We start from the raw sequence: 56730 nt of genomic DNA, 5'->3' as shown, positions 1-56730 counted from the left end.
ACGAGCATTACGATACCTGACAGCGTTACAAGTATTGGACGTTACGCATTCTACAAGTGCAGTAGTTTAACGAGCATAAACTTCGGCGGCACGAAAGCACAATGGAATAGTATTAAAAAGGATTCTTATTGGAATAGTTATACAGGAAATTACACCGTTATTTGCACCGACGGAACGATTGCAAAATCATAGGTAATTTTCCTATTTATTGAATTCATAATATCGCTTGACAATATATAAACGACGTTATATAATATATGTTATATAACGTCGTTTATATTAGGATTTATTTAATGCCCAAGCAAAGAATTAACAAAGAAATGATTTTGGATGTTGCGTTTAGGCTGGCGCGGGAAAAGGGATGCGATCAAGTGGTGCTAAAAAGCATTGCGAGCGAGATTGGGTGTTCCGTTCAACCGATTTACAGTTATTTCAGCAATATGGACGCACTTAAAGACGAAGTGACTGGCGCGGCTATGAAATTTTACAATGAGTTTATATACACTCGCGTGGATAATAACGGCGTGCTCGAAAGCATGGCGAGAGCGAACGTCGCGTTTGCCAAGTACGAAACAAATCTATTTAAACTGCTGTTTTTGCAAAAACTGAACGGGCTTAACAGTTTTAACGATATTTACGAGTGGATGGGAGATAAGAGCGCGACAAAGCAACTCGCCGCTCGGCTGTCGCTTACCGAAGAACAGGTTAAAGAAGTTTATATCATGCTTATAGTTTTTACGCACGGCGTTGCTACCATGATAGCTACCGGCGGCGCGAACATATCGGACGAGGAAAGTTCCGACATGCTCGAAAAAGCATACTCCGCGTTTATTTGCGCGCAACGGCAGTCCGCCGCCTTGCAATAATTCCCGTCGAATTTTATACCCCACCCCAAAGGAGAAATATATGCACACGCAAACCATTATGGACTATCTTACGGCTCTTGCCGCCAACAACGACCGCGAGTGGTATCACGCGCACAAAGCCGATTACAAAGCAGCGAACGCTCTGTTTGAACAGCTTGTGCAAGAACTTATTTACGGAATAGGCACGTTTGACAACAGCGTATTGCACAACGTACCCAAAGAACTCACGTTCAAACTTGTGCGCGACACGCGGTTCAGTCATGACAAATCGCCTTACAATCCGTCGTTCCGTGCGCATATTTCGTCGCAAGGCAAGCTCCCTATTCCTGTCGGCTACTATATTATGCTCAAACCGAACGGCGGCACGTTTTTAGGCGGCGGGCTGTTTGCGGACATGTTTGCGAACGCCACTGCCATGGTCAGGGATTACATATCCGCGCACCCCGACGAGTGGAACGATATTATAACCGACGCCGCGTTCAGCAAGTATTTTACCGTCAAAGGCACAGCTTTGAAAAACGTCCCCGCGGGGTACGACAAGAATAATCCGCAAGCCGAATATTTAAAGTTCAAGTCGTGGTACGTCGAGTATTTTATTCCCGACGAGGACGCGTGCGACGGTGAAAAACTTATTCAAACGTCGCTCGAAGTTTTTAAAGCCATGAAGCCTTTTAACGATTATCTTAACAAGGCGTTAAAGGATTTCAAAATGCCCGCGCGGTAATTCTCTTTTATATGTATTGCAAATCATAAAGGACGGTATTTACTGTCCTTTTTTATGCTTTAATATCAACTCAAATACGCATTATTTGCCCGAATAGACCTTAATGGATTTGGCGACGTTTATATAATGGTCGGCGACACGCTCGGCGTTTGTAGCGAGCGACAGGTATTGCGTGCCGACCTCGGGCGTGCACTCGCCGTCGCTCAACCGTTTTATATGGTTGGCGGTCATTTGCTCGGCGACGTCGTCCACACGCTCTTCTATTTCGTAAGCGTCGTTGAGCGCGTTGCGGTCGGTGTTTTTATACGCCGCGATCGCGCGTTCGTACAGCCTGCGAATAAGTTTTTTCAGCTCGGTGATTTCGCCGACCGCGTCGTCCGAAAACCGCTCGCCCGCCTCTTTGAGTTTGTCGGCGTACTCGACGATATTTTCGGCATAGTCTCCGACGCGCTCCAAGTCGGTGACGGTGCGGAACGCGGTGGACAGGTAGTTCCTATCCCTTTCGTTGAGGTCGGCTTTCATCAGTTTCGCCATGAACCGCGCAAGCTCTTTATTCAAAAAGTTCAGGCGCACTTCGTTGCTTCTAAACTTCGCTATTTTAGCATAGTCGAGCGTACACGCGACGTCGCAAGCCGTTTCAAAATTGACAATCGAGGTTTCCGCCATGCTCAAAATTTCGCGTTTTGTCTGTTGCACGGCGATAGGCGGGGTTTTGAGCAGATGCTCTTCCACAAACTCGAAGCGCGGCGCGTCCGCGTCTTCCGCCCCGCCCTTTTTGTCGGGCACGATTTTTGTAACGAGCTTGACGAGCAGACTCGTGAGCGGCAACACGATTAGCACCGTCGATACGTTGAAAATAGTGTGGAACATCGAGAGCTGAATTTGCGGTGCGTGCGGGAACATCTTGCCGAACAGATACCCGTAATCTATTCCGCCAAACCGCAAAAACATGCCCAACAGCATGAACACTATTACGCCGCTGACGTTGAAAATGAGATGCACGAGCGCGGTGCGCTTTGCGTTTTTCGTGCTTGTAAGTCCGGCTATGAGCGCGGTTACGCACGTGCCTATGTTTGAGCCCATTGTTATATAAATGCCCTGATTGAGCGTTATAAGCCCCGTAACGACCATTGTTATCGCCATGGACGTCATGACCGACGAGCTTTGCACGACCGCCGTAAGCAACGCGCCGATTAGCACGAGCAACAACGGGTTTTTGAACATTGCGAGAAAAGATTTGACCGAGTCCAGTTCCGAGAAGTACGACATTGCGCCGCTCATCATGGATAAACCTACGAACAGCATGCCGAAGCCCGCTAAAATTCCGCCTATCTTTTGTGTTCTGTCGCGTTTTGCAAAAGCGAGCATAAACGCGCCTATGCCCGCGAACGTGGCGAATATGACCGACGTGGATACCGAGTTCTCGCCGAACATGCCGAGCGCGACGAGCTGTCCCGTAATGGTCGTGCCGATGTTCGCGCCGAATATGACCGTTGCGGCTTGCGCGAGCGTCATGATCCCAGCGTTGACAAAACCTATAACCATGACGGTGGTCGCGCTCGAACTCTGTATCGCCGCAGTAGCCGCCGCGCCCACGCCCACGCCTATGAACTTACTTTTGGACGTTTTGGAAAACAAGGCTTTAAGCCGTCGGCTTCCCAACGCTTCGAGGTTGGAGCTCATCATCGAGCAGGCTATCAGGAATATTCCCACGCCCGCTATCAGCGTGAGCGTCGATGTTGCAATCTGTACTGCGTTCATAGTGTTTCTCCTATTGTATTCAATTTCGTATGATAATATATGCAAGATAGCCGACGTACATCGCCGCCATAGCTATGCCCTGCCACCGCGCGACCGACTTTATAAAAACAGCCGCCGCCAAGACAAGTATCCCCGAACCGAGCATGACGAGCATGTCGGTAAGCATAGCCCAATCGAACATCGGCGCGGATATTGCCGACGACAGACCGAGAATAAACGCTATATTGAAAATGTTGGATCCTATAATATTGCCGACGGCGATGTCGTTTTCTTTTTTGACCGCCGCCACGACGCTTGTCACAAGCTCGGGCAACGACGTGCCGACGGCGACTATCGTCAGTCCGACAAACGCCTCGCTCATGCCCAGCGCTTTGGCTATCCCCGACGCGCTGTCCACCACCAAATCCCCGCCGAAAATTATGCCCGCAAGCCCGACGGCTGTCAATATTGCGCTCGCCCATAACGGCAAACTCCGCTTGTTTTTTGCGCGATTGCCCTCGTTGTCGCTTTGCGCTTCGATCGGCGCGGGAGCGGCGGTTTGCAACGCGTCTGTTTTTTCGCACGACTGTTCCGCCGCACCGTCGCCGCACGCAATGCCCGACGGCGTTATCTGCGTTTTTTTATTGGCGCGAACGGCGCGGACTATCAAAAACGCCGTGTATGCCGCGAACATGACCAAAAGAATAACCGCCTCGAAAATATCGAGCTTTAACGGCGTTACGACAAACGCAAATATCAACAACGCCGCGTAAATCGCGAGCATAGCGGGAATGTCGAACCGCTTGACGTCGCGCCCGATCGCAAGCGGCAGTATAGCGCCGCTCACGCCGAGGATGAGCAAAGTATTAAATATGTTCGACCCGACGACGTTGCCGACGCTCAAATCGTTCATGCCGTTCACCGCGCCTATAATGCTTACCGACGCTTCGGGCGCGCTTGTACCCATGGACACGAGCGTAAGACCTATAACAAGCGACGGAACGCGCATTGCCTTGGCAATTCTGCTCGACCCGCCGACAAACAGGTCCGCGCCCTTTACGAGCAACACCATGCCGACGAGCAATAAGAATATGTCGAGTGCCATAACTGCTCCTAAAAAAATAAAGAGACCCTTACCGAAATAGATTCGGTAAAAGTCTCGAAATTTAAGCGTTACCGAGCGTCGCGAGACGCCGTACTGACGGATAGCGCACGTTATAAAACGCTTTCTACTCCCTTTTACAGGATATTCGCATAAAGTACAATGTGTTTGCATGTACAATGTCAGTATAACGTATCACCGACGGACTGTCAACCGTTTTTACGCGTTTTCCCGATTAAATTATGAAAACCGTTCACCGCCCTAAAAGCGTTTGCTTTTACGACAAAAAAGTAATATAATATAGATTAGAGGTGAATCTATGGAACTTACATACAAAAAGAAAAATATCTATGCTGTTTCGGACGAAGCGGAGCTCAAACGCATTTCCGAATACTGCGAGGGCTACAAACAATTCCTCGATAACGGCAAAACCGAACGCGAAGCGGTTGCCGAAACAGTGAAAATGGCGGAAAAAGCTGGCTACAAGCCTTATACGCTCGGCGACAAGATAAACAAGGGCGACAAGCTGTACTACAACAATCGCGGCAAGAGCCTGTTTCTGCTTCGCGCTGGCACGGCGAACATAACCGAAAACGGCGTGCGCATACTCGTCGCGCACGTGGACAGCCCGCGGCTCGACTTGAAACAAGTTCCGCTTTACGAAAAATCGGACATTGCGTTTTTAAAAACGCACTATTACGGCGGGATAAAAAAATACCACTGGTTGACCATACCGCTCGCCCTGCACGGCGTGGTCATGCTCAAAAACGGCAAAAAACAGATTATAAATATAGGCGAGGCGGAAAACGATCCCGTTTTCTATATAACCGACCTTCTGCCCCATTTGTCGCAGGAAATAAACTCCAAAACAATCGCCGAAGGGTTTAAAGCGGAAAACCTTAACATCATAATCGGCGGGATCCCCGCGCGCGGCGAAGATAGCGACGCAGTCAAAAAAGGCGTTCTGCAAATTCTCAACGCCAAGTACAGCATAATCGAAGAGGACTTTTTGTCCGCCGAACTCGAAGCCGTTCCCGCGGCAAAAGCCAAAGACGTAGGGCTCGACCGCGCGTTTATCGCCGCTTACGGTCATGACGACAGTGTGTGCGCTTATCCCGAAATCACCGCGACGTTACAGACAGAAACCGCGCAAACGGTGCTCACTATCCTCGCCGACAAAGAAGAAATCGGCTCAGAAGGCAACACGGGCATGCAGTGCGTAATTATCGACGACATACTCAACGAAATCGCAAAAAGCTACGGCGTGAACCCCGCCGTCGTTCGCGAACATTCCATGTGTATTTCCGCAGACGTAACGGCGGCGTTCGACCCCGCGTTTGCTTCCGCTTTCGAGGAGATGAACGTCGGGCTTGTCAACCACGGCGTGACCATGAATAAGTTTACGGGCGCGCGCGGCAAGTCAGGCTCCAACGACGCGTCGGCGGAGTTTGTCGGGTATCTGCGCGGCGTGTTCGACAAAGAGAACGTCGTTTGGCAGACGGGCGAACTCGGCAGAGTGGACCTCGGCGGCGGCGGAACGGTTGCCAAATACATCGCCAAAAACAATATCGACACGGTCGATATGGGCGTGCCCGTACTTTCCATGCACGCGCCTTACGAACTGATTTCCAAAGCGGATATTTATTCGGCGCACAAAGCGTTCGCCGCGTTCATAAAATAAAAGCCGCGCAAGCGTTATAATACAAATATAAAAGCCGTATTTTTTGCAACCGTCAATGTTAAGTTGAGCAAAAAATGCGGCTTTTCTTTTAAAAAAGTTTAAACAAAACACGTCGCGCGTGTAAAAGCTAATCTAAAATTCAAGTTGACTGCGCCGCGCTTTTGTCCGCAAAATGCACGACAAGCTGATTGAACGGTATGCCTATTCCGTTTTCGTCGAACATGGTTTTAAGCCGTTTATTCATTTCGCGCTGTACGACAAAAATATCGCCCTCGTAACACTCGGCTGTAAATTGCAACGTAACGCCGGACGCGCCGAGCGCCGCTACGCCGTCGTAAGATATTGCGCCTAACACCCCGTCGATTTTAACGTCGAGCAATTTGTCATTGATCACGCTTTCCACTTTTTCAAGCGATGCGCCGTATTCTATATCGATTAACGCTTTGGCGGTCGAGGGTTTGACCGTTTGGTTGAGCACGCCGCGAATATCGCTGTTGTTTACTATTTTGATGTTGCCGAGCGCTTCCAGTTTGGTGGTGCGTATGCCGATTGACACAACCGTGCCGCGAAACCCGTCTATGGTGACAATGTCGCCGACGTTGAATTCGTTTTCAAATACGATAAACAGCCCCGCCACCACGTCGGAAATAAGGCTCTGCATGCCCAAGCCGACAATAAGCGTTATTACCCCCGCGCCCGTGATAAGCGCGGTCGTGTCTATGCCCCAAACGGCGAGCACGGCTATAACAATAATCACCGCGACGACAACTCTAATCATGTTGTTGACGAGCCGCGCGACCGTGATTTGCCGCTGATTTTTACAAAGCGTTTTGTTGATTACAAACAGCGCGACCGCCGTGATAATAAGAATAACCGTCACTATGCGCACGGCTTGTATCAGCTTTGGCACGAACGCGAGCAAGCCGTTGATAAATCCCGAATCGGAAATGCCTTTGTTAAAAATACTGTCGGCAGGAAAAATATAATCGTGAAGTACAAACGAACATACCGTACCCGCCGCCAAAAGTACAAGCAGAATAAACTTAATCGGTCCCATGCTTTTGACTTTATTCCTGACATTTTCTGTCTGTTGTTTAAAACTTCCGTTCATACAGTCAATTATATCCGTAACGATTAACTTTATAATCTATCGTTGTAAAAACAAGTGACTTGGTTGATATAATAAGTAATATCTAATATCTGATTAGCTCTGTTTCAAAGTATTGTTCTTGAAACTTTGTTTTGTCGATAATCTCATCGTCGGATACTTTATAATTACGCGGCGTGACCGCCCATTTATCCTCCGCGTCGTTCAAACGATGTATGATCATCCTAATCACAATTCCGTCAAATTCGCGTAGAGGTTCGTCCACACCCATTATATACGCGTCTTGCGCTTCACCGTCGCCTCCCATAACGTCTAAAACAAATCCGTAATTTACTTTGATTGTTCACAAAAATTTTGCGAACAAAAACCCCAAAAAAGAAACAACGCAAATCGGACAACGTTTTCCCGTTTACGGACCAAGTTAAATCCTTTTCGTTGAAGGTTGCAAGCGCATCCCAGCCGCTTAAAATAAATGCGTTGCCTTTTTCTACTGAATTATTTGAAACACTTATATTCCCGTTAATACGATTGAAAATAGCTATACTGTTCATATAAGTACCGGCAGGAGATAATTTATTATATCCTTGAGTGCCGATATAATATTTTGTGTTATCGCCATCTTGCCGTTTCAGCCGGAACATAAATATATAAATCCAACGGCTTAATTACCTCTGCCGTTTCTCCGTTATATTTCAATGTTAAAGAAATCCGCGGATTATCTTCCGTCATACGAGATATATTCTCTATAATAATTGTGCCGTCGGATGTTGAAATCATGGGGCTGTTTTCTATAAGCGTAAAATCCAACTCCGTAACATTATCTTTATCGTATTCTACTTCAACGGCAAGTATATCGTCGGGCATAACTTTGACGGATTTGTCCGAAATAGACACGCCGTTCTTTTTTATAGTAATATCGGTAATATCATTTGCCGATACGGGCACTATAGACATTACATAATTCAACGGCGCTACATCGACGCCATCCCATGCGCCGTTAAGAGATGCGGTATAGTTTATAACATTACCTTTGCTCGTAAGAGATTTCGGAAGAGATACAAGCCCTTCGGCATCAACCGTCGCAATGCCGCTGTCTAATCCGTTAAGCGTATAAACAAACGGATTAATACTGTCATTCAAGAAAGTCGCATATTCGGGTAAAGCTTTTACAGCCAAATCATACGACCTGTTGTTTTCGACATTACGCCGTACATCGCTGTCGATAAATAATAACCGCTCGACGGGGACGTATACGGAAATACCGATTTCGTCAAAACCATCGCTGTATGCCGCACGAACTCTTATCTCCGCATGTGGCTTTTTCATGCTTGCCGTCCATGTCGATGTGGGTTTAATCGTAAAACTGCCGTCGCCGCGTATAAGTCCGTTTTCTATATATTCGCGTCCTTGAACAATAACGTAATTCAGTCCCGTTGTATCCACACCGTTGACTGTTGCGTGCATTTGCACAGTTTCGCCGACGCGACTGTTTGCGACAGCGAGCGCTTCATTATCCGCAGTTTTGCCACCCAACGGCGTAGACGCAGATAGTTGAACGGTTATGCTCGGCACATAAAACGATATGACGATGCTATCGGATATAGCCGAATCGTCCTCCGCAAATGCGGTCACAACTATTATCGAATCCGCTTGCACGTTCGAAACATCGGATACAGCCGTTACAACGCCTGTTTTACTGTCAAATTCTTTAACGTATTTCATCCCGCTGCCGGATAATTCATACCGAACACTTTTATTCGAGGCCGTTTTCGGCAATACTTCGCACGATACTTGTTTGCTTTTACCTATATGTAATTTATCGTCGGAATCGGCAAACGAGAGCTTAATTTGTTCAACGGGTATCTTTGCAACCGTCATTTCTATTTCATTACTGTAAATACCGTTTGCATTTGCGGTAACGGTAAACACACTGCCAACGTCGGCAGTGGTCGAAACTTCTATAACTGCATCACCGAAAGCTTGTCCGTTTTCGATTTTTACATTGCTTATTTGTAGAACTTTCGCCGCTCCGCTCGGAGATACGTTGAAATAAACACTTTCGGCTGTTGTATACCACGGACTTAATCTATAAGTCACCGAAAAACTTTCGCTCGGCTTGACTTCCGAAATATTCCGCTCTGTACAAATATCGATTTTTTCAATCGGTACTTCTTCAAACGAATAATCTATTTCGCCATCCCCGACTTCTGCGTAAGCTTTTTGAGATTCAAAAAACCGCGCAAGCAGTACTATCGATACAATGCAACACAAAACGAATAAAATCCATTTAATTGATTTTGTGTAATTTGCTTTATTCATGTGCTATACCCTCCAAAAAATCCGTTATATCGCCCGTACCGATTGAACCGTTTTCCAATAAGTAAATGCGATTCCCATTTTCGATACGATAATATGCTTCTATGATTACGTCGCCGATACTTATGGTAGCAGTACCGTTTTCCGACAGAACTATATTTATCCCGTTTATATCGTAACTGCCGACTACCTCTTGAGCCGAATAGTTTACGGGACGAACTTTTCCGCAAAACAACACCTGTTCAAAAGTCGTTTTTTCGGTTTCGACAAGTTTAACGAAGTTTGTAATCAATAGCCCGTCCGCACAAAATGATATATTTACAGATAAATCGTTTTCCGAAAAAATATCATACTTATACGTCGAAACAAAAGTCTTTATCTCAAACGCATTGTTATCCAATCGGTATACGCCGCACGCATCTGCCGATATCTGACCGTTAATATATGTCTTATACGAATAGTTGCCGTCGGCAGTCAAAACAAGTTCACATGACATAATTTCGCCGTCAACCGAGAATAACGAACTCCATGTGCCGACAAACGAATATTCGCCGTAATCCACAGGCTCGAACGTCGGAATGTCCGGCTCTTTCGGAATATATTTCCAATCGCTGTAAACGATAATATCCCGACGCACGATCCGTGAGAGCAATTCATTACGAGAGAGCGGCACTGTACATGCTTCATCAATAAAAAGATTGCTTGTTCCCAAAATCTCATTAAGCAATGCAAGAGCTTCGTCGCTATACGCCGAAAGCGCGGCTCTTAATGTTTGTTTACCCGTTATGCCGTCAATGACTTCTTTTCCGTTTGTGTATTTAACGGTCAAAGAAAAATTATTGTATTTTTTGATTACATTGATAACTGTGTCTTCATTGAATACATAAGAAGCTAAATCTTCGAAATATAATTCGCTTCCGTCAATGTTGTAAACATTCAAATAAATGTTGCTGTTCTCGTCAAAAGCAAAAGCAATGTTTTTCAAATCTATTTCGGACATAATTCCGTTCCATCCGGAGGGATAAACCACAGACTGAACGTTTTGTCCGACAAATGATAATGTCGTCATATCCGTAAGCTTGGTAGTATAAGTAATCGAAGCGGGGTATTCGCCTGCAGACATAGTAAACACAGCGTTGACAATAGACGAATTTACTTTTGTGCCTATATTTTCGCCGTCAAGTATTATACTGTCCGTATTGGCATTGGTCGCAGTGACAGTAACCACTGCTCCGATAGGTATATAAAACACCGAACCCGTTTTTGCAATAGCTACGGTTTCTTCATTCTCGTTATCTACGGTAAATTCAAACCGCCATCCTACGGTAAACAAATTTTCGTCGGGCAAATGCAATTCGCGTATCTGCATTGTCAAAACAAGAACCGTGACAGAACTGCCGCTATTCAAATCAACGCTGTTAATTCTCTCGTTATCGGGCGAATAGTATGCTACGGGCAGTACGCCGTTTTTGGTTAGTATTACCGACGATATATTATTAATGTCAAAGTTATAGTTTTCGGTACGCAACGGATTAACCGTCCATAATTCCGCGTTTGTAGTTTTATCTTTGAAAACAAGCTCTACCGTCGGAGTAAGCGTAAAAATCGCATAAATCGTTTTATCCGATTCTATATTGCTTATGTTCGTAACGGTCTTACCGTCCACCTCCCAGCCCGTAAACTCATATCCTTGCTTAACGGCTATATTCGACGATGCCGCGTTCAAGTCAAACGATTGTCCTTCTTTTACAGACGTTGGATTACCGCCGTAATCAATGTCCGCAAAATCAAGTTCGTCCTTAACGGCGTATGTAATACTATATTCCTTTTCGGGTTCTGTCGGTAGCTCGGCTGTGAGCTCGTCGCGTTTAACGGTCAGTTCTTCTTTCAGCTCCCGCTGGCTCTCCGACAACTCTGTTTCATCCAATACCGACAAAACGTAATTCAAAGCGCCCAAGTCTTTCGTCGTCATGTTGTCGGTAGGCGGTAATAGTTCGATAAGTTCGGTTAATAATTTTTGGTCATCGGCGATTTGTTCCGCGGCTTCGACTTCAACATTAACCGTAACGGATTTTGTAACACTGTGAAGCGTATAAGAAATCGTAATGGCATTATCGTTTACGCCTAACGGAGTTTTAATATCCAGCTCCCAATCATACACTCTTTCTTCGGGCGCGTTTTCGTATTTTGCATACAATTCAAGACCGAGGAAATCGAAATATTCCCCTTCCGTATATTTCAGCTTGCTCGGCAATCTCTTAAGATAAAGATCGGCTAATTGCTTTTGCTCCACAGTTATAGGAATGACCGTCGTTTTGCCGCCAAAAGCAAAGACGATAGATTTATCCGAAACCGTCAACGGTTTATCCCCGTTATGCGTCCAATCGCTTATTACAAAGCTCTCTCCGTTATCGTAACGCGCGATTATTTCCACACCCGAAGGCTCGAAAAGAGAACCTTCGAAATATACGGTTTTACTCGGCATTTTCGTAACTTCGATTAAAACTATGCTTTTATGCGAAACGCTTACGGAAAACGACGCCGTTTTGCCTTTATATGACACTTTTACGGTATCGTCGCCGTATTCCAAAACAGATTTATCTACGGTATAATCAGTAACTTCTTTAGCTTCGTCGCCATAATAGGCTTTTACTTTTAAGCCCGAAGTATCTAACCTTTGTTTCTCTATGTACTCGGTTTTATAGGGTAGCGAGGTTATTTCTATTTTCGTAAGCTCCGGATCGGCATGAGTAACGAGCATAACCGCCAGCAGAATAATTACGGCGACCGACGTTATAGCGGTCATGATTATCGCCAATTTCATTCCGGATATTTTATTGTTGGTATTGTTTTTCATTTTGTTTACCTTGCTTTCAAGAATTTAGTAGTAAATCAATCGAATACGGATATGAATATTCCATATCGCACGGAAGTTTATCCTCATCTATATTGTAGTGCCGCATGACCATAATATCCGTATCCTTTAATCGCATTGCAGGGGTAAGGTCACCATCAATTATTTTAGTACTAAGCAATGTCAACCCCACCATCTTTTTTAAGTCGTCTATGAACTTTATCGACGGTATGGGATTGCAGTGATACAAGTATAAAAATCTTAATTCTTTTAGTGTTTTTATAATTTCTATATCTACATTCTTATAGCTATTTAGACACAACGCACGTAAATTGTCGTTACTTGCAAGCACATTGAGGTCTTTTAAGCGCGGACACGGACCCAAATCCAGATTTAATAAATTCGGCAATTTTTTTATTGCGGAGATATCGCTTAATGAACTGCAGTAGCTCGCTACGACGGATTTAAGACTTGGAAATTTTTCTATTCCGTTAAAATTTTTTATGTTACATTGCGAGATTACAATATTTTCTAAATTATCCAAGCCTGTAACTTCTTCAAATGAGAAATCTTTGACTTTTTCAAACAAACGCAAATCTTTTAATTGATGAAGCTGCGATAATTTTCCGGGATCGAGTTTAGCATTGATAAGGGTGCTTCCAAATGACCCCACAACGTTTAATCTTTCTATAATAGTTTTATCGAGATTTTCGTACGGTTCGAGTTGCGTGGTAGATAATGTTTTAAGCTTTTTAAAACGCGACAAATCGAGAGTTTCATCATTAAAAATAAAGCAATCCAAACTCTCTAAATTTTCGAACCTATAAACACAATCGAAATCATAAAAATAAGAGTATAACTCTAATGAAGTAATTCTCTTTGATTCCGCAAAGTTATTGAGGAATTTCAGCGAACAAACCGGCTCCCGCGAAGAGTCGCGCACGATTACTAACCTCGTCACATCGTGTTCTATGACCATAGCATTTATTCGTTTGATCTTCGATTTGCGTATCGGTAGCGCAATACGCAAAGTCTTACCGTACATTAAATTATTTATTATTTCTAGACTTTTGCCCATCTATTTTTTTCCCCAAAATCTAAATAAGTATTTATATAAATTGCCGTTCTTTTTAACGCCTATGGAAAATCCCGGACTAGCAATTTCGTTTAATAAGTTGACTTCTTTTTTTGCATATTGATTCATCCATTTTGCTTCTAACTTAAAAGCCTTTTCATCGGATTTTACCGTTTTAATGACTACTCGTTTGATATCATTATCTGCGCAATTAAACCTCTGCTTCATAGAAACCTTTACCCTGCCGTTAGTACCCTTACCGACATACGCGACATCGTAACCTTTATGCGTTCCTTCAATTTTATAAGCATACTTTTTACCGTCGAGCGTTTTGCCCAAATCTTTATATTCAACCTTTTTTCCGTCTACAATGATTTCGGTATTATCAAACTTATTACTGCATTTAGCGTTGTGAACCAACACTCCGGCTTCGCGTCCGCCGACGTAATAGGAATTATTGTCCGCAACCTCGAAGTTATAAATCTTTATCGGATTTTCGAGTATCTCGTGCTGTACTTGCTCGACTATTACTTGCTCGCCGTTGACATTTACGAGAATATCGCCGGCGCGCAGGTCTTGCGCGGATAGCCATTTGCCGTTTGCATAGAATTTATGTCCGGGCGTTGAGTTTATGGTGTCGCCGGCACTCGTCGTTATCTTTGTTATTTCGTCGGTCTCGTTTTCAAAAGTTTGCAGTACGCGTTTACTCTCGGCCTTGCACGTGATTTGGTTATAACTTTCGACAACGTCCCCGGGGCGTATGTTTTCGATCGATTTTGTGTACCCTGCCGCCATAAGCACTGGCGTACCTGCAGTAAAGCAGAACTTTACTTTTTTGAGAGCTTTGCCTACGCCGTGGATAACAACGCCCGTTATAAAGCCGACGGCAAAGGCTTTGAAAACATCTTCCAAACTTCCGCCGTCAACCGCTGTCATAGCCGCTTCGGTAACGCCTTGTATCATACCCGCGCCGAACCATCCGACGCCGGGAATCGCAGATAGAACGCCCGATACTGCGGCAACGCCGACGCGCAACCAATTTATTTCATCTATAGGCTTGCCCTGTATTACGGTCTGCATAAAGACTTCCATGCCCGCGCCGATAAACGCGCCCATTATATACGGGGCGGCGGCTGTGGCGGCGCCGCACGAAATAACGCTTACCGTTGCAACAATAACAACGCCTACAACGATCATTCCGACGGAGATTATTGCGCCGAAAAGTCTGTCCAACCAACTTCCTTTGCTTTCGTCCTCTTTGGGCGGAAAATTCAATTTAGTCAAATTGCCGTCGGCATCTACCGTATAATACTCGTTAGGTCCGACCGTGCGCTCCATGTCATAGAATTCCTGTACGTCTATGCCGAGCAGACTTTCGTCTTGACCGTTTAGACAGTACGCTTCCAAAGCCGCACGACTTATATACACGAAATTCATTGTATCTACGGTAAAACCGTTTGCCGTTTGCTCGGCTATATAGCGGTTATATTCATTTTCGGCTATTACGGGGTCAAGCAACGTATTCAATGACGTAGCGTGCGCATTAGCGAACGTTCCCAAAAGCGGATCGTAAACTATACGCCCCTCGTCATAGCTATATACCGCGCCTATTTCCGCGTTGTAATTCTCTTCCGTAGCTTCCGCAACGCTATAATGTATTTGGGTTCCGTCAACACTGTATACTATGTATTTGTTATCCGCAACATAATGCTTGGGGCCGTAACTATCCGCTTGCGTAAGCATAAACAAATTACCCGAAGAATCTGTTTCATTGTTGCTTGATTTAATTACTATTCCTTGCTTTATCAAGTCTTCGGTTATTTCGGGCTGACCGCATGCCGCAATAAATCCTGCGCCGATATATGTGATATTTGTATCTTCATGCAAGCATTCCGTACCGTAATCGGAATATGCAATGCCGTACAATACTCGACCGTCATGTAATGTAGCCGTAGCGGGGAAAGCGTTATATCCGAAAGAAAACATGTCGAGTATGATAATCGAGTATAAGAACGCTTCATCATCCGTTATTTCCAAGCCCGTTTGCCGTGACTGTTCGATATTTTCTTTGTAATCGGTTATTTCTTCTTGCGAATAACAAATTTCCGACTCGTTTTTCTCTTGAGGATATATATAGTCGTCTACCGAGAAATTACCGCCTAAATCTCGTTCGGTTTCTTCGTCTTCGACCGTTTGACTTTGATCGAAAGTCACTACTTGAACGGTTTCCGCTGTGACTACCGTCGAACGCCCCCACGATCCCAATACGCCCGTAAGCGCCATGATAACAGTCATAAACAACGCAACGCAAACGGTCACGGATAGCGGATTCAAGCGGAATCCCGCAATAAAGGCTTTCCTTCTTTGCTGCTTGTTGATAGTCGTTCTGTATTCGCTTTGTCTTGCGGTCAAATCGCAATTACTTGTAACGGGCGTATCTATAACAGCGGAATAAGTCGCGTTTACCGCTTGCTTGACCGGCGCAAACATTACTTTCTTTTTTGTGAGTTTAACGGAAATCATCGCCGCAACGACTGCCGAAAAGATAAGGCATATAAACGCAACGGGCTTACGAGCAATAAAATCGGTTATACCCGCAAGCAAGCCGCTTCCGCTGCCGTCTTTGTTGATACTGCCGGGAACATAAGCGCCGGAGTTTACCGCACGCGCCGTCCAAAGAGCTTCGAGTACGATTTTACCGTCTGCGTTTTGCGGAACGGTCATGGTTTTGCCGACATATATCTTACCGGCAATAGGGGTCGTTCTCCACGTCCATCCGACAAACGTATAGCCGGCGCGCGTCGGAGTAGGCAATGCGATATTCGTTCCCACGGACGCAACTATCGTGTCATCTTCAAAAAGCGTTCCGTCTATAAAGTAAATCGCAGTCCGTCCGCCGTCGCCTTGGTCGAGCGAAGCCGAATCAACGTCGCTATTATGAATCCACAAAGCGTCGAGCCGCATAGCGTCTACGTTTTCAAGTTTTGTGATCTGTCCGTAATATATTTTATTTTGACCGTTGCCTAAGTCGAGCCTCCACCCGAAAAAAGTGTAACCCGTTCTCGTCGGGAACGGTAGAATTACTTTGTCCCCGACATTCGCCGTAATTGTATCGAATAAATTACCGTCATAAAGTTCAATATCTGTTTTAATATAGTTCCAAACGGCGACAAACGTAGGGCTTGACGTCGTAGGTGAATAAGAATCGTTATATACTTTGCCACCGTACTGCCAACCTCCGAAACGCCAGCCGTCTTTGGTTGTTGCAGGGAGAGCGAGTTCCTTACCTATTTCCGCCTTAATCTGTTCAACGGGCGCTCCGCCGTTAGAATCAAAGTTAAGATAAGTATATTTCTGTGTGAACTGCGCCCATATATAAATATCGCCTGATTTTGTCGGTGCAAACTTACCGTCGGTTATAAGCACGTCGTCATAAAGCCACCCGTCAAAAACATGCAGTTCGCTTGTCGCGGGAATTATAGGTAAGTCTATCTCTTGTCCGACAAAAACATTATACTCGGTTTGTATGTCGTCTATATTATCGTCAAGCTGCAATTTTACGGAAGCGAAGCCGACGGGTCGGGTGATAACGATAGTAAATCGCATTTCGTTACCGAGCCTATCGACTATATTAAAATCGTACGCGCCGCCGTCCGCATAAAGCTTATCGGATATTTCCGACATAGAGTAAATTTCGGTTTTGCCGTCGTGCGTGACTTTTACAATACCGTATGGATCGAGTTCATTTGTGACTGAATTTATTATAAAGCCGCTCACATCTCTTACCGTATCGAGATTGTTCGCATTGAATATATGCTCGGTAAATTCACCGTCGCTATACAGAGAAACTTTGACGGACGACGTCATATCGCCCGACTTGATATACACAGCCTCATATTCGCTGTCGCCTTTATTGGCGTTACGCTCGATTACTTTGTATTTACCGCTCGGAGCATTAAGCAATCCCAACTGATACTCCACCGAAACGCCGTAAGAAATATCATATTTTATGTTAGGATCGTCTGCAAGCACCAAAGTTATCGACTGAGTTTCAAAATCGTCCGTTTTAATAAAAGCAAACGGCAAAACTCCTTCGTTTACAGAGGATGCGCCCGTCTCGGCGTTAGCGGGCATAACATAACGGAACTTGCGGTCGTTTAGAAAAGGTAAATCGACTTTCAAATAATTTTGTTCGAGATCGTTTGTAAAAACAATGATATCACGGTCAAAATTTAAGTCGGATAGCTTCGCGCTGCTTATATCCGCCGTCTGATAACTTTCGGGATTGGTCGCGTCAAAGTATCTTACCGTCACTCGATTTTTCGTAGTCGAGTCTATTGCTTTCAAAACATCATTTTGCGTTTTATAAGTTTCACCGTTATATAGATACTCGTTATCTATATGCTTTACGGTTTCTCTTTCTAATTCATATGCAAAATCATATGCGCTTCCGTAATCTGCAAAAGCAAAGATCGCATTACCGATACCTTTTGTAGGCGTCGATACCGCAAAATACTTGCTTTTTAAATCGCTGAACCCGATAAGTCCGTTAAGATACGCTTGATTTATCGACGGCTCAACCCCCGCGCTTGTTTCTACTATCTGAAATCTGAACACAAAATGAAATACGTCGCCGGATAAATCGTTGTTGTCGCTCAAGCATTTGGTATTATTCCAAAACTCCGCTTTATATAATCCCGCTTTTGTAATGGGCACGGACAGTTCTTCGGTCGCATATCCATTGAGCCGTGTCGGAACGATGTCTTTAATAAAATGTTCTTCTACCGCTTCATCATTTTCTGTTATTCGGTACAGTTTTCCTGCGATAGGGCTTACCGTTCCGTCAGTCGCGTTCAGATGATATTTAGCTCCGGCTAAATATGTTGGGTATTGTCTGGTAGAATATATTCTTTTACTGTCTTTGGTAAAAAGGGTTTGACCGAAATATCCTATCGCCGCATCATTCACTTCGCGCCTATCTATAAAAATCGTATGCCGTATGTTTTTTCCGAGCTTGGTTTTTATAGAAAAATCGTATCTACCTTGTTCCAGAAAGAATTCACCGTCAGTCGCCGTATGAGATTCGGCCTCGCCATTACGTCTGTATGTAATATCATACGCGCTCACGCCTAACGTATCCAAACGAAATCCGTTTAGCGTGACGTCGCCGTCGAGAATCGTATCGAAATCATTTACGGAAAATGCACCGCTTTCGCTTTCTTCTCCGATCTGTCCGAAGTTACTTGCATTGTGGAATAGGACAGCGCCCGAATTTTGGACTATGTAAAATTCGGCTGTTTCTAAAATATTCTCATAATGTGTATAAGTAACGTCTTTCCATATTCCCCAAAAATTCTTTTCTCTTACTATATCGGTGTGCTTCAATTCATACGCAAAAATGATTTTTATGTACACGCCTGTAGATAAATCGTTGCCTGACGGGGTGTAAAGAATATATTTATCTTCTGTCTTATAGTAATCGTTAAGTTCGACAAGTTCTGTAAAATTAAACGTGTGAAGTTGTTTTTTAGTTTCACCGTCCTTTGTCTGCCACTCCCATGGTCCATTCGGATCGGTCTTTTTTTGAAAAAGCATGGCGCCTTTGCCGATTACGCCTATATCCTTAAATTCGCCGACACTTTGAAAAGTATCGTTTGATATAGACCATTTGCCGTTACTTGCGTTAAGTAAGTTGTCCGGATCTCTGTAATTATATGAAAGGCGTATTGCTACACTTTGTCCGGTTACTCCGTAAGCTTGATATCCGGAAACATTGCCCTTTTGGATTTCGGGCTGGGATAATTCACTCTGCGCGCACACGGAAAGATTTATTAGTTTGTTGTTTAAAACATGACCGCGCTTATCCGGCGATTCATAATAACCGCTGTTATCTTCTAACCGATAAGACTTTATGTCTATATTCTTTTCGTCTTTAAGAATAACCGGCTTATCGTCCGCATCACCGTTGTCTTCGGCACGAGCAAATACGCCGTTGCTATACACTAATGCAATAATTAAACTTAAAATAAAGAAAACTATTACAAACGGGAATACAATTATGCTATATTTTTTCCTTTGTTGTTGCATTTCTAATCTCCCTATGATAAGTGTTAATTGATATTTACTATGATTGATAACTCAACGTTCTTTATTTTATCATATAAAAATATTAAAGTCAAGAACGTTCTAAACGCAAACGTTGTATATTATTGTATATTTTTGTTAGTAATGCTTCACGCCGCTAAAAGTATTATTAAAATATAAAAATAGTTAGAACCTGTCCACACTCATAGACACCGTTTATTTTCTTGTAAAAACAGTCTACCAAAACCCTTGCGATATGGCAATACTGCCCTACTACGAGCGACGGCACGGCCAAACCCAAACAAAAAGCACAAGACATTGTGTAAACCGTCTTGTGCCGTGGCGGTGCGGTAGTAACCTAAAACGAATTTTCTATGCAAATTGAAAATTAGTCTTTAAAATGCTCCATTTCGTCGGCAGAATACGCATTTGTCCAATGATAGGGCTGTAATTCACCCAAGGGTACAAATTTCAAAGAATTGTTTTTCGTAGTAACTGCCACTTGCACGTCTTTTCCCCAAAAGCTCAACCGTTCTTGACAAATTCCGCAAGGGGTCAAAATCTTAAACGGCGACTTTTCGTTTTCTCTAATTAAACACAAACAGTGCGTTACTTTTTCATTGTATTTGTGTGCTTCTAAAATTGCGCCCGTTTCAATACACAATACAGCCGATGCGTTTGCGGTTTCTATACTTACACTTGTAAAATAATGCCCTTGTTCGGTATGAATAACTGCTGCGCCGCCCCAACCGGCAGGATAACGTTTCTCTATAAAATCCTTCGCAATTTTGTACATTTTATTTTCAATCTTTACGTCTCGCATAACGAAATTCCGCCTTTTATCGCTTTATTAAAAATATTATACCGCAAACGTACGGTATTTTCAACAATATCACGACATAAATAGATTATGGCATTTTACGGCTTTATACAGTGCAATTCCATAGAAAAAAGGCAAAAGAAAAAACCTAAAACTATGAGGTTCGTTTTAGGTTCTTACTGGCGGAGAGAGCGGGGTTCGAACCCGCGGTACCTGTTACAGTACGCTCGCTTTCCAAGCGAGTACCTTCAGCCGCTCAGCCATCTCTCCGTATCGCCCGCTTCGTGCGGGCGGGGTTTGTTTTATTTAATTGTCGCAGTTGTTTTGCCGCTCTACCACTTATTGACCACGTGTTCCGCAAAGCCGAGTTTGTCCGACACCGCAACGATTTTTCCGTCGTCCAGCGTCGCTTTGCCGTAAAACTTTCCGAACACTTGGTGCTGATTTGTAGATAACACTACTGCGTTCATGCGGTCGGCTCTGTCTATCATCGGATAAAACAACAACTCCAACCGCTGTTTGTCGTCCGTAATCTTCCAAGGCTTTAAGTAATCGAGCTTACCCTGCGTATACGGAATTTCAAACTTGACATCGTCTATCTTATGCGCTTTTCCGTCGTAAAATATTACGTTCTCGCTCGCTATCGGTTTGCCGAAGCCGTAACCCAGATTCAATCCGAACGGCACGTCCTCGACCTCGCAAGACAGCGACGACCAGAACCATCTATTCCTATACGGCCATACGCCCCTGCCCCAATCGAGTCCGCCAAAACCGTTCTCGAATTTGTGACTTTCGTCGCCTATCGAAAACTCGCCGCGACCGCGCAAGCAATTCACTTTCGTATTATAGTAAAACTGCTTTTTCTTTTTGAACGGGACAGCGACCGTAATATTATCGCCGCTTATCGGTTCCAAATTCAACTCGCACTCGAAGTCGCGTTTGCCGTCGAACTTTTCGTACCTGCAAGTCAATCTGCGCGCCCCGTCCGCCGCGATCGAAAACTTAATTTGCACGCCGCGCTTTTCAAACGACACGTCGCCGCTCGAACAATCGCTCGGCATGCGCAACTTGCCTTTCGGGAACAGACCGATTTTGCTTTTTGTTATATACCGAAGGTGCTGATAATCGATGACCGACGCGGACGCCAACGACATATACGAGTTGTCGGCGACCGTCAGCGCGATAGCGTACTTATCGTCGCCGAAATAGTAGTAGTCCCACTCCTTTATGCGAAGTTTGCCGCCCTTAACCGCCTTGCGGTCATAGTCCTTGACCTGCGAAAAAGCATAGCCGCCTTCGCAAAGAACGCCGCGCGCGTCGAGCAGTTTTCCCTCGCCGAGGAGCCCCGAACGCATAGATTAACGCTTGGAGAATTGCGGAGCTTTACGCGCCTTTTTAAGACCGTATTTCTTGCGCTCTTTCATTCTGGGATCGCGCGTGAGGAAGCCCGCCTTTTTGAGCGCGGGACGATAAGTCGCGTCAACATTGCAAAGCGCACGCGCAATGCCGTGACGGATAGCACCCGCCTGACCGGTGTAGCCGCCGCCGCGAACGTTGACAATAACGTCGAACTTACCTGCGGTATCGGTTTCCGCGAAAGGCTGATTTACAATAAGTTTAAGCGTATCGAGCGGGAAATAATCGTCGAGCGAACGCTTATTGACGGTTATAGTTCCGCTGCCGCCCGCCAACACGCGCACGCGCGCGACGGCTTTTTTACGGCGACCCGTACCCCAATACTGAACTTTCTTTTTTGCCGAAGATTTAGCTGCCATAGCGTATTACCTCTTTATTAGTTTGCCTTGCCGTTATTGAGCTTGATTTCAAGCGTCTGCGGTTTTTGCGCGTCGTGATTGTGCGCTCCGCCCTTGAACACTTTGAGCTTTTTGATCATCTGACGACCGAGCGTGTTTTTGGGAAGCATGCCCTTGACCGCCTTGATAACGGCTTTATCCGAATTTTCTTCGAGAAAATGCGAATACTTCTGCTGTTTAAGCCCGCCCATGTAGCCGGTGTGGTACGTGCGGAGTTTTTGATTAGCCTTGTTGCCCGTGAGCGCGACCTTATCGGAATTGATGACGATAACGAAATCGCCGACGTCCGTATTGGGCGTATATTCGGGTTTGGTCTTGCCTTTGAGCACGGACGCGACAACGCTTGCAAGCCGACCGAGCGGAATGCCCGCCGCGTCTACAACGAACCAACTGCGCTTGTATTCCTTGTCGCCGATTTTGTAGTCGGCAGAACGGGAATCAATCTTTTTTGCCATTAATGTTTTCATTGAAAACAACCTCGTAAAAAATAGTTTCAAGCGCAAACGTTTCACGCCGCCGCGCTTCTGCGATCGCTATTAACGGTTATCGGGGCAAGTCAAACCGTCGCACGTCGCAGTGCAATGATTATTATACAATATAACTTTCGCGCTGTCAACTGTTTAAACGCCGTATAATGCAATTCTACTCGCCCGCTTTTTTATTTTTTACCTATTATAATATCGCTCGCCCTCCTCCGTCGCGCACTCGAACCTGTTTTGCAAACGAATTATTTATATGTCGCGGACAACCTACAAAAACTTACAAAATGACACAAAAAGCCCGATTTTTTCACATGCGCTTTATGTTGATTCTTGTCGCAAAACAGTTTAAAATAAAATTATGGAAAACATCATTAAAAACGAATACGCGGAACTTACCGCAGACAAATCCTTCCGCCTGACCGCCGAACGCCTTGTGTTTCGGTGCGGAATACACTCCAACCTAAAAGGTTACGACTGTCTTGCCGACGCCGTTATACTTTACGGCGCGGGCGCGTGCACGGGTTTTTGCGAAATATACCGCATTATCGGATTATTGCGCGGGCTGAAACCCAAATCTGTAATGCGCGAAATTTCTTACGCCATTTCGCAAACTCGCGATATTCATATCCAACTATCAAAGCTCACGGGCTTTATTGTTGACAAAAACGACGTACATAACGCGCTCGTTATCGCGTACCTCGGCAGGATATTCCGCTCGCCGGAACTCTCGCTGTATTCCGAATCCGTTTAAGCGTGCCCTATCGCCATTTTTCCGCCCAACGCAAAAGCGCCCGTCTTGCAGACAGGCGCCCTTGTCGAATATCAACCGAGCTTAATACTCGAAAGATGGGCTGTGATTAGTGGGTCAAGAAGAACATGAGGATAAACAGAACCGCGATAACTACGGTAACTACGTTTATCTTTTCCGTCTTTTCGGGGATAGTTTCGGCTTTCTTTTTGCTGCACAGATTGATCAATTCCACAAACAGTTTTATGAGCAACCACGAAATTATACCGAACGCAATGCCGTAAGAAATATTATAGGTAAACGGCATCATTGCAATGGTAAGGAACGCGGGAACGGCTTCCGCAACGTCCGTCCATTCGATTTCGCGCACACAGTTCATCATGAGCACACCGACATAAATGAGCGCAACGGAAGTAGCCGCGCTGGGTATCATTTCGGCAATGGGGCTCAAGAACATAGCTACCGCGAAGCAAGCGGCTGTGATAAGTGAAGCGAAACCCGTGCGCGCGCCTGCGGCGATACCGGACGACGATTCGACGAAAGTCGTAACGGTCGAAGTTCCGCAGATAGCGCCGGTCGTGGTGGCGATAGCGTCGCAAAGCATGGCTTTGTTCATGTTGGGGATACTGCCGTCTTTTTCGAGCATGTTGCCGCGCGCGCATGCGCCGTACAGCGTGCCCATGGTGTCGAACATATCGACCATGCAGAACGCAAGCGACGAAGTGATAATAACGAGCGCGAGCGAGCCGCCGCTGTGCGTGGCAAGATACTGGTCGAAATTAAAGCCGTCCGTAAACACTTTTCCGACGGACTGCGTACCCCAATCTTTGAACGCGTCGATAGGATTGGAGAACGTAAAGCTGTCGATTACTTTTTTGCAAGCGTCGTCGCCGTAGCCGTAACCGATAGCCATGAAAATCCAATAGAGCGCCGCCGAGCCGAGTATCGCCCAAAGCACTGCGCCTTTGACGCCCTTTTTGGAAAGAACCGCAACCGCAATCAAGCCTAATACGACGACTATCAACGGCATAACCGATCCGTAAGTAGCGTCGGCAAGGAAGTTGAAAGAAGCGAGCTTGACAAGCGTCGCGCCGTCGGCGACGACAAGCCCTGCGTTTTGAAGTCCGATAAAGGCAATAAACAAGCCTATACCTGCGGGGATAGCAACGCGGACAACTTTGGGAATTGCATTAAACAAAACTTTGCGAAGTCCCGTGACGGTAAGGAGAATAAACACAACGCCGTCGATTAAGACGAGAACCAATGCGTTAGCATACGAAAGACCGAAGCCCACGCAAATCGTAAATACAAAGAACGCGTTAAGCCCCATGCCGCTCGCCTGCGCCATAGGCAGTCTTGCGAGCAACGACATAAGCATAGTGCCGACTATCGCCGACAATGCGGTCGCAATATAGATAGCGCCGTAGCTTACGCCGAGCACGTTCGCGCCGGTTCCGAACGGATCCGCGAACATACCCGCATTGACCATGAGAATGTAAACCATTGCCATGAACGTAACGAGTCCGCCGACGATTTCCGCGCGGAAAGTCGTTTTCGCTTTGCGAATACCGAAAAACTTATCGAGTTTTCCCGCAAAGCCCTTGTACGGCTTTTCTTCGACCGCCGTGCCGTCTGCTTGGGGCGGGGCGACCGTTTCCGTTTCGACCGCTTGTCCCGTCGCGTCGGCATTGACGTCGGGTTGTTGAACGCTCTGTTCGGGCGTTTCAACAGTCTGCTTGTCTTCTGCTTCCATAAACACTCCTTATGTGTTTTTATTTAACCGAACGTGTCGGTTATTACCCACAAAAATATAACGCGGTTTACTTTTCGTAAATCTCGCGTTTAAGTATGCCCACATACGGCAGAGTGCGATACTGCTGCGCATAGTCCAATCCGTATCCTACTATAAATTCGTCGCCTATTTCAAAGCACGCATAGTCCGCTTTTATATCTATCTTGCGCCGCGACGGTTTGTCGAACAGCGCGACCACGGTAAACGATTTCGCGCCCCTGCCGACCAAAAGATCGCGCATGCGTTGGAGCGTATAGCCCGAGTCCACAATGTCCTCGACGAGTATAACATCCCTATCCTTGACGGACGCCGCAAGGTCCATAACAATCTTTGGCATGCCCGAAGTTTCCGACGACGAGCCGTAAGACGATACGGTCATGAAGTCGATTTGCACGGGCGTCTGCATTGCGCGAACAAGGTCGCAAAAGAACATGACGCTTCCTTTAAGCACGCTCACCGCGAGCGGCTTTTTGTCCGCGAAACGTTCGTCCAGCCATGCCGCAGCCGCTTTCACCTTTTCTTGTATCTGTTCTTCGGTAAGAACGACGCTCTGCAAATCCTTATTCATGGTAGCTCCGTAAGTAAAATTAAAAACTACCACGATTATATCACACCTAAAATCATTATGCAATTATTTGACGATAATTTGACGATATTTGTCGAAAAATATTGCAGGTTTTCACAGCAAAACACGCCGCCGTCCGCACCGTGTAACGGTTATGACAACGACGTGAGAAATAAATTTCAAAACAAATAAAATATTACTCTGCCGCGATAATAATTTAACCGCGCAGACCGCAAAATCAGTCAGTCGCTTAAATCGTATAACGGCGACAAATCACGATCGCGATACTCATGTTTTTCGTAATAGCCGATAAGATTTCCGTCGCCGTCGCGCAATGCGACCATATACACGTCCTTATTGCGCTTTTCGCTATAAAAAGTATGTACTTTGTTATGCGACTTGTCCGCCGCAAACCACTCCGCAACCTTGCGTATCATTTCCCGCGAGTGAGCACCGTGACAGTCGAGAACGGACTTACCTATCAACCCCGCCCCGCCCTGTCGCGCGTAATTTTTTATCGCCGCAGGGTTCATATAAATTATGTTGTGCGAAAGATCGCAAATTATAATCTGCGCGTCGTCCGAATCCGCTATGCTTTTAAAATAATCGTAAAGCTCCATAATTCCCTCGATTTTTAGTCTGTTTGACGTAGCAAAATGCCGCCGCGCCAAAATTTTGCGGTTTATAGACCGATTACCGATCGCGACCGCGCAAACGCAATTCGTTGACGACGTTTAATTTTTTGTCGAGCGCAAACGCGTAAAGGTCGCGCATATAGCTGTCGCAAAGTTCGTTGGGCGCATGGCAGTCTGACGAAACGACAACGGGCGCGTCATACTTTTGACAAAGCGAAATAAGCAAGTCCGTCGGGTAAATGAATCTGTGATTGCGAATACCGTTGGCGTTGAGTTCGATAGGCACGCCGCACTCGGCGGCAACCTTGACAAACGAATCGAACGCGTCGGCTATGAAGGGCGTGACCGGCTGATGCTGGTAGAATATTAAGTCGGGGTGCGCGACCATAGCGAAAAATCCGGACCTGACGCCGAGCTCGATACTGTTGAAATACGCGACTACAATATCCTCGTTTGTGCCGTCGCAAAACGAATCGCGAATAGCGCCGTCGTAATAAAATCTGTGTTGACCGAGAACAAGATAATCGAGCTTGCTCAATAGATTTTCGTAAAATTCCGCTTGATCGTCAAAATATTCGATTTCGACTGCGGAAAGTATGCGAATACGATCGCCGTACTTTGCCCTCGCCGCGTCGAACTGCGACAAATAATCGGACTCCATGCCCGCAGGCATATTATAATATCCGCCGTAAGGACAATTACAGTGATCGGAAATCCCGATTGTTTCCAAACCGCACGCAACAGCCTCCTTGACGTAATCGCTAACCGTACCGACGGCATGCCCGCACAGATAATTGTGCGAGTGAAAATTGCTCTTAATCCGCACGCCCTTTGTTGCAAAGGAACGGGCGTCGTAATCCTTAATCATGTTTGCTCCCTCCGCATCGGAATAAGCCTCGCAGTTATTGCGAGCGATATTGATTATAAACCTTTTCAACTTTAAAATCAACATTAGTATGGAATATGTTTACTGGTAAATTTGATCAAGCACCTATTACATTCCCCTGCCGTCTTTACATAGGGCGTTCGCCTTTCTAATTCTTCCTTGCCTATCGAAGAATTATTTTTGCGTGCCGTTTTATATCGAGGAGGAAATTATGATTGTCAAGTCCAATGAAACAAGATTGTTATTTTACAAAGCCGAACTCACTCTCAAACTTTGGGGCGTACCCCTTCATTTAGACGGCTTTTCTTTTATCGCAGAAGCCGCCGTCTTAAAATGTTTATTTAACTATCGTAAAAGCAATATCATTTATTCCCGTATTGCGTCCTCGCGAGGTATTACTTCCAAAACAGTTTCCAATTCTATTGCTTATGCGTTAGGCAAAAACCGAGAACACATTTGTTCCGTTCTCCGTTTAGGGCTTAACAACCTTTACGCTTCGAGAGTTATTTCTTTGCTCGCTCTCCATATTAGCGGGGATTAGTAATAGATACTACGCCCCAATACCCAATTTAAAAGCCCCCTTGGTGATCAAGAGGGCTTTTGCATTGGAGCTGTTACCGGGATTCGAACCCGGGACCTCCACCTTACCAACGTGCCGTCATATACACAAAAACCACAATATATTGTGATTGTTCTATTTAATTAACATTATATATGGTATGTATTCAAATTTCGTGTGCCAATGCGTGTGCCACTACGACAGAATTAGGCAGAATAATATAGTTTTAAGACGACTCATACGTTTCTATATCTGCCTCTAATTTAATTTTAACACCTTCATAACAATACTTATCAAATTTTTGAGATATATCTGACATTCTTCCTACGCTCTATGCTAAATGGACAGCGCAAACTTATACGATTGCAATAGAATATAGTTTTTGGCAGACGCAAGCTGATTGTGAAGTATTTTTACCGGTATCAGAGAAATATGTTGTTCCTTGGGATCAATCATTCACTTATACAGCACCTGAAACTATTAAGCCAAGTAAATACGATGGCACTTTGCAATTTGCTTCGTATAATGGTATTAAGTCATCAATTGGAATTGGAAATCAAATCAACAAAAACTATTACACTGTTAACGCCCGTGAAATTACAATTCATAAAACCAGTGATTTTATTGGAAAAACTATATACACAAGTGCGTGGAGTCCTGTGACATATGGACATTTGTGTTATTATGTAAACGGAATGCTTTCTATGCCTGGCGGAATTTCGGGATTGTTCAATATCTTTGACGTGGATTCAGAAACTCTCACAATCAATCATGAAGCGTATTTAGCCGATATCGAAGAGTATGGATTATTTACTTACGAAGAATTTAACAATCTCTTCCCCGTGTCAATAGAAATTTTTGATGCTTTTCAAGCTAAATATTTCAAAGTTGCTATCGGTAAAGGACTACTTAGTTACGAGAAAATCGAATACCTTCTTAATCGATATGCAGAGTTCTTATCTTAGAATAAATTAAGTCTCTAACAAGTGGGTGGTTGGATAAACCGCCCACTTTTTTATTTCAAAATGTTCATCTATCCTATTGGAAAGGACGTGTGCCAAAAGCAAGTTTATGTGCCACGCGTGTGCCACGAGGGCAGAATTTGGCACATTTAGAACGATTTAGACCGCCTTTCGGCGGTTGCTTTTTTTATTCGATTTGATACAATACTATAAAAAACACTTAAAAATGCCCTTTGGCACATAATGGCACATTTTTATGTTCGGTGGCACACGAAATCCAAAAACGAAAATTCATAAAAACTTACTAAATATGGGGTAAAATAAAGAAAAAACCACCGTATTTGGTGGTTTCTTTGGAGCTGTTAGCGGGACTTGAACCCGCGACCTCGTCCTTACCAAGGACGTGCTCTACCTGCTGAGCCATAACAGCATAACCCTTTTTAGGGGGTTAAATATTAAGTTGTGCTATAACTGCATTCTGTGTAGCACTCGTCCTTACCAAGGTGGTGCTCTACCGACTGAGCCATAACAGCATGATTTTGTTTTTGTTTGCAAAGCCGATTAAAAAAGTATCGGGCTTTGTCAAACCCGATACATTATACTATATTGCCGCTGTCTTGTCAATCTTTTTTTAGTAAAATTTGTTTTTATGCCGAGGCAAAAAAACCGCGCTTATAAAATGTGTACCACGTTTCGATCTGTTTTTCGTTTATGCCCAATTCCAAACACAATTCGCGCGCAAACTCCAACGCCGCCGTGCCGTTCGCTGTGATTATACCTTTGTCGCGCACCGCTTGTTCGGCTACAAACCCTTGCGGATTTTTGTACCCGTCGCCTGCCTCGTTCAATTCGCTCGCGCCGTTGCCCGTATGCTTGACGTTATTTAGTACGCCCATGCCCGCCAAAAATCTACACGCGTCGCAAATCGCGCCCAACGGCTTGCCCTTTTCAAGACATTGTTTTACAAGCGGCATTACTTTTTCCGCGTCGCCTCCCCGCCACGACAAGCCGCCTATCAATACGACAGCGGCGTATTTCGTCGGCACATTCTCCAAATCGCAATCGGGCAAACACCGAAGCCCGCACATCGACTGTTTAATATTCGTATCGGTCGAAACTACGATATTGCGGTACTTGTCCTCGCCGAGGTACGCGACGGCTCCCGCCGCAAACGCATACTCCCAGTCCGCCCATTTATCCAAAATCACGTACAAAATATTCTGTTTGTCGCTCATTTCACTTCACCTATGTTTACTCCTTTATCGATAATAAATTACAATTGTATTGCCCAATCGCCATAGTCGAACGTTCCGCTCCCGTGCTTTAACAAACCCGCTTTATCGAGGTCGGTCAATGCGTCGCGCATACGCAAAATTATTTCCGACTGTATATCGAGCGTATGGTGCGCGGGGAAAACTCTTTTGCAATTCAGCTCCGATACTTTTCGCAACGACTGCAAATATGCTTGCGGATCGGTGGACGGATAATAAGCGAACAGCGTATCTTTATACACCAAATCGCCCGTAAACAAATACCCTCGGTCGCGCTCCCAAAAACACATATGCCCCGGCGAGTGTCCTGCCGTGTGCACCGCTTCCACCGCCCGCCCGCCGAGGTCGATAACCTCGCCGCCACGCAAGACTTTTGTCGGCGTTCCGCTGAACAACTCGTACTTCGCAACGTCGAAATCATTTGGCGCGTCGCACCTATCCATGACCATATCGCGCACAACGTTTATCGGCAACGGGAACTTGCCGTTGATCCAATCGAGTTCCGATTCGTGCACATAGAAATCGGGGAAATACCTATGCCCGCCGATATGATCCCAGTGCGCGTGCGTCGCTATCGCCGTGACGGGTTTGTCGGTAAGGCTTGCCACGACCTCGGCAATATTGCGTATGCCCAAACCCGTATCTATAAGCAACGCGCGCGCCTTGCCTATCAGCAAATAGCAGTGCGTTTCTTCCCAATGCCGATATTCGCTTATTATGTAGGTGTCGTCGTCTATCCTATCGACGGCGAACCAATCTTTATCGTAACCGTTCATACTCAAAACTCCTTTATATTCTACCGTCGCGGCGCGACAGCGTCATGTCACTTTTGAAAAATTTTCAAGCAGAATTTTGCACTTGCAAGTTATTTCGTCGCGCAAACCTTTGGGCGACAAGTCCAATAACGCGTCGCCGAACGACATTAAATATCCGCTTATATAATCGTTGTACGGCATGCTTGTTCGCACGGTCAAACTCCCGTCGGCGTTCTCGGTTATTTCGATTGCATCGAACTCGTCGAACACTCTGTACGCAACGCCGCGCGCGAACGTCGCGCAAATATCTACGGCTTGCCAATCGCTTTGCGCAATATCTATCGGCGGCGGACTGTATTCGCGCGGATCGAAAGTTTGCGGCAACACCGTCACTTCGGACATGCGGCTTATTTTAAACGTCCTATACGCGCCGCGCAACAAGCAATACGCCTGCACGTACCACGCCTTGCTCTTGTACACAAGTTTCAGCGGATACGCACTGCGCCACACACGCCCGCCGCTCGATCCGACGTACTCGAATCGGATTGCGCGCCCGTTCGTTACGGCATGTTTGAGCGCGGCGAATTTGTCGCTGTCGAACTTTGCGCCCCAGCCCGAAAAATCGACGTCTATCCAATCGGCGTCCGTTCTCGAAAACACCGCCGCGAGTTTTTGCGCGGACTGCCTGTCCGTTCCGAACTGCGCAAACATCTTTATCCCGCAAGCTATCTGCTCCCGCTCGCTCTCGGACAGCGCGGTTTTATCCAGCACGTACCCGTCGAGCACGGACACGCCGCCGCCGTTGCCCGACGCTGTGCAAACGGGCACACCCGCGAGCGACAGCGTTTCGAGGTCGCGCAGAATAGTGCGCTTGGACACTCCGAACCGCTCCGCAAGCTCGCACGTCGTCGTCTTGCCGTTTAATAAACAATGCACTATGCCGAACAGTCTGTCCGTTCTCATAAATCACCCGCCTGCGTTTTCCGTAATATTATAGCATACAAACACGACACAATATTGTCATGTTTGAAATTTTACCGCAAAAATTTTCGGGCGCGTCGGATTTTATGACCCTGAAAAGTTTTTGACATTTTGAGCGGCATTTGATATAATACGAAAAAACCGCGCGGCATGTTTTCCGCGCACGCAGTTTTCAGGTAGCTTTTACTCACACCTAACGGTCGAAAAAGACTCCGCTTTAAATAACGGGAGGCTTTTATTTTTTATGGAACAAACCAATGCGGAACTCGGCGAAGGCAAGCTGTTTAAGCTGATGATTAAGTTTTCGGTGCCGTGCGTGCTGTCCTTGCTCGTATCCGCGCTGTACAACATTGTCGATCAGATATTTATAGGACACAGCGTCGCAGGCGATCTCGGCAACGCCGCGACGGGCGTGGTTTTTCCCGTATTTATAATTGCGCAGGCGTTTGCGTGGTGGCTGGGCGACGGGTGCGCCGCGTTCCTTAATATTTGTCAGGGCAAGAACGAAGCCGACGGCGCGCACCGCGCAATGGGCACGGGCATAATTTTTACAGTAATTGTCGGCGCGGGCATGCTTGCGGTGTTTTATCCGATAAAGCGTCCGCTCCTGTATTTTTTCGGCGCGTCCGAAAACACTATCGATCTTGCCGTCGAATACTTCGATATAGTGCTCGGGTTTATGCCCGTGTTTATGGCTATGAACATGATAAACGGGATTATACGCGCGGACGGCAGTCCCGCATGGGCGATGTCGTCTTTGCTCGTCGGCGCGATTGCAAACATTATTCTCGACGCGGTGTTTATATTCGCGCTCGGCATGGGCATGGCGGGCGCGGCGTGGGCAACCGTTATCGGTCAAACCCTGTCGCTTGCGATTAGCGCATTTTACATGGCGCGCAAAACCAAAACTTTCGACTTCGGCATTGACAGTTTTAAGCCCGACATGCGCAAGTTCGGCGAAGCGGTAAAGCTCGGACTGTCGTCGTTAGCCACACAGTTGACCATTGTCGCGATTGCCGTAGTGTGTAACGTTATGCTCAAAAAGTACGGCGGGCAATCGGCTTACGGCGAGGATATTCCGCTCGCGGTTATCGCGATAGAGAACAAGGTTTTTACGGTGGTTATCAATCTGACCGTCGGCATTGCGCTCGGCTGTCAACCTATTATAAGCTATAACGTCGGCGCAAAAAATTACGCGCGCGTCAAAAAGCTATTTCTTTATATTCTGCTGTGCACCGTCGCGATAGGGCTGGTCGCAACGCTGTTGTTCGAGCTTGCGCCGCTCGCCGTTGTCGGCATATTCGGCGCGCCCAAATACTCCGATCCGGTACTGTACAAAGACTTTGCCGTCAAGACGTTCCGCATATTCCTGATGTTTGTCACGTTTACTTGCTCGGTAAAAATGACGTCGCTGTTTTTCCAAGCGGCGGGCAAGCCCGCCCGCGCCGTCGTCGCCTCGGTCTTGCGCGACGTTTTGTTTTTTATCCCGCTCGCCGTGACGTTGCCGCTTTCCATGGGCATAGACGGCGTGCTGTGGGCAGCCCCCATTGCCGACGGCATTGCCATTATTATCGCCGCCGTGATAACGGTTACTTACTTTAAGTCGATTAAGGCTGATAGCTCGGTGGATAGATAGATAATCATTGCCGATTTACTATGCGGCGGTTCGCCTTGATTTCTCGACAGGCTCGAAATGATGGGCGGTATAAGCATTTCTTTTCTGTATTTAGCCGCACAATATAAAATTAAGGCTTGCGATTTGTCGCAAGCCTTCCTTAACTATTCACTTTTAACTATTCATTATATTAGTCCGCTGTCCTCTGCGTCCATGCCGCCCGACAAATCGTCGCCGTCGAAGTTGCCGTCGTCGTCTGTCGGCGCGCCGTACATATCCTGCGGCGGCGGCGCGGACTCCTCGAATCCGCTGTCGCGTCCCGAATAGTATGCGGGCGGAGTGAGCTCGCCCTTGTAGTCGGGGTCTTTAAACGTGACGGTCGGCGAGTTCCAAATGAGTTTGATGTTGCCCGTTTCGCCGTTGCGGTGTTTGGCGACGTTCAAGTACACTTCGGACGCGGCGGGCTTGGAATACGCGCCGCTCGCACCGTTGTCGCCCGCGGGTGCGTCCTTGCGGTCGATAAACAAGACAATATCCGCGTCCTGCTCGATTGCGCCCGAATCGCGCAAGTCGGACAGTTTGGATTCCTTATCCGCGCCCTTGCGCTGTTCGATGCTTCTCGACATCTGCGAAAGCAACAGTATAGGCACGTCCAGTTCCTTTGCCGCGAGCTTGATTGCGCGCGTGATTTCCGCGACCTCGCGAACGAAGTTGTCGGTGCGCTTACCGCTTTGCATGAGCTGTAAGTAGTCTATCATTATAAAGTCCAGTCCCGTCGAGTGTTTGAGCGCGCGGCACTTGGACAGAATTTCGGCGGGCGTTATGTTGCCCGATTCGTCGATATACAAACTCGCTTGGGTAAGCTCGTCGCGCGCGGCGTACAGCCTTTCCCACTCAGTTTCGGTGACTATTGCGCGATTGGCGCGCGACATGTCGTAATCGCCGACCGAACACAGTATGCGCTTGGCGAGCTGAACGGCGCTCATTTCCAGCGAGAACACCGCGACGGCGTAATGCTTGCCGTTGTCGGGGCGTTTGCGACGCGCGGCGTTGACCGCGCAGTTCATGGCAAAGCTGGTCTTACCCTGACCGGGGCGCGCGGCAAGTATTATCAAATCGCTTTTTTGAAACCCGCCGCCCAACATCATATCGAGCTTGGGGAAGCCCGTCGGCACGCCGCGGAAAACGGTGTCCATAGTCGATCTGTCTTTTAGGTCCTGCATGACGGTCTTGACAAATCCCGACAAAATTTCGGGCTTGCCGCGGCGATTGCTTTCCGCCAAACCGTACAGCGCGGCTTCCGCGCGCGCGAGCGCGTTATCTTCCGGATCGAGCGCATACGCCTCGTCCGCCATGCGCTTGGCAATTTCTATAATGGAACGCAGGCGCGAGTGTTTTTTGACAATATCGAAGTAATACTCGGAGTTGGCGACCGACGGCACGGCGGCGATCACGCCCGATAGATATTCCACGCCGCCGCTGATTTCCAGCGTGCCGCTTTTTTCGAGCTCGCCCACGACAGTGACAAGGTCGATAGGGCGCGCGGAATTGAACAGCGCGTTGAGCGCATCGAATATGCTTTTATGCGCGGGCGTATAAAAATCGTCCGCGGTGAGCTGGGGCATGTACTTGGTTGCGGTCGGTCCGTCAATCAGCATGCCGCCTATCAACGCGGTTTCCGCTTCGTAACTGTTGGGCGTTTCGCGCGCAACGACGTGCGGGTGATTTTTTATAAACTCTTCGCGTTCGTCTTTCTTGGTGGGCATATCGGCTCCTTTTCGGTCAGTAAAGATTGCTCGGCAGATTGTTGTCGTAATCCCTGTACTCCTCGGGATTGTACGGGAAGCGGTCGAGCAACGTAGTTTTTGTTTTTTTGGCGCGCGTGATTATTAGGAATACGGCAAGCGTGACCGCGCCCGCGCCGAGCGCCGTAAGATACCAGCCGTAAGGCACGGGTCGGCGATACTCGAAGTCAACCGTTGTTTGCGCGTCGTCGAAGTACCGCGAAAACACGTATTCCGAATTTTTGCCGTCCGTCCGCGCGACCGTGCCCGATGATTCCATGCGCTTCGACCCTACGCGCGAGTAGTTAAGCAACAGCCCGTCGGGGTCGACGTCTTTGAGATACGGAAACGCGTCGCGCACCGACGGGAACACCGTTACAAGCTCGTTATATTCGTCGCGCGCAACCACGCCGTTCTTAATGCGTTCGAGCATGGTCGAGGACTGCAACGGCTCAATCGCCTCGTAAGCCTTGCGCACGCCGTTGAACGGATTGGGCGCGGTGACGAAGTACGTTCTTACGAACGGGTTTTCGGTATAATCGGTGACGAACACAACCTCCTGCCCGTACCTGTACAAATCGGACTCGCCCATTAACGGCTTGCGGTAGCGCACCGAGTATTGCGTTTTGGAAAGTTCCGCGCCGACAAGTTCGTAGCCGAACCCCGTAAACAGTTCGTAAAAATAGCGTTGCACGGTGTACGGCTTGCCGTCGCCGTCGGCGGTGGCGGAATCGTCCATGCTCGCCGCAACGTCTGCGTCGATACGCAGTTCGTACTCGTTGTAGCGCACGCCGTTTTCGGTGTAGTCGTAAAACGTAAGGCTCGCGCCGCAACCCGTAAGCGCAACGGCGACGACGCAAACGGCAATAAGCGCGGCAATGCGCTTTATTCCTTTGAGCCGCGCTATAAAACTCATTTGCAAAGCTCTTCCAGTTCGTCGAGCGCGGCGTTGAAAAACGCGAACGCGTCGTCGTAAGGCTTGACGGTTGCGAGATCGACCTGCGCGTCGCACAGTATGTCGTAAGGCAGTTTGTGTCCGCCCGCCTTTAAGAACTTGTTTTTGTAAACGTTGACGTATTCGGGATTTTTAAGGATATTCTGCGCAATGCTCGTCGCGGCGGTCATGCCCGTCGAGTATTTGTAGACATAGAACGCATTGTAGAAGTGCGGTATGCGCGACCACTCGTAAGCTATCTTGTCGTCCGACACGACGTCCGCGCCGTAATACTTTTTATTGAGTTCGAGGTACATGCCCGAAAGATTATCGACGGTGAGCGGCTTGCCCTCCAAGTCCATTTTGTGCGCGTTGTACTCGAACTCGGCGAACATGGCTTGACGGAACAGCGTCGTGCGGAAGCGGTTGAGCCGCAAGCTCAACAGGTACTTTTTGATATTAACGTCCTTGACGTTTTTCATAAGATATTCGTCGAGCAACGTTTCGTTGCAAATGGACGCGACCTCGGCGACGAAAATCTGATAATTCCACTTGGAGAACGGCTGACCGTTCTGCGAATAGTAGGAGTGCAGGCAATGCCCCAGCTCGTGCGCGAGCGTGAATATGTCCTCGGTCGTCGGCGTGTAATTGAGCAGGACGTAAGGGTGCGCGGAATACGCCGACCAGCTGTATGCGCCGCCGCGCTTGCCGGCGGACGGCATTACGTCTATCCAACCCTCGGTCATAGCGCGCTTTAACAGTCCGACATACTCGTCGCCCATGGGCGCGAGCGCGGTGAGCACGGTTTGACACGCCTCTTCGTAAGGCAGTTTCATTTCGGCGTTTTCGATAACGGGCACATACAAATCGTACATGTGCTGTTCCTTTAAGCCGAGCAACTTTTTGCGCAACGCAATGTATCTGTGCAACGGCGCGAAGTTCTTATTGACCGCGTCGATAAGGTTGGTATACACCGACGACGGCACGCCGTCGCCGAACATGGACATTTCCAGCCCGTCTTTATAGCCGCGAGCGCGCGCGACAAAGTTGTCGCCCTTGACGCTGCCCGCATAGTTGGCGGCAAGCGTGTTGATGTGCGCGATATATCCGTCGTAAAGATTGTTAAACGCCGACTTGCGCACTTCGCGGTTCTCGTCGCCTAAAAGCTCGCCGTAAGAACTGTTGTTCAGCTCGATTTTTTTGCCGCCTTTGACGACCGGCTCGAACTTCATATCGGCGTCGAACAGCATGTGCGCGACGTTGGTCGTCGTGCGAAGCGCGTCCGAACTCATGGCGAGGAGCGCCTCCTCCCTGTCCGAAAGAATATGCGCTTTTCTGCGCAACACCTCTTTGAGCGAAAAATCGTATTCGGCAAAATCGGGGTCGGCGATATATGCGTCGAGCGTCGCTTTGTCGAGCGCGGAAAGTTCGCTGTCTATAAACGCGACCGTTTCGCCGCACCGCGCCGCAAGCCCGTCTGTACGCATGGCAAGGCTCATAGCCTCGCCGTTCTTCGCGTCCTCGTCCTTATACATGTGCGACCAAATATAAATAAGTTCCAGCTTGCGCTCTACCTCGCCGTCCAGCTTGAAAAATTCGAGCGCGGCGGCGCGATCGCCGAGCTTGCCTTTGTACGAAGCGAGCGCGGGCAACGCGGTTTCCACGTCCTTGAACAGTTTTTCAAACTCGTCCGCGCTCTTGACCATGTCGGACAAGTTCCACTTATACTTTTTGTCAACTTCGTTTCTTGTCATAAAACACCTCTTTGATTTTATTGTATTGCGATCGTCGGTTAAAATTCCGCCGTATGTAATTCAGTTCTTGTTGGCGTGTATGGGCGGAGGAATAACGCCGCCGCGATTGACGAACACGTCGGGCGCGCCGCCGTTTACCGCCATGACGGGCGCAGTGCCGAACAGCCCGCCGAAGTTCACTTCGTCGCCGACCGTCTTGCCGTAAACGGGTATCACGCGCACGGCGGTGGTCTTGTTGTTTATCATGCCGATAGCGCACTCGTCGGCTATCATTGCCGACAACTGCGCCGCAGTCGTGTCGCCCGCAACGGCTATCATGTCCAAGCCGACCGAGCACACCGCCGTCATTGCTTCCAGCTTTTCCAAATTGAGCGCGCCGCTCCGCGCCGCCTCTATCATACCCGCGTCCTCTGACACGGGAATAAACGCGCCCGACAAACCGCCCACTCGGCTCGCCGCCATGACCCCTCCCTTTTTGACCGCGTCGTTGAGTAGAGCAAGACACGCCGTCGTGCCGCACGAACCGACCGTGGACAACCCGATACTTTCGAGTATGCGCGCGACCGAATCGCCGATTGCGGGCGTGGGCGCGAGCGACAGATCGACAATGCCCGCGGCAAGCCCCAGCTCCCGCGCCGCTTCCGTGCCGATAAGCGCGCCCAGCCGCGTTATCTTAAACGCGGTGCGCTTTATAAGCTCGCAAATCTGCGTGATGTCGTAATCGGGGTGTTTTTTAATTTCGTACTCGACAACTCCCGGACCGGACACGCCGACGTTAATGGCGCACTCGCCCTCGGACAGTCCCGTAAACGCGCCCGCCATAAACGGATTATCGTCCACGGCGTTGCAAAACACGACGAGCTTGCCGCACCCGAACGAATTGATTTCGCGCGTGCGATACGCAAGGTCTTTAATTATTTTACCGAGCTTGCCGACCGCGTCCATATTTATGCCGGTCTTGCTCGACGCGACGTTGACCGACGAACACACAATATCCGTTTCGGACAACGCCTGCGGAATAGTGTCCAGAAATTCGTTTTCGCGCGCAGTCGCGCCCTTTTGCACGAGCGCGGAATAACCGCCGACAAAGTCCACGCCGAGGTTTTTGCCCGCGCGGTCGAGCGCGTGCGCAAGCCCGATAAAATCCCCGCTCGCAGAACCGATAACCGACACGGGCGTAACGGCAATGCGCTTATTGACAATCTTAACGCCGTACCGCGCCGCGAGGCTGTCGCACACGGGCACAAGCCGAGCGCACACGCGCATAATCTTGTCGTAAACCTTGGCGGCGCACTTTTTGCCGTCGCCGTCGATACAGTCCAAAAGCGACAGCGACGCAGTGACCGTCCGCACGTCGAGGTGCCTGTTATCGAGCATGTCTATAGTTTCGAGTATTTCGTTTTCGGTAAACATAAAATCCTTTATAAACGCATAGCGTGAAAAACGCGTCGCACACGTCGCGCCGGGCTATACCCTGTGCATGGCGTTAAACAAATCTTCGTGCTGAACGTGCACGGTTACGCCCAAACTATCCGCGGCTTTTTGCAAATCCTCGCCCAGCTTGTCCAGCGGCACGGACGAATTTTGCACATCGACGAGCATGATCATGACAAAATTATTTTGCATGATCGTCTGCGATATGTCCTCGATATTTATATCGCGCTCGGCGAGCGCGCCCGCGACGGCGGCGATAATCCCCGTCCTGTCTTTTCCTATAACCGATACGACTGCTTTCATGTCCCGATTATAGCACAAGTCCGACCTTTTTGCAAGCGTTTGGAAAAAGAGAGTAGTGTTATGCTACCCCTCTTTGCGGCGGTTCGCCTTGATTCCTCGACAAGCTCGGAATGATGAGGGTATAAGCATTTCTTTTCTATATATTATACCATGGCGCATGTGTCTTTTCCCCCATCATTTCGTCCGAAGCGTCCCCGCCGTTCCTCCCATCATTTCGACCGAAGCGCGCTTGCGCGCGTAGCGGAGAAATCAAGGCGAACCGCCGCAGAACAGTAAAGCATAATCACAAGTGCGGCAATTAAACCGCCCTCAAAACACCGCGCAAAAAATCAATTCTGCGCAAAAATACGTTCGCCGTGAATAAACGGATAGCGGATTATCATAGTGCCGTCAAGGTTGACTTTGTGCATATCCACGGCGGTGATTTGACGGTTATCGTAACAAGTGTAGTACAGCACGCCGCGCGTCGCGTTCATGCACGAAGTGTACAAGGTCGTTTCGTAACCGCCGCCGTCCAGTGCGCAACTGCCCTTGGTCTGTTCGACGGAACCGAGGATATGAAAAAACTGTCCGACGCTCTCGACGTCGGTTTCACAGCACGGCGAGTTGAGCGCGGTGAACGCGGCGCGAACGAACCGCGACTGCGACGACAAATCCCCCGGCATGCCCAGCGCGCCCATGCCCAAACAGTACGTTTTAAGTTCGAGCTTATCGGAGAACTTATTGGCAGGCGGTTTGGGCGACAGCCCCATATAGTTATTAAGGTTGAACTGCTGTTCGGGAAACGTCGGGTTGTTGGTCAAAACGCCGACGGGGTTGTCGTAAACGTTAAACCCCGCCGCAGTGCTCTCGACTACTATCGTTTCGTTGCGGTCGGCTATTATCCAGTGCAGCTGCGCCGCGGGCATTTGACTGTCGAACGCCGCGCCCGTGATATTGATACGCGCAAGCGCGCGACGCGCGTCGGCGACAGTGCCGCACCCGCCCAGTATCCACGGAATAAACTCGAACTGCGCGATATTGTCCTTGCCCGCGACGGGATTGTTGTACACCGCATACCCGACGAAATTAAGCCCCGCCATAGCCAAACCGCGCTCGTTAATTCCGTCGTAATACAGCGGATAACCGTCGCGCACGCACCCCACGCCTATCATTGCATAGTGCGCCTGAACGCAACCCGCGTCGCGATACGCAAACCGCCTGCGGCGCGGCGTGATAATAACTTCCTCGTTGTAAGAACAGCCGTTGTCGAGCGTTCGCCCGAAATAAAAATCGCCCGATAAATATTTAGCCGCAGTGCACATGTTTTTCTCTCCCCGCGCAAATTTATTTCCCGTTTAATATATGCAATTCCCCGCGCTTTGTTTCAGATATTGTATGCGACTTGCATATATTATCCGACTGCACCACCTTGCGGCGGTTCGCCGCTCAATCGGCAAGCTCGGAATGATGGGGGTGGTAACTGCCGCCCTGTCCTGCGGCGGTTCGCCTAGATTCCTCGACAAGCTCGGAATGATGGGGATTAGACTTTACTACCCCCTCCCATCATTTCGACCGAAGCGAGCATAGCGAGCGAAGCGGAGAAATCCAGGCGTTAGCCGCACCAAGCACAGCTTGGATTTCTTTCGTGTGTGGGCTTTGACCGTTTATTGAGTTTACACCCGAATAAATGCGTTACGTTAATGCGATAAGTGTAATGACTTGGCACCTCTGCGGCGGGTCGCCGCTCAATCGGCAGGCTCGGAATGATGGGTGTATAAGCATATCTTTTCTATATATAAAAATCAAGGCTTGCGCATAGCGCAAGCCTTCCGTAACTATTATCTCTTATCTTTTATCTTTTATTTATTATCTTAATACCGTATTCCCGCCGCGGCGAGTTGAGGCAGATATATACTCGTATACGTCGAGGCAAGCGGGTGGAGTTTGTCTGATTTTAAATGCGTTTTTATGTCCAACAAATCATAAACGGGCACGCATGTGACCCAGTCGAGCGCGGCGCACCACTTGGTCATTTTCTTGTTTAAAGCGACTATTTCGTTGGACTTATTTATATCGCCGCGCGGCGCGACAGTAAACCAATAAATCTGCGTGTCTTTAAGGTTGTCGCAAGAGTGGAAAAACAACATCATGCGTTGCAAGTTTATAAATGCGGTTTCGACGTTTTCGCCCGAACCGAGGTTGTTTGTGCCGAGATTGATAACAAGGTTTTTAGGCGCGGTCTTGCTCAAATACACGTCGTAATATCCGCCCTCCCACTCCTGCGCGACCGTGCCGCTGATACCGCCGTTTACAGCGTCCTTGCCCGCAAGGTCGGAATAGAAGTTCGACCAAAAATCATAGCGCAGGTCAAAGAACGAATCGCCGATAAACAGCGTGGATTTGCCCGCAGTGCCTTTTGTGTTCCAATCGTTTAAACGATCGTTTTTGGCATAGTTAGCATTATTGTTATCGCGTATACTGTAATCCTCGCGCGACGACGTTGCGGCGTTCACCGTAAACTTGCCCTTGACTTCGCCCGCTTCGACTTCCACGATAAACGAGCCCGCTTGCAACGCTCGAACGGTTAAATTCTGTTCGTCGATAACGATTTTGCTTTTGTCGTAAGTAAATTTTATTGACAATTCGGGATTGACCGCAAAATCGAAATTCGCCGCAATCGGCGACGGCGCATAGCCGATAAACGCGTAAACCGTCCCGTAATCGACAACGGTCGAAGTCGCAATCGTCGTCACTTTAAACGTTTTGCTATGATGCGCGGTTGTAGCAGTAACGCTTACCGTCGCGCCCGATTTGATAGCGGTAACGGTGTTGTCGACGATAGTAATTGCGTCGCTTGAAAAGCTGTACGACACCGCGCCCGCATACTGCGCAACAGTAAACCGCGGATTGACGGCGCGCGACTTGCCCACTTCCAAATTAAGTATATCGGAAATTATCAGCTTACCGTAATCCACGCGCATACCGTAATCGCAAACATCGCACTTGCCGTTATCGTCGCTATCGACGTGCGCCGCCTCGTCGCTCTTTAAGCCCACGTGCTCGCATGTGCTGCCGTGCCAGTGCGTCGTCTCGCCCTGCGTCCACTCCGCGCTGTACGTATGCGTGTGCGCGGGCGGCGCGGGCGGCGTATCGCCGCCGCATGCGGCTAAACTTGCCGTAAGCATTGTTGCGGCGGAAACAACCGCCATGAGTTTAAGATATTTTTTCATGTTTCACCTACCTTGTAGATTGGTTTTGTTGTTGGGGTGATTATTGCCGCGTCACTCTGCGGCTGTTAGGCTCTACTTTTCTGCGGCGGTTCGCCGGCTCAATCGGCAAGCTCGAAATGATGGGGGTGGTAACTGCCGCCCTGTCCTGCGGCGGTTCGCCGCTCAATCGACAGGCTCGGAATGATGGGAATTTGGCTTTACTTCTATATATATATCTAATCAAGTTTTGCTTTACGCAAAACTTCCTCAACTATTATCTTTTATCTCTTATTTATTATCTTATTTCCCCTCCCATCATTTCGACCGAAGCGAGCATAGCGAGCGGAGCGGAGAAATCCAGGCGTTAGCCGCACTCGTAATTATGCTTTCCCCGCTTATGCGTAACGCCGCCGCTGGTATGCGGCGGCGTTACGCTATTAGGCGATTTATCGCCATTGTGGGGGAGGAAGAATTAACAAGGTTAAGCGCTTGCCGCGCGCTACGCCGCTATTCGCCCGTCGCGCCGCAAACCGCATTATTCGCCGTCCGCTGCGGGTGCGGACTCGCGTATATCGAGCGTAAAGCCGTGGTTGTTGCTACGTTCTTGATCTTGACAATGCTGAATATTGAGTGCCGCTTGTGCGTTTGCATAGTCAAACGTGTCGCCTGCCTTTTTATCGGTATTCAAATTATAAGAGAAACACTTTTTACCGTTGATGTAGATAGCCACGTCCGCGCCCTTGCGCTCCAAAGCGAAATCGAAATATCCGTTATCTTTGATGGTTTTCAATTCTTCCGCGGAAAAGGTATATTTTGTTCCCCATCCGCCGAAGAAACTATCCCACTCCGTGGATTGCAAGCAACCACTGCTCCAATTCTTTGTAATATTGAGATCGATACGCGCCTTCTTCCCGTTAGAGAAATCAAGCAATATTGTCGAGCGCATATCTCCGTTTGTCAAAGCGAAGTTGCAATCGAAACGCGCTTTTGCCCAAACGTCGCCGAACTTATCTTTGGTGGTGATTTCTATGCTTTTGGTTATATTGCCGTCTTTCCACGTTATCTTTTCGGTCGTCGAGTTTTGATTGGTAAGATTTGTCTGACCGTTAGTGTCGGTGAACATATCATACTCGACCGTTACGTCCGCCATGCCGGTTTCCGTAACCTCGACCTGCTTATCGAAGTAGCCCGCTATTTTAAGCGTATACGTGCCGAGCGTAACGTTGCTCACCTGTATTCTGCCGTCCGCTGTGACCGTGCCGTTGTATACGCCCGCAAGCCCGTCGGTAAGCGTGAACGCTTTGCCGTTGATGCTCGATACTATCGCGTGCTGACGCGTCGTAATTTTCGCGTCGATATTCACCTTGACGATCTTTTCCGTGATTATCTCTATATTAAGAGTGGTAAGGCAATATCTGTCAATCGCGTACAGCAGTTTGCCCTCCGTTTCGTTCCAATCGAACTCAACTGTTCTGCCGTTGATTTTGACCGTTTTTACCGTGTAATCACTGTTGGGTGTGATTTCGATATTTGCGGTATTTCCGGCGGTGAATTCGGAAACACTGATTTCGCAATATTCCGTACTGCCGTCGGACGACCTGTCGCCCGTTACATTTACCTGTACGGTTTTGCCCGCAACGCCGAGCGCGGCTTCGAGCGTCGATCCTATGCCGAGCGTGCAGGTAAAGTCTGCGTCGATACCCGGCGACCAGTTTTTGCCGCCGTAAATACCCGCCTGGGTTATAAGTGCGCCCGTGCCGAGAGTGTTGAAGCTGTTGTATGTAAACAGTAATGTCAAAGTATCCAAGCTCTCGCCAACCCAATATTCAGTTTTGCCCGTCGCCGCGTTATAGCGTTCTATAAGATAAACGCCGTCGCCCTCCATGGCATCCGCATACTTGCCGTTCTGCTTATTGCCGTTGTCGCCCGTAAGAAAATCGTGCCAATAACCTAATTTTTCGGCGTCAGTGCCGTCGCCAAACGGAGCGTTTACCATCAAGTAGCTGTGCGTTGCGCCCTGCGTATAAAGGTCTACATGTATTTCTTTATTGCTTGTTTTAAAGCCCAAACCGTAAGACATACCGGTATCATCTCCGCATGTCCTCAACGTTGCCAAGGCTGCTGGCGCGAGTTTGACTTTGGTAGCTATCCACATGTCCTGTCCGACGGTGTGATCGACGTTGAGCCGCATATCGGGACGGGATTTGCCGTTCCACGTGATCGCGCCCGTCGCCATGTCGTATTTATAGCCTCTCGCATTGCCCGCGCCCACGCTGAAAATCGCGTTGACGTCGATCGTCTTTTCCGCACCGTTCACGCTGATCGCGCCGACGTTGAGCCAAGTATTAAAGCCGAACACCTGCGCTTTCCACGCGCCGACTTTTGCGTTGAACGTAACCGCGCCGCCCTCGAACGTCTTTTCTATCGTCGTTTCACCGTCGCGTACAAAGCGTATCTTTGTGCCGTCGGCTACTCCCATTTTTACGGTTTGGTCTATCGTTGCGGTCGCAGCCAGCGCCGAGGCTTTTACCTTAAACTCGTGCGCGCCCGCACCGCGCCAAGCCTCGACGGTACATTTGTAAGTGTTTGCCGCGTCGCCGTCAATCACCTTACCTATAAGGTCCTCGCCGTCAACGACGAATTCTGTGAGTACACTGCCCTCAGGTACGGTTACGGTAAACGTAACGTCCTCTTTAAACGCGTCGCTCGGTTTGGCGACCGTAACATTGACGCCCGCGGCTAATTCGCTGTTCGCCGCAACTTTGACGGTGGATTTTAAGTACGCGTTTATAGCGTTGACGTCCTGCGAAATCGCAAAGTCCACGCGGTTGCCTTTTGTTAAGCGAGGAAATACTATCATGGGCGACGCGAGCATGCCTTTGTATTTTGCGTCGATAGTCGTTTTATTTAGATACATTCCCTCAACGAACACATAAAACTCGTTGCCGTTTTTGCGCACGACCGTTACGTCAATACCTTCGTCGCCCAAATATTTGGCAAGCATATCGCCCGTAAACGGATTGCAATAGCTTCCGTCTATGCTCCAATTATCTTGTACAATCGAGCCGGCGCCCCATACATCTTTATTTCCGTTCCATTCGATACGGTGCTTGCCGTCTGCGGGGCTGGTTATGGTATGTACAGCCATACTCGTGGCGTACCAGTCCTTACTGCGCTCGAACATAAAGCCGACAAACTGACGCGGCCAGTTGTTAGTAGGCGACACGTCCTTGGCGGAAATATTTACGGTGAGCATTGCGTTGTCGCCGATAAACGCCTCGGTGTACAAGCCCAAGTCGCACATATCGCTTATGCTCGTGATATAACCGTCGTTTGCGGTATAAATATCTTCTATGTTTGCATTGTGTTCGGCGTAACGAAGTTTGGGTTGCCATTGCAATTCCACATCGTAAGTTTCCGAATCGCCGACGATGAACGTCGTGCCGCTCCAACCGCTGTTGGGGATATTGACCACATACGACTTTCCGACTTCCGCTCTGGTAAGGGTGACCGAGCTGTCCTGCAACGTTATGTCCGAATAGCCGCTTACGGTAAGACCGCAATCGGAATCGAGCGGAATATTCTTTTCGCCGAGGCGTTTGCCTTTAAAGTTGACCGTTATATCTCTGTACCCGACGGAAAACTGCGCGGTTACTTTAAGATTGTCGGTTTTGCACTCGGGTATGAGCACCAGCCCGTCGTTGGATATGCTTTCCGCATAGTTGACGGACGTGTCGCCGTTTATGTAAAGCGCGGACAGTTTATAATAGTCGTCGGTCGTTACTTTAAGCACAACGTCCTCGCCGACTTTATATTCGGTTTTGCCCTCGACGAATTTAAACGCGACCGTGCCTTTGGCTGTTTCCACAGCGCTCGCGTCGAGAACGATGGTTTTGCCCTCGAACTCCGCCGTTATAGTGACCGCTTCCGTGACGGTAAACGTGAATTTATTGTTTGCGTCGAGCGTCTTTACCTCGTCGCCGAGCTTTACGCTTTTTATCGTATAGCCCTCGTCAACCGTGACCGTCGCGGTGACGGTGTCGCCTGCTTTGGGCGCGGTGTTGTCGATAGTGACTTTGCCGCCGACCGCGTCCGCGATCGTGATTTTAACGACTTCGCGCATATCCCAATCGCACACGTCGCAACGACTGTCATTGTCTTCGTCAACGTGCGGCGCTTCCGATTGCGGCTGTTTAAGCCCTTCGTGCTCGCACGTGGACTCGTGCCAGTGCGTATTTTCGCCACCCGTCCACTCGGAGCTATACGTGTGTTTGTGCTGGGGGGGGGCGTCCTCGCCGCATGCTACGGCAAAACCCGCAACGCCCGTCGTGAGCGACATTGCCGCTATCGCCGCAATAATCTTCTTTTTGTCCATACCCGTCATTCTCCTTATTTTGGGTCAAGGCTTTTGCGCATAACCGATTTGCGCATATCGTGCGAACTCGCACACCCTTGTTTATAACAAACCAAATGCAAAACAACATTAACGTTAATGTATGTTAATCTCAAACACCTTTCCCACTCGTTTTCCTCGATTGTTATAGATGCTCGTCGTCACGTTCCGATAAGAACGCTTACGTTAAAATCATTATAAATAACATTAACGTTAATGTCAATAGGTTTTTAAAAAATTTTTGGGGAATTTTTACAATTTTTATTATATATGAGGCAAATTATATCAGTCAAAATATAAAAATGACACAAAAATAAACAATTTAAGACAAAATTTAACGGGTGGAGGGTGGCACACCGCACCATGCCTTGCCCTACGGCGGTAGAGTATTGCATCTTTGCTGTGGTTTTGCTTTGCTACCCTGCGGCGGTTCGCCTGGATCCCTCGGCGTTGCTCGGGATGATGGGGGTGTGAGCATTTCTTTCCTATATATATCTAATCAAGTTTTGCGCAGAGCAAAACTTCCGCAACTATTATCTTTTATCTCTTATTTATTATCTTATCCCCCTCCCATCATTTCGACCGAAGCGAGCGACAGCGAGCGAAGCGGAGAAATCAAGGCGTAAGCCGCACCAAGCACAGCTTGGATTTCTGTTGTGTGTGGGCTTTGACCGTTTATTGTGTTTGCACCCGAATAAATGCGTTACGTTAATGGGATAAACGTAACGGCTTGTCCACCCTGCGGCGGTTCGCCTGGATCCCTCGGCGTTGCTCGGGATGATGGGGATTGGGCTGTACACTCCTATCATTTGACAGAGCATGCCACCGCGTGTCTTGCCTTTTCCCCCCATCATTTCGACCGAAGCGAGCGTCAGCGAGCGAAGCGGAGAAATCCAGGCGTTAGCCGCACTTGTTATTGTACTGTACTGTTGCGGCGGTTTTGCTTTACCTCTCTGCGGCGGTTCGCCTGGATCCCTCGGCGTTGCTCGGGATGATGGGGATTAGACTTTACACTCCCCACCATTTCGACCGTAGCGAGCATAGCGAGCGTAGCGAGCGTAGCGGAGAAATCCAGGCGTTAGCCGCACTTGTTATTGTACTGTACTGTTGCGGCGGTTTTGCTTGTCCTCTCTGCGGCGGTTCGCCTGGATCCCTCGGCGTTGCTCGGGATGATGGGGATTAGACTTTACACTCCCCATCATTTCGACCGAAGCGAGCATAGCGAGCGTAGCGGAGAAATCAAGGCGTTAGCCGCATAAAAAAATCCAGGCGTTAGCCGCACACTTATAAAAAGCGTTAGCCGCACTATTATCACACTTTAAATAAATCTTCCCATGACGGATTTATGCTGTTTATAAGCGCGACCTTTTTTTCTCTGCGCCATTTTTTTATTTGTTTTTCGCGTTCGATCGCGTCGGTATGTCTACCGCACTCTTCCACATATACAAGTTTATAAGCATTGTATTTCTCGGCAAACCCGTCGTTAAACTTTTGCCTATGCTCAAACGTGCGGCGCGCTATGTCGTTTGTAACGCCTGTATAAAGCACAGTATTGCTATGATTTGTCAATATGTATACATAAAATGATTTCATTGTTACAGTGTAGCATTGTGTTTAGGCTTTGTCAATGGGCTTTACATTTCTGCGGCGGTTCGCCGGCTATTGTCGCCGCACTATATAAAAAGACTTGCGATCATCGCAAGCCTTTAATCATTATTTATATAACATTATTTATTGATAATACTTTCGCCTGTCATTTCGGCGGGTTTTTCCACGCCCATGATGTCAAGAAGCGTGGGCGCGACGTCGCAAAGCGCTTTGCCGCTTTTCAGCGTTTTGCCGATATACTTATCGCCCGCGACGATCAGCGGAACAAGATTTGTCGTGTGCGAAGTGCAAGGCGATCCGCCCTCGAACTGCATGACTTCCGCGTTTCCGTGGTCGGCGGTTACTATTGCCGTGCCGCCGCTTTTCCACACCGCTTCCACTACTTTTTTAAGACATGCGTCCACCGCTTCCACGGCTTTGACCGCGGCGTTGAGCACGCCCGTATGTCCGACCATGTCGCAGTTGGCAAAGTTGAGGATAAGTACGTCCTTACCGCTTTCCACCTGTTCGACTGCTTTGTCTGCTACTTCGTATGCGCTCATTTCGGGTTGAAGGTCGTAAGTTGCGACCTTGGGGCTTGCGACAAGCACGCGCGTTTCGTTTTCGTTGGGTTGTTCCACGCCGCCGTTAAAGAAGAACGTGACGTGCGCGTACTTTTCGGTTTCCGCGACGCGGGCTTGAGTCAAGCCTTTGGAAGCGAGGTATTCGCCGAGCGTGTTTTTCAAGTGCCGAGGCGGGAACGCCGTTTCTATGTTTTTGAGCGTAACGTCGTACTGCGTCATGCCGACATAAGTGATTTTTTTGTACCCGCCCATGCGCTCGAAACAGTCGAAGTCGGGTTCGGTTATAGCGCGGGAAATCTGGCGCGCGCGGTCGGCGCGGAAGTTATAGAATATCATTGCGTCGCCCGCGTTTACGCCCTTATACTCGCCTATCACGACAGGCTCTACAAACTCGTCCATAGTGCCCGCCGCATAGCTCGACGCCATTGCGCTGTCGGGAGAGGAGTAATGCTTGCCCGCGGCGGCGAACACGGCGTTATAGCCGCGCGCTACGCGCTCCCAGCGGTTATCCCTATCCATATAGTAATATCTGCCGACAATCGTCGCGATCGTGCCCGCGCCGATCTCGTCGATCTTGTCTTGAAGTTCGCGCACGAACCCGCGACCCGAGTCGGGCGGGACATCTCTACCGTCGGTTATGCAGTGCACATACACCTTGTCCACGCCGCGCTTTTTGCACAGCTTTAACAGTGCGTACAGGTGCGTGTTCATGCTGTGAACGCCGCCGTTGCTCAACAGTCCGACAAGGTGCATTGCCGATCCGTTGGCTTTGACCGCGTCGATCGCCGCGTTGAACGCCGCATTGTCGTCGAACGTGCCGTTCTTGACTGCGTCGTCTATCGTCGTGATGTCCTGATACACGACCCTGCCCGCGCCGAGGTTTAAATGCCCGACTTCGCTGTTGCCCATTTGTCCTTCGGGCAAGCCCACGGCATAGCCCGACGCGTTAATGAGCGTGTTGGGAAACTTTTTCATCAGCGAATCGAAAAAAGGTTTTTCGGCTTTGTTTATCGCGTTGCCGTAATCGTCGGGGTTGTTGCCGAAGCCGTCGAGAATAATTAAAGCGTTCATTTTTTTCGCACCTTCCGTAAATTTCTTTGGTGATATTATTGTATTGCGGTTATTTCGCGGTATTGACTATTATCGCAAAATCGTCGGGTTTGAGGCTCGCACCGCCTATAAGCCCGCCGTCGATTTCCGGTTGAGCCATAAGCCCCGCAACGTTCTTTGCGTTCATGCTTCCGCCGTACTGTATGCGCATGCCGTCCGCGACCGCCGCGCCGTACAGCTCTTTGACTACCGAGCGGATATAGCCGATCGTTTCGTTGGCTTGCTCGTCCGTCGCGGTCTTGCCCGTGCCTATCGCCCATACGGGTTCGTAAGCGATTACTACCTTTTGCGCGTCGGCGGCGGATATGTCCTTAAACGCGCCGACTACCTGCGTGCGGCAGACTTGCTCGGTCTTGCCGCCCTCGCGCTCGTCCAACATTTCGCCCACGCACAGTATGGGATTGAAGCCCGTCTTTAACGCCTGCGTGAGTCGCGCGTTGACCGACGCGTCCGTTTCGCCGAAATACTGACGGCGTTCGCTGTGTCCGATAACGACATACGTCGCGCCCGCCTCTTTGAGCATTGCCGCGGACACTTCGCCTGTGAACGCACCGTTGTCCGCCCACGCAATGTTCTGCGCGCCGACCGCTATGTTAGTGCCCTTGCACAGTTCCGCCGCGAGCGCAATATCCGTATACGGCACGCACACAACGACGTCGCACTGCGCGCCTTTTACTTGGGGCGCAAGCGCTTCGATAAGTTCGCGACACTCCGCCACGGTCTTGTTCATTTTCCAGTTGCCTGCAATTATAGGTTTTCTCATGGTCCTCTCCTTTATTCGGAACGTGATTTATTATCGCATTGAAGTTTTGCGTATATGCCGAGCGCGGCGGCGACACCCGCATTGAGCGAGTTGATTTGCCCGCGCATCGGCAACGACAGCACGCCGTCGCAAAGTTCTTTCGTGAGCCGCGAAACGCCCTTGCCTTCCGCGCCGACCACAAGCGCGACCGCGCCCGTCAAATCGGTTTTGTATATGTCCGCACCGCCCATGTCGAGCGCGTACACCCACACGCCGCGGTTTTTAAGCTCGCGTATTGCATCGTTAATATTGACGACGCGCGCGACCTTGACGTATTCCGCCGCGCCCTCCGCGACTTTGATAACGGTGTCGTTTACGGGCGCTTGCCTGTTTTTGCCGATAACCGCGCCGTGCACGCCGCCGCACTCGCACGACCGCAAAATACTGCCGAAGTTGTGCGGATCCTCTATGCCGTCGAGGATTACTATAAAAGGTTGTTCGCCGCGGCGTTCGGCAACCTCGAATATGTCGTCAAGCTCCGAATAGCCGAAGTCGGTCGCATAGCCGATACAGCCCTGGTGCGTCGCGCCCTCCGCCGCGCGGTCGAGCGCGGGCTTGTCGCAAAACCGCACGGGCACGCCCGCACGCTTCGCCATGTCGAGGATTTTGTCCACCCGACCGTCGTGCGCGCCGCCGCTCAAAAGCTCGACGCGGTTAAGCCCTCCGCCGTTTTTAAGCCGTTCGAGAACGGCGTTTTTACCGTAAATCTTTATATCTGCTCCACGTCGCGTTTATTCCAACGCGACCGAAAAACGTTATTTCGCTTTGTCCGATTTGACCGCGGCAAACAGTTTATCTCGCGTCGCTTTTACTTCGCTCGCCTTGCCGCACGACTTTTTGCCTTCCGGACACGCGCCGTTCAAGCACGCGGGTCCGCAGTCGCGGAACAGGTTGGGCGCGATCTTGACGACTTCTTCCAGCATTTTCCACGCCACGCTGCGAATTTCCCACTGCGCGCGATTGCAACAACGCAACTCGAAAAAGTGCATAAGCTCGCGCGCGTTCATTGTGACTATCATTTTGGTTTCGCACGCGTTGGGCAGTATGAACCGCGCGTCCTCGTTGGAACTCTCGCCCCTGCCGAGCGCGCTCTGCCAATCGCGGTACCAGTCCATTATGGTATCCATTTGCCCGACGTATCGCGCGACCGCCGCCGCGCCCAGTTCCTCTATTGCGGGCGGGATTACATAGTTGAACGAATCCTCGGACACGTAACGCTGCGAACGCACCGAGAACGACGCTATGCGGTGTCTTGTTATCTGCGCCAACAGCGCGCGCGACACGCCCTCGATAGAAAACGTGAACGAAGCGTGCTCCGTCGGCGAGTGATGACCCATTTCCATAAGCCGAGCTATAAACGCCCCGTTGTCGCCCGACATGATGTTGTCGGTGAGATCGTCCACTTCCCTGTCCGAATAGCACAGCTTTGCCGCGAGCGCAACCGTCGCTTCGGGGTCGGCGGTGTAACGAATTAACTTGACTTTGGGTGATACCTGCATACTGTTTCCTTTTGTAAATGGTTTTTTATATTCGCCGCGCACGCGCGATTGATATACATTATATATAGTAAGTGTTTTGCCGTTTTGCCGACGGGCGAAAGACCGCAGTACGGCTACTCCGCCGTCCGATTGCCTATGTCGAAACACAGGTCGAGCAGTTGCTTTTCGCGATCGAACTCGCCCGACAGATGGACATACCCGATAACCGCTTCGAGTGCGGTCGCTTTGTGGTAGTCCGTCGGGGTGGCGGCTTTTGTTCGCGAATGAAGATGCGCGTTTTTGGCGCGGCGCGCAACGTCCGCTTCCGCTTCGGTAAAAAAGCCGCGGCGGATAAGCTCGTCGAACACCGCCGCTTGCGCCTTGGCGTTTACCCGACGCGACGCCGCGGTGTGCAAAGTGCCGACAACGCCGTCGAGTTCCGTAACGACGCGTTCCCTGACATAAAGCGTATGTACCGCGTCGCCGACGAACGCAAGTCCGACCGGAGTAAGTCTGTCCGCACCTAACTTTTCCACAGTTCTATTATACAGACTGCCTCGGCATAAGTCAACAAAATAAAGGGTACATAATAGCGTCCGCGTTGTACAGAACGCGGTTAAATTCGCCGCATACAAGGGCGCGGAGCAAGCGGTGCGGACGCGCGTTCGACGGGATTTTCGCTATCGTCGCGGCGTTCGACAAATACCCCGCGGCACGCGTTTATTATAATAAGTTAGGAGAATCATTGCACAAAATGCGCCAAACCTGCCGAAAATACTTGAATTATGTAATTCTCCGTGATATAATAATCTCGACGCAAATATATTTTACGTATTATTTCTGTATATAATCCTATCAAGAATAACGTAACAAGAGGCTCGTTGATGACTAAAACCGTTACTTTCAAATGCAATAAATGCGGCAAAGACCACGTGTTTACTATCGGGTCGCGCGACATTGCGACTTTGCAGGACGCTGTGGACAACGTCCCCGAACGCGACGCGGACAAACTGCTCGAAGCGGTCAACCGCATGTTGCTCAATAAAAACGAAGCGCAACGCACCGCGTTCATGATGAACAACGCCGACGGTCTGTCCATGATCAATTACGACGTGTGCGGTCAGGCAATCAATCTGTTCGAGGCGGACGATATAAAAGCGATTTACGGCAAGTATACTCCCGAACAGATAGACAGACTCAACAAAAGCATGGCGCTGTGGGCGGACGCGCAAACCGCAGAGGGGTTTGTCGCTTTCGACGCGATATTCTATTGCAGAAAATGCAAAAAGCTCACGCAAAGCCTGTTCCTCAAAGTGCGCTCGGTCGAGGATAAAAAAGAACGCACGTTCGTTTTCAGCCAGAAGTGCCCCATTTGCAACAATGAACTCGCGCTCGTCAACGACGCCAATATGGGCTATATGTTCGACGGCTTGACGGCAAGAGCGCCCTGCCCCGACTGCGGCGGCAAGATCACAGTGACCGACGTGCGCTTTAAGCCTTGACAAAAAGCGCGCGGCACGCAAATAGAAAAAGACTAATAGGACTGCTCGGCGCGGCATACCCCGCGCCGTTTTGTTTGCGAAAAAACCGAACGTCGCCGAGCTCGCCGACGAATTTCCCAACACGCAACGAATATAATTTAAAAGTTACGCCGAAAAGTCAGGCAAAGCGATTGACAAATGCGAATAAAGGGCGTATAATAATTTAGCTATCGAGGTGTAGCGCAGTTGGTAGCGCGCATGGTTAGGGACCATGAGGCCGCGAGTTCGAGTCTCGCCACTTCGACCACAATCGCAAGATTGAATCAAATCACAAGCCGAACGTAAAGCATTGAGCGAATAATCAAAGGAACAAGCCGAACAAAGCGAATAATTAAATATTGATAAATGGAGATGTATCGAAGTGGTCATAACGGGCCTGACTCGAAATCAGGTAGCCTGCAAGGGCTCGTGGGTTCGAATCCCACCGTCTCCGCCAAAAATCGGTGAAGCAAAAAGTGCCTTGCCGATTTTTTCTTTTTCAATATTTCCTGCTCTCTTTTACCACATTTGACCGCTCAGCATTTCGGGTCGCTCGTTGCGGCGCGTCAAGTACCCGCTATAGTGCCATTTTGTGTTTCAACTATGCTATATACTTGAAAAAATATTTTATTTTTGTTATAATATTTTGTATATAGCGATTGGAGTGCACACCTATGTTGAAAAGTATAGAATTATTTGCAGGTGCTGGCGGCTTGGCTCTTGGTTTGGAACAAGCAGGGTTTGAGCATATCGGACTTGTGGAATTTGATAAAAGTGCCGCAAATACTCTCATCTTCAATAGACCGCAATGGAAAGTGTTACGTGAAGATATAGCTATTACCACACAAAAAGATTTAGAAAAAGAATTCAATATTCAAAAGGGTGAATTAGATTTATTATCCGGTGGTGCGCCATGTCAATCGTTTAGTTATGCAGGCAAAAGATTGGGGTTGCAAGATGTACGCGGTACAATGTTTTATCATTACGCCACTTTTTTGGAAAAATTACAACCAAAAATGTTTTTATTTGAAAATGTACGGGGGCTTTTAACTCACGACAAAGGAAAAACGTATCAAACTATATTAACTATTTTTCAAGAACAAGGGTACAAAACTATGCACGCGATTCTTAATGCATGGGATTACGGAGTTCCGCAAAAACGCGAACGGCTTATTACTGTCGGAATACGCAACGATTTAGTAAATCAATGTTCTTTTACGTTTCCGCAAAAACACGATTACCGCCCCATAATGCGAGATGTAAAACTTGATACAAACCCGTCGAAAGACGAGTGCGAAAGATATTCCGAATATAAAGAGAAAATATTTGCATTAGTTCCGCCCGGCGGTTATTGGCGTGATATTGACCCAGAAATTGCAAAAGAATATATGAAAACTTGTTGGTATATGGGCGGTGGGCGAACGGGAATTTTGCGCCGTATTGGTTTAGACGAGCCGTCGTTAGCGGTATTGACAAGTCCGGGTATGAAACAAACCGATAGATGTCACCCGATAGAAGTCCGCCCGTTTTCTTATCGTGAAAATGCTCGCATACAAACTTTCCCCGATACCTGGGGTTTTTGGGGCAAACTTTCGGAAAAATACAAACAAGTTGGGAACGCCGTTCCCGTGAATTTGGCAAAAGAAATAGGAATTGCGATAAAAAACACATTGGAGGAAATTAACAATGACTGACAGTTACATTATCACATTTATCAATCAAATCGATTTTGAAAATCACGTTGCAAAAACAATAGCAAGTTATAATGAAACTTTGAAATCGGTTAACCTGGCTAAATTTAACAGCAACATTATCGACCCCATTAAATTGACTTTTGATAAAGCGTTATTCAAAAAGTCGATTGAAGAAATAATCGAATTGGAAATACATAGACAGCGCGATAAATCGAATACAAACGCTATCGGCTATTTTCATCAATATATGTTTAAGTACATAGCAAATTGCGAAGTGCCGTTGCACGGGTTTGATGTTATTGTTACGCAAAAAGACGGAACAAAAATTTATGTTGAAATGAAAAACAAACATAATACAATGAACTCGTCATCGGGGCAAAAAACATATATCGGTATGCAAAATCAAATCTTGAACCACCCGAATGATATGTGTTTTCTTGTCGAAACAATAGCGAAACGCTCTCAAAATATAGTGTGGCGTTGTTCTGTAAATAATAAGCCAGTTGCACACGATAAAATTCGGCGCGTATCAATGGACAAATTTTATGAAATTGTTACGGGTATTCCTGACGCTTTTTATCAAATTTGCAAGCAGTTACCTGTTACAATAGAAAAGTTAATTAACACCGATGTAGTGGATACGGTAGAAAAAGATACTGTGATTGACGAATTAAAAGCAAAAAATCCTGATTTATTAAAGGCTATTTATTTGCTTGCTTTTGAAACA

Annotated in this window: 45 protein-coding genes and 4 tRNA genes (1 of these 49 cut by a window edge); 13 read left to right on the top strand and 36 right to left on the bottom strand. The window is 48.3% G+C overall.

All coding sequences use genetic code 11. The features are described 5' to 3' along the window. The 3 genes from NFR57_RS07605 to NFR57_RS07595 all read left to right on the top strand — a co-directional run. A partial coding sequence (locus tag NFR57_RS07605; RefSeq protein ID WP_251183240.1) for a leucine-rich repeat protein occupies positions 1–192 on the top strand: 192 nt, incomplete at its 5' end. Between the two features lie 101 nt (positions 193–293). After that, positions 294–866 (top strand): TetR/AcrR family transcriptional regulator, encoded by a 573-nt coding sequence (locus NFR57_RS07600; protein WP_251183239.1) that lies wholly within the window; start codon positions 294–296, stop codon positions 864–866. Positions 867–906: 40 nt separating this feature from the next. Beyond that, entirely contained in the window at positions 907–1590 is a 684-nt protein-coding gene (locus NFR57_RS07595; RefSeq protein WP_251183238.1) for a DUF2461 domain-containing protein, read from the top strand. Between the two features lie 81 nt (positions 1591–1671). Here NFR57_RS07595 and NFR57_RS07590 read toward each other — a convergent pair whose 3' ends face one another. Together NFR57_RS07590 and NFR57_RS07585 are read right to left on the bottom strand one after the other, a co-directional pair. Then, a complete protein-coding gene (locus NFR57_RS07590; RefSeq protein WP_251183237.1) occupies positions 1672–3351 on the bottom strand; it encodes a Na/Pi cotransporter family protein in 1680 nt (559 codons plus the stop codon). A 19-nt stretch (positions 3352–3370) separates the two neighbouring features. After that, positions 3371–4435 (bottom strand): calcium/sodium antiporter, encoded by a 1065-nt coding sequence (locus NFR57_RS07585; protein WP_251183236.1) that lies wholly within the window; start codon positions 4433–4435, stop codon positions 3371–3373. Positions 4436–4751: 316 nt separating this feature from the next. On the opposite strand from NFR57_RS07585, the gene NFR57_RS07580 reads away from it, so the two are divergent. Further along, the gene (locus NFR57_RS07580; RefSeq protein ID WP_251183235.1) at positions 4752–6113 is read left to right on the top strand and encodes an aminopeptidase; all 1362 of its coding nucleotides are present in this window, start codon (positions 4752–4754) and stop codon (positions 6111–6113) included. Positions 6114–6252: 139 nt separating this feature from the next. Here NFR57_RS07580 and NFR57_RS07575 read toward each other — a convergent pair whose 3' ends face one another. From NFR57_RS07575 to rplM, 12 genes are all read right to left on the bottom strand, one after another. Further along, entirely contained in the window at positions 6253–7224 is a 972-nt protein-coding gene (locus NFR57_RS07575) for a mechanosensitive ion channel family protein (RefSeq protein WP_251183234.1), read from the bottom strand. 82 nt (positions 7225–7306) lie between these two features. Next, a complete protein-coding gene (locus tag NFR57_RS07570) occupies positions 7307–7528 on the bottom strand; it encodes an inorganic pyrophosphatase (RefSeq protein WP_251183233.1) in 222 nt (73 codons plus the stop codon). Continuing rightward, positions 7512–7862, bottom strand: a complete 351-nt coding sequence (locus NFR57_RS07565; RefSeq protein ID WP_251183232.1) for a hypothetical protein — start codon at positions 7860–7862, stop codon at positions 7512–7514. The genes NFR57_RS07570 and NFR57_RS07565 overlap by 17 nt, the downstream gene beginning before the upstream one ends. Next, the gene (locus NFR57_RS07560; RefSeq protein ID WP_251183231.1) at positions 7831–9540 is read right to left on the bottom strand and encodes a hypothetical protein; all 1710 of its coding nucleotides are present in this window, start codon (positions 9538–9540) and stop codon (positions 7831–7833) included. Before NFR57_RS07560 ends, NFR57_RS07565 begins: the two co-directional genes overlap by 32 nt. Continuing rightward, the gene (locus NFR57_RS07555) at positions 9533–12361 is read right to left on the bottom strand and encodes a hypothetical protein (protein WP_251183230.1); all 2829 of its coding nucleotides are present in this window, start codon (positions 12359–12361) and stop codon (positions 9533–9535) included. The genes NFR57_RS07560 and NFR57_RS07555 overlap by 8 nt, the downstream gene beginning before the upstream one ends. Before the next feature lie 49 nt (positions 12362–12410). Next, positions 12411–13436 (bottom strand): leucine-rich repeat domain-containing protein, encoded by a 1026-nt coding sequence (locus NFR57_RS07550; protein WP_251183229.1) that lies wholly within the window; start codon positions 13434–13436, stop codon positions 12411–12413. 33 nt (positions 13437–13469) lie between these two features. After that, the gene (locus NFR57_RS07545) at positions 13470–19469 is read right to left on the bottom strand and encodes a polymorphic toxin-type HINT domain-containing protein (protein ID WP_251183228.1); all 6000 of its coding nucleotides are present in this window, start codon (positions 19467–19469) and stop codon (positions 13470–13472) included. A gap of 469 nt (positions 19470–19938) precedes the next feature. Continuing rightward, a complete protein-coding gene (locus NFR57_RS07540; protein ID WP_251183227.1) occupies positions 19939–20373 on the bottom strand; it encodes a cytidine deaminase in 435 nt (144 codons plus the stop codon). A gap of 177 nt (positions 20374–20550) precedes the next feature. Further along, positions 20551–20640: transfer RNA gene (locus NFR57_RS07535), tRNA-Ser, on the bottom strand. Positions 20641–20702: 62 nt separating this feature from the next. Continuing rightward, positions 20703–21725 carry a DUF2804 domain-containing protein gene (locus NFR57_RS07530; RefSeq protein WP_251183226.1) on the bottom strand — a complete coding sequence of 341 codons (1023 nt, stop codon included), beginning with the start codon at positions 21723–21725 and terminating at the stop codon, positions 20703–20705. A 3-nt stretch (positions 21726–21728) separates the two neighbouring features. Beyond that, positions 21729–22145: a 30S ribosomal protein S9 gene (gene rpsI, locus NFR57_RS07525; protein WP_251183225.1), complete on the bottom strand. Its 417-nt coding sequence runs from the start codon at positions 22143–22145 to the stop codon at positions 21729–21731. A 17-nt stretch (positions 22146–22162) separates the two neighbouring features. Then, on the bottom strand, positions 22163–22639 hold the full coding sequence (rplM, locus tag NFR57_RS07520) for a 50S ribosomal protein L13 (protein WP_251183243.1): 477 nt from the start codon (positions 22637–22639) through the stop codon (positions 22163–22165). Positions 22640–23024: 385 nt separating this feature from the next. On the opposite strand from rplM, the gene NFR57_RS07515 reads away from it, so the two are divergent. After that, complete coding sequence (locus NFR57_RS07515; protein WP_251183224.1) at positions 23025–23417, top strand: hypothetical protein; 393 nt, start codon at positions 23025–23027, stop codon at positions 23415–23417. Positions 23418–23523: 106 nt separating this feature from the next. Here the strand turns inward: NFR57_RS07515 and NFR57_RS07510 are convergent, their stop codons facing one another. From NFR57_RS07510 to NFR57_RS07495, 4 genes are all read right to left on the bottom strand, one after another. Beyond that, complete coding sequence (locus NFR57_RS07510) at positions 23524–25167, bottom strand: NCS2 family permease (protein WP_251183223.1); 1644 nt, start codon at positions 25165–25167, stop codon at positions 23524–23526. A 67-nt stretch (positions 25168–25234) separates the two neighbouring features. Then, on the bottom strand, positions 25235–25807 hold the full coding sequence (gene hpt / locus NFR57_RS07505) for a hypoxanthine phosphoribosyltransferase (protein WP_251183222.1): 573 nt from the start codon (positions 25805–25807) through the stop codon (positions 25235–25237). 206 nt (positions 25808–26013) lie between these two features. Continuing rightward, complete coding sequence (locus NFR57_RS07500) at positions 26014–26391, bottom strand: PAS domain-containing protein (RefSeq protein WP_251183221.1); 378 nt, start codon at positions 26389–26391, stop codon at positions 26014–26016. A 73-nt stretch (positions 26392–26464) separates the two neighbouring features. Then, entirely contained in the window at positions 26465–27274 is an 810-nt protein-coding gene (locus tag NFR57_RS07495) for a histidinol-phosphatase (protein WP_251183220.1), read from the bottom strand. A gap of 229 nt (positions 27275–27503) precedes the next feature. Here NFR57_RS07495 and NFR57_RS07490 point away from each other — a divergent pair, with 229 nt between their 5' ends. Both NFR57_RS07490 and NFR57_RS07485 read left to right on the top strand, forming a co-directional pair. Further along, the gene (locus tag NFR57_RS07490; RefSeq protein ID WP_251183219.1) at positions 27504–27833 is read left to right on the top strand and encodes a hypothetical protein; all 330 of its coding nucleotides are present in this window, start codon (positions 27504–27506) and stop codon (positions 27831–27833) included. Between the two features lie 524 nt (positions 27834–28357). Next, positions 28358–28816: a hypothetical protein gene (locus NFR57_RS07485; RefSeq protein ID WP_251183218.1), complete on the top strand. Its 459-nt coding sequence runs from the start codon at positions 28358–28360 to the stop codon at positions 28814–28816. Between the two features lie 351 nt (positions 28817–29167). On the opposite strand, the gene NFR57_RS07480 is transcribed toward NFR57_RS07485, so the two are convergent. From NFR57_RS07480 to NFR57_RS07465, 4 genes are all read right to left on the bottom strand, one after another. Then, positions 29168–29243 (bottom strand) — tRNA-Thr (locus NFR57_RS07480). A gap of 217 nt (positions 29244–29460) precedes the next feature. Then, the gene (locus tag NFR57_RS07475) at positions 29461–30048 is read right to left on the bottom strand and encodes a DJ-1/PfpI family protein (RefSeq protein WP_251183217.1); all 588 of its coding nucleotides are present in this window, start codon (positions 30046–30048) and stop codon (positions 29461–29463) included. A gap of 38 nt (positions 30049–30086) precedes the next feature. Continuing rightward, positions 30087–30860, bottom strand: coding sequence for an MBL fold metallo-hydrolase (locus NFR57_RS07470; protein ID WP_251183216.1), 774 nt, complete (start codon positions 30858–30860; stop codon positions 30087–30089). 42 nt (positions 30861–30902) lie between these two features. Then, positions 30903–31802 carry a helix-turn-helix transcriptional regulator gene (locus tag NFR57_RS07465; RefSeq protein ID WP_251183215.1) on the bottom strand — a complete coding sequence of 300 codons (900 nt, stop codon included), beginning with the start codon at positions 31800–31802 and terminating at the stop codon, positions 30903–30905. Between the two features lie 262 nt (positions 31803–32064). Here NFR57_RS07465 and NFR57_RS07460 point away from each other — a divergent pair, with 262 nt between their 5' ends. Continuing rightward, positions 32065–33456 carry an MATE family efflux transporter gene (locus NFR57_RS07460; protein ID WP_251183214.1) on the top strand — a complete coding sequence of 464 codons (1392 nt, stop codon included), beginning with the start codon at positions 32065–32067 and terminating at the stop codon, positions 33454–33456. A gap of 164 nt (positions 33457–33620) precedes the next feature. On the opposite strand, the gene dnaB is transcribed toward NFR57_RS07460, so the two are convergent. The 14 genes from dnaB to NFR57_RS07390 all read right to left on the bottom strand — a co-directional run bounded on the left by dnaB (position 33621) and on the right by NFR57_RS07390 (position 53325). After that, positions 33621–35201 (bottom strand): replicative DNA helicase, encoded by a 1581-nt coding sequence (gene dnaB / locus NFR57_RS07455; RefSeq protein ID WP_251183213.1) that lies wholly within the window; start codon positions 35199–35201, stop codon positions 33621–33623. Between the two features lie 16 nt (positions 35202–35217). Beyond that, positions 35218–36135, bottom strand: coding sequence for a hypothetical protein (locus NFR57_RS07450; protein ID WP_251183212.1), 918 nt, complete (start codon positions 36133–36135; stop codon positions 35218–35220). Then, positions 36132–37907, bottom strand: coding sequence for an oligoendopeptidase F (gene pepF / locus NFR57_RS07445; RefSeq protein ID WP_251183211.1), 1776 nt, complete (start codon positions 37905–37907; stop codon positions 36132–36134). Before pepF ends, NFR57_RS07450 begins: the two co-directional genes overlap by 4 nt. A 60-nt stretch (positions 37908–37967) precedes the next feature. Beyond that, positions 37968–39320, bottom strand: a complete 1353-nt coding sequence (locus NFR57_RS07440) for a PFL family protein (RefSeq protein ID WP_251183210.1) — start codon at positions 39318–39320, stop codon at positions 37968–37970. A 54-nt stretch (positions 39321–39374) separates the two neighbouring features. Next, positions 39375–39644: an ACT domain-containing protein gene (locus NFR57_RS07435; protein ID WP_251183209.1), complete on the bottom strand. Its 270-nt coding sequence runs from the start codon at positions 39642–39644 to the stop codon at positions 39375–39377. A gap of 329 nt (positions 39645–39973) precedes the next feature. Continuing rightward, positions 39974–40948, bottom strand: a complete 975-nt coding sequence (gene bsh, locus NFR57_RS07430; RefSeq protein ID WP_251183208.1) for a choloylglycine hydrolase — start codon at positions 40946–40948, stop codon at positions 39974–39976. Positions 40949–41497: 549 nt separating this feature from the next. Beyond that, on the bottom strand, positions 41498–42856 hold the full coding sequence (locus tag NFR57_RS07425) for an SGNH/GDSL hydrolase family protein (protein WP_251183207.1): 1359 nt from the start codon (positions 42854–42856) through the stop codon (positions 41498–41500). Between the two features lie 514 nt (positions 42857–43370). Further along, on the bottom strand, positions 43371–47210 hold the full coding sequence (locus NFR57_RS07420; protein ID WP_251183206.1) for an InlB B-repeat-containing protein: 3840 nt from the start codon (positions 47208–47210) through the stop codon (positions 43371–43373). 1329 nt (positions 47211–48539) lie between these two features. Beyond that, a complete protein-coding gene (locus NFR57_RS07415; protein ID WP_251183205.1) occupies positions 48540–48821 on the bottom strand; it encodes a GIY-YIG nuclease family protein in 282 nt (93 codons plus the stop codon). Positions 48822–48955: 134 nt separating this feature from the next. Further along, a complete protein-coding gene (gene gpmI / locus NFR57_RS07410; protein WP_251183204.1) occupies positions 48956–50470 on the bottom strand; it encodes a 2,3-bisphosphoglycerate-independent phosphoglycerate mutase in 1515 nt (504 codons plus the stop codon). Positions 50471–50519: 49 nt separating this feature from the next. Further along, entirely contained in the window at positions 50520–51272 is a 753-nt protein-coding gene (gene tpiA, locus NFR57_RS07405; protein ID WP_251183203.1) for a triose-phosphate isomerase, read from the bottom strand. 11 nt (positions 51273–51283) lie between these two features. Beyond that, positions 51284–52018 carry a 23S rRNA (guanosine(2251)-2'-O)-methyltransferase RlmB gene (gene rlmB, locus NFR57_RS07400; RefSeq protein ID WP_251183242.1) on the bottom strand — a complete coding sequence of 245 codons (735 nt, stop codon included), beginning with the start codon at positions 52016–52018 and terminating at the stop codon, positions 51284–51286. 48 nt (positions 52019–52066) lie between these two features. Further along, on the bottom strand, positions 52067–52810 hold the full coding sequence (thyX, locus tag NFR57_RS07395; RefSeq protein ID WP_251183202.1) for an FAD-dependent thymidylate synthase: 744 nt from the start codon (positions 52808–52810) through the stop codon (positions 52067–52069). 113 nt (positions 52811–52923) lie between these two features. Continuing rightward, complete coding sequence (locus NFR57_RS07390) at positions 52924–53325, bottom strand: Mini-ribonuclease 3 (RefSeq protein ID WP_251183201.1); 402 nt, start codon at positions 53323–53325, stop codon at positions 52924–52926. A 348-nt stretch (positions 53326–53673) separates the two neighbouring features. On the opposite strand from NFR57_RS07390, the gene NFR57_RS07385 reads away from it, so the two are divergent. The 5 genes from NFR57_RS07385 to NFR57_RS07365 form a co-directional block, all read left to right on the top strand. Further along, positions 53674–54291, top strand: a complete 618-nt coding sequence (locus tag NFR57_RS07385; protein WP_251183200.1) for a hypothetical protein — start codon at positions 53674–53676, stop codon at positions 54289–54291. Between the two features lie 210 nt (positions 54292–54501). Then, positions 54502–54577 (top strand) — tRNA-Pro (locus NFR57_RS07380). Between the two features lie 100 nt (positions 54578–54677). Further along, positions 54678–54766 (top strand) — tRNA-Ser (locus NFR57_RS07375). Positions 54767–54983: 217 nt separating this feature from the next. Continuing rightward, complete coding sequence (locus NFR57_RS07370) at positions 54984–56003, top strand: DNA cytosine methyltransferase (protein WP_251183199.1); 1020 nt, start codon at positions 54984–54986, stop codon at positions 56001–56003. Next, positions 55996–56730: the 5' portion of an Eco47II family restriction endonuclease gene (locus tag NFR57_RS07365; protein WP_251183198.1), read on the top strand. Its footprint extends 30 nt past the window's final position; the window shows 735 of its 765 coding nt (coding positions 1–735); its start codon is at positions 55996–55998; its stop codon lies off the right edge, out of view. The genes NFR57_RS07370 and NFR57_RS07365 overlap by 8 nt, the downstream gene beginning before the upstream one ends.

The sequence above is a fragment of the Anaerocaecibacter muris genome (genome assembly GCF_943192945.1).
Taxonomy (GTDB): Bacteria; Bacillota; Clostridia; order Christensenellales; family Pumilibacteraceae; genus Anaerocaecibacter; species Anaerocaecibacter muris.
This window is presented reverse-complemented; position numbering and strand designations above follow the sequence as displayed.

Bases quoted from the DNA above. Each gene is read 5' to 3' on its own strand.
- NFR57_RS07510 (WP_251183223.1), bottom strand. From the start codon at position 25,167: ATGGAAGCAGAAGACAAGCAGACTGTTGAAACGCCCGAACAGAGCGTT.
- NFR57_RS07475 (WP_251183217.1), bottom strand. From the start codon at position 30,048: ATGAGCGACAAACAGAATATTTTGTACGTGATTTTGGATAAATGGGCG.
- NFR57_RS07530 (WP_251183226.1), bottom strand. From the start codon at position 21,725: ATGCGTTCGGGGCTCCTCGGCGAGGGAAAACTGCTCGACGCGCGCGGC.
- dnaB (WP_251183213.1), bottom strand. From the start codon at position 35,201: ATGCCCACCAAGAAAGACGAACGCGAAGAGTTTATAAAAAATCACCCG.
- NFR57_RS07500 (WP_251183221.1), bottom strand. From the start codon at position 26,391: ATGGAGCTTTACGATTATTTTAAAAGCATAGCGGATTCGGACGACGCG.
- NFR57_RS07450 (WP_251183212.1), bottom strand. From the start codon at position 36,135: ATGAGTTTTATAGCGCGGCTCAAAGGAATAAAGCGCATTGCCGCGCTT.
- NFR57_RS07385 (WP_251183200.1), top strand. From the start codon at position 53,674: ATGACTAAAACCGTTACTTTCAAATGCAATAAATGCGGCAAAGACCAC.
- NFR57_RS07465 (WP_251183215.1), bottom strand. From the start codon at position 31,802: ATGAGAACGGACAGACTGTTCGGCATAGTGCATTGTTTATTAAACGGC.
- NFR57_RS07370 (WP_251183199.1), top strand. From the start codon at position 54,984: ATGTTGAAAAGTATAGAATTATTTGCAGGTGCTGGCGGCTTGGCTCTT.
- NFR57_RS07435 (WP_251183209.1), bottom strand. From the start codon at position 39,644: ATGAAAGCAGTCGTATCGGTTATAGGAAAAGACAGGACGGGGATTATC.
- NFR57_RS07470 (WP_251183216.1), bottom strand. From the start codon at position 30,860: ATGAACGGTTACGATAAAGATTGGTTCGCCGTCGATAGGATAGACGAC.
- rplM (WP_251183243.1), bottom strand. From the start codon at position 22,639: ATGGCAAAAAAGATTGATTCCCGTTCTGCCGACTACAAAATCGGCGAC.
- thyX (WP_251183202.1), bottom strand. From the start codon at position 52,810: ATGCAGGTATCACCCAAAGTCAAGTTAATTCGTTACACCGCCGACCCC.
- NFR57_RS07590 (WP_251183237.1), bottom strand. From the start codon at position 3,351: ATGAACGCAGTACAGATTGCAACATCGACGCTCACGCTGATAGCGGGC.
- NFR57_RS07555 (WP_251183230.1), bottom strand. From the start codon at position 12,361: ATGAAATTGGCGATAATCATGACCGCTATAACGTCGGTCGCCGTAATT.
- NFR57_RS07420 (WP_251183206.1), bottom strand. From the start codon at position 47,210: ATGGACAAAAAGAAGATTATTGCGGCGATAGCGGCAATGTCGCTCACG.
- NFR57_RS07415 (WP_251183205.1), bottom strand. From the start codon at position 48,821: ATGAAATCATTTTATGTATACATATTGACAAATCATAGCAATACTGTG.
- NFR57_RS07560 (WP_251183231.1), bottom strand. From the start codon at position 9,540: ATGAATAAAGCAAATTACACAAAATCAATTAAATGGATTTTATTCGTT.
- rpsI (WP_251183225.1), bottom strand. From the start codon at position 22,145: ATGGCAGCTAAATCTTCGGCAAAAAAGAAAGTTCAGTATTGGGGTACG.
- NFR57_RS07425 (WP_251183207.1), bottom strand. From the start codon at position 42,856: ATGAAAAAATATCTTAAACTCATGGCGGTTGTTTCCGCCGCAACAATG.
- tpiA (WP_251183203.1), bottom strand. From the start codon at position 51,272: ATGAGAAAACCTATAATTGCAGGCAACTGGAAAATGAACAAGACCGTG.
- NFR57_RS07550 (WP_251183229.1), bottom strand. From the start codon at position 13,436: ATGTACGGTAAGACTTTGCGTATTGCGCTACCGATACGCAAATCGAAG.
- NFR57_RS07540 (WP_251183227.1), bottom strand. From the start codon at position 20,373: ATGCGAGACGTAAAGATTGAAAATAAAATGTACAAAATTGCGAAGGAT.
- gpmI (WP_251183204.1), bottom strand. From the start codon at position 50,470: ATGAACGCTTTAATTATTCTCGACGGCTTCGGCAACAACCCCGACGAT.
- pepF (WP_251183211.1), bottom strand. From the start codon at position 37,907: ATGACAAGAAACGAAGTTGACAAAAAGTATAAGTGGAACTTGTCCGAC.
- NFR57_RS07585 (WP_251183236.1), bottom strand. From the start codon at position 4,435: ATGGCACTCGACATATTCTTATTGCTCGTCGGCATGGTGTTGCTCGTA.
- NFR57_RS07565 (WP_251183232.1), bottom strand. From the start codon at position 7,862: ATGTTCCGGCTGAAACGGCAAGATGGCGATAACACAAAATATTATATC.
- NFR57_RS07580 (WP_251183235.1), top strand. From the start codon at position 4,752: ATGGAACTTACATACAAAAAGAAAAATATCTATGCTGTTTCGGACGAA.
- NFR57_RS07495 (WP_251183220.1), bottom strand. From the start codon at position 27,274: ATGATTAAGGATTACGACGCCCGTTCCTTTGCAACAAAGGGCGTGCGG.
- NFR57_RS07575 (WP_251183234.1), bottom strand. From the start codon at position 7,224: ATGAACGGAAGTTTTAAACAACAGACAGAAAATGTCAGGAATAAAGTC.
- bsh (WP_251183208.1), bottom strand. From the start codon at position 40,948: ATGTGCACTGCGGCTAAATATTTATCGGGCGATTTTTATTTCGGGCGA.
- NFR57_RS07600 (WP_251183239.1), top strand. From the start codon at position 294: ATGCCCAAGCAAAGAATTAACAAAGAAATGATTTTGGATGTTGCGTTT.
- NFR57_RS07570 (WP_251183233.1), bottom strand. From the start codon at position 7,528: ATGGGAGGCGACGGTGAAGCGCAAGACGCGTATATAATGGGTGTGGAC.
- NFR57_RS07490 (WP_251183219.1), top strand. From the start codon at position 27,504: ATGATTGTCAAGTCCAATGAAACAAGATTGTTATTTTACAAAGCCGAA.
- NFR57_RS07595 (WP_251183238.1), top strand. From the start codon at position 907: ATGCACACGCAAACCATTATGGACTATCTTACGGCTCTTGCCGCCAAC.
- NFR57_RS07460 (WP_251183214.1), top strand. From the start codon at position 32,065: ATGGAACAAACCAATGCGGAACTCGGCGAAGGCAAGCTGTTTAAGCTG.
- NFR57_RS07515 (WP_251183224.1), top strand. From the start codon at position 23,025: ATGGAAAACATCATTAAAAACGAATACGCGGAACTTACCGCAGACAAA.
- NFR57_RS07440 (WP_251183210.1), bottom strand. From the start codon at position 39,320: ATGTTTACCGAAAACGAAATACTCGAAACTATAGACATGCTCGATAAC.